General features: G+C 63.4%; 47 protein-coding genes, 1 tRNA gene and 1 pseudogene. 19 read left to right on the top strand and 30 right to left on the bottom strand.

Translation table 11 applies throughout. From position 1 onward, the window contains the following. Positions 1-90: 90 nt before the first annotated feature. From B5E67_RS10645 to ybaK, 23 genes are all read right to left on the bottom strand, one after another. Positions 91-579, bottom strand: a complete 489-nt coding sequence (locus B5E67_RS10645) for an RNA polymerase sigma factor (RefSeq protein ID WP_087247514.1) — start codon at positions 577-579, stop codon at positions 91-93. A gap of 409 nt (positions 580-988) precedes the next feature. Continuing rightward, entirely contained in the window at positions 989-2,137 is a 1,149-nt protein-coding gene (locus B5E67_RS10640; protein WP_087385250.1) for a Gfo/Idh/MocA family oxidoreductase, read from the bottom strand. A gap of 18 nt (positions 2,138-2,155) precedes the next feature. Next, positions 2,156-3,259: a Gfo/Idh/MocA family oxidoreductase gene (locus tag B5E67_RS10635; RefSeq protein ID WP_087385248.1), complete on the bottom strand. Its 1,104-nt coding sequence runs from the start codon at positions 3,257-3,259 to the stop codon at positions 2,156-2,158. 72 nt (positions 3,260-3,331) lie between these two features. Next, positions 3,332-3,406: transfer RNA gene (locus B5E67_RS10630), tRNA-Thr, on the bottom strand. A gap of 54 nt (positions 3,407-3,460) precedes the next feature. Next, entirely contained in the window at positions 3,461-4,324 is an 864-nt protein-coding gene (gene rsmA / locus B5E67_RS10625) for a 16S rRNA (adenine(1518)-N(6)/adenine(1519)-N(6))-dimethyltransferase RsmA (RefSeq protein WP_087247520.1), read from the bottom strand. Between the two features lie 77 nt (positions 4,325-4,401). Then, a complete protein-coding gene (locus B5E67_RS10620) occupies positions 4,402-5,787 on the bottom strand; it encodes a S41 family peptidase (RefSeq protein ID WP_087385246.1) in 1,386 nt (461 codons plus the stop codon). A gap of 155 nt (positions 5,788-5,942) precedes the next feature. After that, the gene (locus tag B5E67_RS10615) at positions 5,943-7,208 is read right to left on the bottom strand and encodes a M23 family metallopeptidase (protein WP_242956942.1); all 1,266 of its coding nucleotides are present in this window, start codon (positions 7,206-7,208) and stop codon (positions 5,943-5,945) included. 44 nt (positions 7,209-7,252) lie between these two features. Further along, a complete protein-coding gene (locus B5E67_RS10610) occupies positions 7,253-8,158 on the bottom strand; it encodes a permease-like cell division protein FtsX (RefSeq protein ID WP_242956940.1) in 906 nt (301 codons plus the stop codon). Continuing rightward, the gene (ftsE, locus tag B5E67_RS10605) at positions 8,155-8,844 is read right to left on the bottom strand and encodes a cell division ATP-binding protein FtsE (RefSeq protein ID WP_087247526.1); all 690 of its coding nucleotides are present in this window, start codon (positions 8,842-8,844) and stop codon (positions 8,155-8,157) included. Before ftsE ends, B5E67_RS10610 begins: the two co-directional genes overlap by 4 nt. A 250-nt stretch (positions 8,845-9,094) precedes the next feature. Then, complete coding sequence (locus B5E67_RS10600) at positions 9,095-10,180, bottom strand: helix-turn-helix domain-containing protein (protein WP_087247528.1); 1,086 nt, start codon at positions 10,178-10,180, stop codon at positions 9,095-9,097. A 262-nt stretch (positions 10,181-10,442) separates the two neighbouring features. Continuing rightward, on the bottom strand, positions 10,443-11,147 hold the full coding sequence (locus B5E67_RS10595; protein WP_087385243.1) for a pseudouridine synthase: 705 nt from the start codon (positions 11,145-11,147) through the stop codon (positions 10,443-10,445). Positions 11,148-11,338: 191 nt separating this feature from the next. Next, a complete protein-coding gene (locus B5E67_RS10590; RefSeq protein ID WP_087385241.1) occupies positions 11,339-11,569 on the bottom strand; it encodes a hypothetical protein in 231 nt (76 codons plus the stop codon). Positions 11,570-12,100: 531 nt separating this feature from the next. After that, positions 12,101-13,546 (bottom strand): adenylosuccinate lyase, encoded by a 1,446-nt coding sequence (purB, locus tag B5E67_RS10585; RefSeq protein WP_087365865.1) that lies wholly within the window; start codon positions 13,544-13,546, stop codon positions 12,101-12,103. Between the two features lie 56 nt (positions 13,547-13,602). Continuing rightward, positions 13,603-17,295 (bottom strand): phosphoribosylformylglycinamidine synthase, encoded by a 3,693-nt coding sequence (locus B5E67_RS10580; protein WP_087385239.1) that lies wholly within the window; start codon positions 17,293-17,295, stop codon positions 13,603-13,605. 126 nt (positions 17,296-17,421) lie between these two features. Further along, the gene (gene purD / locus B5E67_RS10575) at positions 17,422-18,717 is read right to left on the bottom strand and encodes a phosphoribosylamine--glycine ligase (protein ID WP_087385237.1); all 1,296 of its coding nucleotides are present in this window, start codon (positions 18,715-18,717) and stop codon (positions 17,422-17,424) included. A 24-nt stretch (positions 18,718-18,741) separates the two neighbouring features. After that, positions 18,742-19,923 (bottom strand): phosphoribosylaminoimidazolecarboxamide formyltransferase, encoded by a 1,182-nt coding sequence (locus B5E67_RS10570; protein WP_087365856.1) that lies wholly within the window; start codon positions 19,921-19,923, stop codon positions 18,742-18,744. A 46-nt stretch (positions 19,924-19,969) separates the two neighbouring features. Continuing rightward, a complete protein-coding gene (locus tag B5E67_RS10565; RefSeq protein WP_087385235.1) occupies positions 19,970-20,740 on the bottom strand; it encodes an IMP cyclohydrolase in 771 nt (256 codons plus the stop codon). A gap of 19 nt (positions 20,741-20,759) precedes the next feature. After that, positions 20,760-21,356, bottom strand: coding sequence for a phosphoribosylglycinamide formyltransferase (gene purN / locus B5E67_RS10560; protein WP_087247545.1), 597 nt, complete (start codon positions 21,354-21,356; stop codon positions 20,760-20,762). After that, positions 21,350-22,396, bottom strand: a complete 1,047-nt coding sequence (gene purM / locus B5E67_RS10555; protein WP_087247547.1) for a phosphoribosylformylglycinamidine cyclo-ligase — start codon at positions 22,394-22,396, stop codon at positions 21,350-21,352. Before purM ends, purN begins: the two co-directional genes overlap by 7 nt. A gap of 3 nt (positions 22,397-22,399) precedes the next feature. Further along, entirely contained in the window at positions 22,400-23,872 is a 1,473-nt protein-coding gene (purF, locus tag B5E67_RS10550) for an amidophosphoribosyltransferase (RefSeq protein WP_087385233.1), read from the bottom strand. 45 nt (positions 23,873-23,917) lie between these two features. Then, positions 23,918-24,418: a 5-(carboxyamino)imidazole ribonucleotide mutase gene (gene purE / locus B5E67_RS10545; protein WP_087247551.1), complete on the bottom strand. Its 501-nt coding sequence runs from the start codon at positions 24,416-24,418 to the stop codon at positions 23,918-23,920. Positions 24,419-24,505: 87 nt separating this feature from the next. Continuing rightward, complete coding sequence (locus tag B5E67_RS15630; protein WP_158098879.1) at positions 24,506-24,649, bottom strand: hypothetical protein; 144 nt, start codon at positions 24,647-24,649, stop codon at positions 24,506-24,508. 267 nt (positions 24,650-24,916) lie between these two features. Then, positions 24,917-25,411: a Cys-tRNA(Pro) deacylase gene (gene ybaK / locus B5E67_RS10540; protein ID WP_087385231.1), complete on the bottom strand. Its 495-nt coding sequence runs from the start codon at positions 25,409-25,411 to the stop codon at positions 24,917-24,919. A gap of 223 nt (positions 25,412-25,634) precedes the next feature. Here ybaK and aroF point away from each other — a divergent pair, with 223 nt between their 5' ends. The 3 genes from aroF to B5E67_RS10525 all read left to right on the top strand — a co-directional run bounded on the left by aroF (position 25,635) and on the right by B5E67_RS10525 (position 29,062). Then, positions 25,635-26,648, top strand: coding sequence for a 3-deoxy-7-phosphoheptulonate synthase (aroF, locus tag B5E67_RS10535; protein ID WP_087247557.1), 1,014 nt, complete (start codon positions 25,635-25,637; stop codon positions 26,646-26,648). A 909-nt stretch (positions 26,649-27,557) separates the two neighbouring features. Next, on the top strand, positions 27,558-27,962 hold the full coding sequence (locus B5E67_RS10530) for a DUF3783 domain-containing protein (RefSeq protein WP_087365843.1): 405 nt from the start codon (positions 27,558-27,560) through the stop codon (positions 27,960-27,962). Beyond that, a complete protein-coding gene (locus B5E67_RS10525) occupies positions 27,959-29,062 on the top strand; it encodes an FAD:protein FMN transferase (protein ID WP_242956938.1) in 1,104 nt (367 codons plus the stop codon). The genes B5E67_RS10530 and B5E67_RS10525 overlap by 4 nt, the downstream gene beginning before the upstream one ends. 75 nt (positions 29,063-29,137) lie before the next feature. On the opposite strand, the gene B5E67_RS10520 is transcribed toward B5E67_RS10525, so the two are convergent. From B5E67_RS10520 to B5E67_RS10510, 3 genes are all read right to left on the bottom strand, one after another. Beyond that, entirely contained in the window at positions 29,138-29,782 is a 645-nt protein-coding gene (locus B5E67_RS10520) for a DUF4230 domain-containing protein (RefSeq protein ID WP_087385229.1), read from the bottom strand. A 12-nt stretch (positions 29,783-29,794) separates the two neighbouring features. Then, positions 29,795-30,403 (bottom strand): DUF4230 domain-containing protein, encoded by a 609-nt coding sequence (locus tag B5E67_RS10515; RefSeq protein WP_158098878.1) that lies wholly within the window; start codon positions 30,401-30,403, stop codon positions 29,795-29,797. Between the two features lie 272 nt (positions 30,404-30,675). Next, the gene (locus B5E67_RS10510; protein WP_343286521.1) at positions 30,676-31,551 is read right to left on the bottom strand and encodes an AraC family transcriptional regulator; all 876 of its coding nucleotides are present in this window, start codon (positions 31,549-31,551) and stop codon (positions 30,676-30,678) included. Between the two features lie 299 nt (positions 31,552-31,850). Here B5E67_RS10510 and B5E67_RS10505 point away from each other — a divergent pair, with 299 nt between their 5' ends. The 8 genes from B5E67_RS10505 (at position 31,851) to B5E67_RS10470 (ending at position 42,164) form a co-directional block, all read left to right on the top strand. Then, the gene (locus B5E67_RS10505; protein WP_087385225.1) at positions 31,851-33,125 is read left to right on the top strand and encodes a sugar ABC transporter substrate-binding protein; all 1,275 of its coding nucleotides are present in this window, start codon (positions 31,851-31,853) and stop codon (positions 33,123-33,125) included. A gap of 12 nt (positions 33,126-33,137) precedes the next feature. Beyond that, entirely contained in the window at positions 33,138-34,022 is an 885-nt protein-coding gene (locus B5E67_RS10500; protein WP_087385223.1) for a sugar ABC transporter permease, read from the top strand. 3 nt (positions 34,023-34,025) lie between these two features. Then, the gene (locus tag B5E67_RS10495) at positions 34,026-34,874 is read left to right on the top strand and encodes a carbohydrate ABC transporter permease (RefSeq protein ID WP_087247567.1); all 849 of its coding nucleotides are present in this window, start codon (positions 34,026-34,028) and stop codon (positions 34,872-34,874) included. Positions 34,875-35,047: 173 nt separating this feature from the next. Further along, on the top strand, positions 35,048-37,249 hold the full coding sequence (locus B5E67_RS10490) for an alpha-galactosidase (protein ID WP_087385220.1): 2,202 nt from the start codon (positions 35,048-35,050) through the stop codon (positions 37,247-37,249). Further along, positions 37,246-39,081, top strand: coding sequence for an amylosucrase (locus B5E67_RS10485; protein ID WP_087385218.1), 1,836 nt, complete (start codon positions 37,246-37,248; stop codon positions 39,079-39,081). The genes B5E67_RS10490 and B5E67_RS10485 overlap by 4 nt, the downstream gene beginning before the upstream one ends. 171 nt (positions 39,082-39,252) lie before the next feature. Continuing rightward, positions 39,253-40,011 carry a MerR family transcriptional regulator gene (locus B5E67_RS10480; RefSeq protein WP_087385216.1) on the top strand — a complete coding sequence of 253 codons (759 nt, stop codon included), beginning with the start codon at positions 39,253-39,255 and terminating at the stop codon, positions 40,009-40,011. A 414-nt stretch (positions 40,012-40,425) separates the two neighbouring features. Then, a complete protein-coding gene (locus B5E67_RS10475; RefSeq protein WP_087385214.1) occupies positions 40,426-41,244 on the top strand; it encodes an alpha/beta hydrolase in 819 nt (272 codons plus the stop codon). A 62-nt stretch (positions 41,245-41,306) separates the two neighbouring features. Next, positions 41,307-42,164, top strand: coding sequence for a DMT family transporter (locus B5E67_RS10470; protein ID WP_087365818.1), 858 nt, complete (start codon positions 41,307-41,309; stop codon positions 42,162-42,164). Positions 42,165-42,664: 500 nt separating this feature from the next. Here B5E67_RS10470 and B5E67_RS10465 read toward each other — a convergent pair whose 3' ends face one another. From B5E67_RS10465 to rpmB, 4 genes are all read right to left on the bottom strand, one after another. After that, a complete protein-coding gene (locus B5E67_RS10465) occupies positions 42,665-43,501 on the bottom strand; it encodes a sugar phosphate isomerase/epimerase (RefSeq protein ID WP_087385212.1) in 837 nt (278 codons plus the stop codon). Positions 43,502-43,515: 14 nt separating this feature from the next. Further along, a complete protein-coding gene (locus B5E67_RS10460) occupies positions 43,516-44,331 on the bottom strand; it encodes a hypothetical protein (RefSeq protein ID WP_087385210.1) in 816 nt (271 codons plus the stop codon). 22 nt (positions 44,332-44,353) lie between these two features. Beyond that, positions 44,354-44,530, bottom strand: coding sequence for a DUF4250 domain-containing protein (locus tag B5E67_RS10455; RefSeq protein ID WP_087249457.1), 177 nt, complete (start codon positions 44,528-44,530; stop codon positions 44,354-44,356). A gap of 75 nt (positions 44,531-44,605) precedes the next feature. Then, a complete protein-coding gene (rpmB, locus tag B5E67_RS10450; protein WP_087249459.1) occupies positions 44,606-44,794 on the bottom strand; it encodes a 50S ribosomal protein L28 in 189 nt (62 codons plus the stop codon). Between the two features lie 249 nt (positions 44,795-45,043). Between rpmB and B5E67_RS10445 the strand changes: the two genes are divergently transcribed. The 8 genes and pseudogenes from B5E67_RS10445 to B5E67_RS15940 form a co-directional block, all read left to right on the top strand. After that, positions 45,044-45,715, top strand: coding sequence for a site-2 protease family protein (locus B5E67_RS10445; protein WP_087385208.1), 672 nt, complete (start codon positions 45,044-45,046; stop codon positions 45,713-45,715). Between the two features lie 4 nt (positions 45,716-45,719). After that, positions 45,720-46,457 carry a ScpA family protein gene (locus B5E67_RS10440; protein ID WP_087385206.1) on the top strand — a complete coding sequence of 246 codons (738 nt, stop codon included), beginning with the start codon at positions 45,720-45,722 and terminating at the stop codon, positions 46,455-46,457. A gap of 3 nt (positions 46,458-46,460) precedes the next feature. Further along, the gene (gene scpB, locus B5E67_RS10435) at positions 46,461-47,000 is read left to right on the top strand and encodes an SMC-Scp complex subunit ScpB (protein ID WP_087249464.1); all 540 of its coding nucleotides are present in this window, start codon (positions 46,461-46,463) and stop codon (positions 46,998-47,000) included. Continuing rightward, complete coding sequence (locus B5E67_RS10430; protein ID WP_087385204.1) at positions 46,997-47,755, top strand: hypothetical protein; 759 nt, start codon at positions 46,997-46,999, stop codon at positions 47,753-47,755. The genes scpB and B5E67_RS10430 overlap by 4 nt, the downstream gene beginning before the upstream one ends. Positions 47,756-47,862: 107 nt before the next feature. Further along, positions 47,863-48,285, top strand: a complete 423-nt coding sequence (gene ytfJ, locus B5E67_RS10425) for a GerW family sporulation protein (protein ID WP_087385202.1) — start codon at positions 47,863-47,865, stop codon at positions 48,283-48,285. Between the two features lie 52 nt (positions 48,286-48,337). After that, positions 48,338-49,177 (top strand): pseudouridine synthase, encoded by an 840-nt coding sequence (locus tag B5E67_RS10420; protein WP_087385200.1) that lies wholly within the window; start codon positions 48,338-48,340, stop codon positions 49,175-49,177. 134 nt (positions 49,178-49,311) lie between these two features. Then, complete coding sequence (locus B5E67_RS10415; RefSeq protein WP_087385198.1) at positions 49,312-50,631, top strand: carboxyl transferase domain-containing protein; 1,320 nt, start codon at positions 49,312-49,314, stop codon at positions 50,629-50,631. Positions 50,632-50,877: 246 nt separating this feature from the next. Beyond that, a pseudogene (locus B5E67_RS15940) lies at positions 50,878-51,006 on the top strand (acetyl-CoA carboxylase biotin carboxyl carrier protein subunit); the annotation flags it as partial.

The following is a 51,006-nucleotide window of genomic DNA, read 5'->3' as shown; positions in this document are numbered from 1 at the left end:
GTACTGGGGCGCTGGGGTTGGGTCTGCATGGCCAGCAGCCGGGCTTTCAGCTCATCGGGGGCCTTCAGCTCGTCCACCTCCATTTGATATTCAAACCATTTCATCCTCGATTTCCTCCTCCAGCATGGTATGTAGAAGGGCCCGCGCCCGGTGCAGCCAGCTGAGCACCGTATTGGTGGGTGCGCCCACCAGCCGCCCGATCTCCGCCGCCGTATACCCCTCGTAGTAGTGCAGATAAACGGCATTTCGGTAATGTTCGGGCAGGGCGCGCACCGCGTCCAGCACGCTGCCGTCGGCAGCCGCCGGCGCCGGCATGGTCTCATCCAGAGGGACATCCTTCTGGCTGGCCGCGCGGGTCAGATCATGGCAGCGGTTGATGGTTACCCGCAGAAGCCATGCTTTCAGGTGTTCTTCGCTGGAAAAGCCGCCGCGGTACCTCAACAGCTTCTCAAACACATCCTGAACCACGTCCTCTGCATCGGCGGTACTGCTGCAGTGATGCACTGCTGCACGGTACACCGTGTCACTGTATTTCTCCACCGCAAGGCGGAACAATTCTTCCTGACTGATACGCCACATAGTCGCTCCTTTACCGGCTTTGCAGGCCCTTTCACCTGAGATACGTTTTGCCCCTGGCAAATATTGCATCCAACCGCCGGTGTTTTTTATGGTGACCGCCCGGGCGGGTCCGGGCAGGCTGTTCGCTTGAATCCGGCTCTATTGTACCATCTCCTGTGGTACAGAGCAGGCGCTTTGCGCCGATTTTGCATCCATATCCTTTGGACATTATACCAAAGCCAGTCCGCGCAATGCGCGCACCTCTGGGTCAAATAGCTGCTTTCGCAGCTATCTTTTGCAGCTATTATACCATGGCCCGGCCCAAAACAAAAGGTCCCCGCTCCCTGAAAAGAACTGCCAGCCCAGCCAGCCCCTGCCTGCAAAAAAGCCAGGCCCGGGGGCCGGGTCTGGCTGTGCCGATGCAAAATTATCAGAACTGGGACCGCCAGCCCGCCTCAAAGGCCTCCTCGAAGGCCCGTTCGGCGGGGGTGTCGGGGGCCGGAATCTCCACCGTCTCCCCCGTCCAGGAGGACAGGTAGATGGCATTGGAGAGGGTCAGGCTCTTGCGGCCCTCCTCCCAGGGGGCCAGCAGGTCCCCGCTGCGGCCGGTGCGGACGCAGTCTGCAAAGTTCCGCAGCACATCCGCGTAGGCGTCGGGGTCCTTCTCCATGGGATGGGTCTCCCAGTGGGCGGAGGGCTTCTCAAAGCCGGTGCCGGGGGCGTTGCGGTACTCCAGCTCGGGGCGGTCCAGGCGGGCAATCTTGACCCCGTCCGGCTCGCAGACGATGAGGCCGTCGTCCAGGGCGATTTCCAGCCGGTTGACCCCCGGGGCCTCGCCGGTGGAGGCGGTGAACACGCCGGTGGCGCCGCCGGGCCATTCCAGATAGGCGGTGACCTCGTCCTCCACCGGGATGGGATGGTATTTGCCGTTGTGGCAGAAGGCCCGGGTCCGGGCCGGCATGCCGCAAATCCACTGAAGCATATCCAGATTGTGGGGGCACTGGTTCAGCAGGGTGCCGCCGCCGTCCTTCTCCCAGCTGCCCCGCCAGCCGCTGCCGGCATAGTAGGCGTTGGACCGGTACCAGTCGGTTACCGTCCAGCTCACCCGCTTCACCTTGCCCAGCTGGCCGCTGTGCACCAGCTGATGAATCATACGGTAGGACGGGAAGGTCCGCTGCTGGAAGATATACCCGCACACCAGCCCCTCGGGGCGGGCCTGTTCCATCTGGCGGGCCTGGCTGCTGCGGATGCCGGCGGGCTTATCGCTCAGCACGCACAGCCCCCGCTGCATGGCGGCCTCCGCCTGCTCCTGATGGAGCCGGTGAGGGGTGGCGATGATGACCGCATCCAGCGCCAGCTGTCCGGCGTCCACCGCCCCAAACAGGGCGTCCGCCGTGGGGTACACCGGCAGATCCTCTGGCAACGTCAGGCCCCGGGCCGCCAGCATCTCGGGCTTCACCCGGGTGACCGCCGCCAGAGCCATCCCAGGCACCTTCCCCGCCAGCAGCAGGCCCGCATACTGACTGCCCATATTTCCCATGCCGATGACGGCGGCGCGAAGGATTTCTTGTTCTTTCATGGTGCAAACGCCTCCCTTTTACTTCCAGATGCGGGGGCCGCTCTGGCGCTGATACCAGCCGCCGGACAGCCCCTGCCCTGTGGTTTCCTGTTCCAGTCCCGTCCCGGGGGTCACCGCCGGGGACGTCATCAGCAAAGCCGTATAGGCGTCCTCCAGCGCGTCGGCCAGGGGGTAGATCTCCTCCCCTGTCTCCATGTACCGCTTCATCCCCACCAGCATCCGGGCGATGGCGGTTTCGTCCTCCGGCAGGCCGCACCGGCCGAAGGGCGGCGCATACAGTTCCCGGTCCCGGAAGGTGATGCCCAGCACCTCCCCGCCGGGGTCCTGGCGGATGTCCAGGGTGTCCCATTCGGGCAGGTTGGCCTGGTTGAGCCAGCAGACCTCCCGGCCGTCCAGCTCGCCCCGGGTGCCCCGCAGGCGGAGGGTCCGGGGCCGGATGGGGCTTCGGTACTGGTCGGACATGAAGTCATAGGACCCGGTACGGCCGCTCTCATACTCAAACAGGGTCTGGCGCTGTTCCTTCATCACCACCCGGCCCTCGGTGAGGACCTCGGTGCGGGTGCGGGTGTCGGTGACCGGCACCCGGAAGGTATTTCCGGTGACGCGGAACTCCTCCCGGCCCAGGCCCAGCAGGCCCCGCAGCATGCCGGCGGCGTGGTAGTCATGCATGGCCGACAGGTACGCCGACACCGGCTCCCCCAGCAGGCCGCTGTCCATCAGCCGCAGCACCGCGGTATAGTAGGGGTAGAAGCGGTACTGTTCCGCTACCTGGACCCTGGCCCCCGCCTGCTGCATCCGCCACAGGGTGTCCAGCTCCTCCCGGGTGAGGGCGGCGGGGGTCTCGGACAGCACCCCGAACCCACGGTCCAGCCACTGGCGGACCACCGGGGCCATATTCTGCTTGCTCACCGCCGACACCACAAAGTCGGGGCGGCTGTCGGCCACGTCCGCCTCCCGGGAGGTGGCGGGCAGGCCGTATTCCTGCCGGAGACGGGCCGCCCTTTCCTCGGTGCGGCAATAGAGGGCGGTGAGCTCAAACTGCTGGGGCAGGGCCTGGGCGATCCGCCCGTAAAACAGGGACCGCCAGCCCGAGCCGATGACGGCATACCGGATTTTCTGCATGATGCGCTACCTCCTGCTTGTTCTCTAAAACGCGAAAAGGCCCCACAACGTGCTCGTTGTGAGGCCTCCTCTTGGAGCTGGTGACAGGAGTTGAACCTGCAACCCACTGATTACAAATCAGTTGCGCTGCCATTGCGCCACACCAGCAGAAGTGAATACGCAGATAGTATACCACTTTGCCGGCGTTTTGGCAAGGCAAACTTATTTCCCGGCTCCGGCCCGGAGGGCGGCGTCCACCGCCGCAAAGTCCTCCAGCGTCAGCTGTTCGGGGCGGACCCGGGGGTCCAGGCCGGCGGCTTCCAGGGCCGCGGTCACCTGGGGCCGGGGAATCCCCAGGCCGGCGGCGATGGAGTTGGCGGCGGTCTTGCGGCGCTGGCCAAAGGCCGCCCGCACCAGGGCGAAATAGGCTTTTTCGTCCGGCACCGACACGGCGGGGGTGGGGCGGATATCCATCCGCACCACCGCACTGGTGACCTTGGGGGCGGGATAGAAGCTGCCGGCCTGGACGCTGAACATCATCCGGGGCTGGGCAAAATACCGGACGGCGCAGCTGACCGCGCCGCTCTCCCGGGTGCCGGGCAGGGCCGCCAGCCGCTCGGCGGCCTCTTTCTGGACCATGACGGTGATGTTGTCGATGGGGAGCTTGTCCTCCAGCAGCTTCATGATGATGGGGCTGGTGATATAGTAGGGCAGGTTGGCGCAGACCACCACCTTCATCCCGGGGAACTCCTGGGCGGCCAGGGCCTTCAGGTCGGTCTTGAGAACGTCCTGCAGGACCACCTTCACGTTGTCAAAGCCGGCCAGGGTTTCCTCCAGCACCGGGGGCAGCCGCTTGTCCACCTCCACCGCCACCACCTTGCCGGCGCGGCGGGCCATCTCCTTGGTCAAAACACCGATGCCGGGGCCGATCTCGATGACGCCGCAGCTGCGGTCGATGCCGGCGGCGTCCACAATCTTGGGCGGAACCCCCGGGTTGACGATGAAGTTCTGCCCAAAGCCCTTGGACAGGGCGAAGTCGTATTTTTCACACAGGGCGCGGATGGTGGCAAGGTCGGTCAGCTCCATAGGGGGTTCTCCTCTCTCTCAAACCCACAAAAGACCTCCGGCGCGGGCCGGGGGTCTTTTGCAAAAACAAATTCTTCTCAGGCGGCTTCATCGCCGGAGGCAGCTTCACTGGAAGCAGCCTCACTGGATGCGGCCTCGGTGGAGGCGGCCGAATCGGCGCCGGCGTCCTCCGCAGGAGTCTCGGATGCTGCGTCCTCGGGGACGGCCTCACTGGAGGCGGCCTCGCTGGCAGCGATCATGCCGCTGACGGTGGCGCTGCCGGTCATGGTCTGGGCGGTGCTGACCGCGCGCTGGACCTGGGGATCGGTATCCAGGGTGAAGTCGTAGAAGGCGCCCTGTTCATCGCTGTTTAGGGCCCGCTCCACGTCCACCGTCAGGCCGGTGCCGTCAAAGCTCTCGCCGTTGGGGGCCACCAGCTTGGCCACCGTGACCACCACGGCGCTGCCGTCGCTCAGGCGCTGGGGGCTGCTCTGGATGGTGCCCTTGCCGTAGGTGGTGGTGCCCACCAGGCGGGCGCCGCTCATATCCCGCAGGCAGCTGGCGAACAGTTCCGCCGCGCTGGCGGTGTTGCCGTTCACCAGGCAGACCATGGGCAGCTCCACCACGCTGTCCCCGCTGCTGCTGCCCAGGGCCTCACGGGTGCCGTCCTTTGCCTCGGCCCAGGCCATGACCCCCTCGGGGCAGACCAGGTCGATGCAGTTGAGGGCGGCGTCCAGCAGGCCGCCGGCATTGTCCCGCAGGTCAAAGATCAGGCTGGCCGCGCCGGCGCTGCGCAGGCTGCGGATGGCGTAATCCAGCTCGCTGAGGGTGGTGGCGTCAAACTGGCGGATCTTGATATAGCCCACGTTGCCCGCCGTCATCTGATAGTCCACGGTGGTGGCGATATAGCCCGAACGGGTCAGGTCCACCGCCTGTTCAGTGGATGTGGAGTCCAGCCAGGCGATATGCACCGTGGTGCCCGCCTCACCCCGGAGCCGGGCCTGGATGGCGTCGGCGCTGCTGAAGGTCTTTACATCCTCGCCGTCAATGGAGATGATATAGTTGCCGGCGGTGATGCCGGCCTCCTGGGCCGGGGAACCGTCGTAGACCTTCAGGACCTTGGCGTAGCCGGTCTGGTCCTGGGCCAGCTCCACACCAATGCCCATCAGGACGCCGTTCTGGATGTCCAGCAGCTCGGTATAGGCCTCGGCGGTGTAGTACCGGGCGTAACGGTCGCCGGTGCCCACCAGGTAGCCCGCCGCGATGGTGTCATACAGCAGGGTCTCGTCAATGGTGTAGTAGTCATTGCTGCGGACGTAGCGGTCCAGCTCAGCAATCTTGCTGTACATGTTCTCTTTTTCCTTCACGTTGCTGACGGTGCTGTCAAACAGCCGCATGGCCAGCAGCATGGTGACCGAGAAGGTCACGGTCATGGCCAGGATGACGATGGTCAGCATCATCCCCACCGAGATTTTCTTATTCATCGGCGCCTCCTATCAGCCCAGCAGCATCGCAACGGTGCTGCCCAGCAGCGACAGTGCCAGCAGCCCTGCCAGGATGATGCACGCGACGCGCTGAAAGCGCTTGTGTTTATCGGTTTTCATACTTTCATACCGCCTCTCTGCGTTTTGGGATCAATTTAAATGGGAATGTAACTGCGGGGGTTCACCCGTCCGGCGTTGGTCTTGCCCTGCCAGACCTCCAGGTGGAGGTGGTTGCCGGTGGAGTTGCCGGTGGAGCCCACATAGCCAATGACTTCGCCCTGGCTGACATAGGTTCCCTGCTTGGCGGCAATCCGGCTCATATGGCCGTACAGGGTGGAATAGGCCTTGCCGTCGCTCATGGTGCCGTGGTAGATGACCACGTAGTTGCCGTAGCCGCCGGTGCTCCAGCCTGCCACCGACACATAGCCGCCGGCGGCCGCATAGATGGGCGTACCGCCCGGGGCGGCAAAGTCGATGCCGCCATGGAGCTTATACACGCCGGTGACGGGGTTGGTGCGGTAGCCGTACTCACTGGAAATGCGGCTGTAGGTCTTGAGGGGGCAGATGAACCCGGTGAAGCTCAGCTGGCTCTGGCTGGCGGCCGCCGACGAAATGATGGACTGAATCTGCTGCTGCACAGCCTCATAGTCCATTTCATCCGACTCGATGGCATCCTGGGCCTCCTTCTGGGCGGCCGCGGCCTCGTCCTGGGTCAGCTGGGCCTGGGAGATGCTGGCGTTCAGCTCGCTCTGCTTGGCCTGCATCTGGTAGTTTTTGGCGTCCAGATTGGCCTTCTGGGTTTCCAGGGCGGCCTTTTCAGCCTCCAGCTGCTTATAGTCGTTCTCCAGATCCAGCTTGGCGGCCTCCAGGTCGTCCAGCATCTGGGTCTCCTTGACCGAGATATCCTGCATCATCTCGCTGAAGGTCAGCAGCTGATACAGGTCGGTGACCGCCGACAGCATGGCCACGCTGCCGCCTTCCCGCAGCTCCTGCATGGCACCCATAAAGGTCTTGAAGTCGGCCCACTGGTTATCAATGTCGATTTCCTTCTGGTCGATCTCGGCCTGTTTGGCGATGATCTCCTGTTCCTTCTGGCCGATGGCGTTCTGGACCTGGGCGATCTCACCCTTCAGCACCGAAATCTGGCTCTGGATCACGGTGACCTGCTGGCGCAGCTCCTCCTCCAGAGCGGCGGCGGCGCTCTCCCGCTTTTTGGCGTCGGCCAGCTCCTGACGGTGCTGGGCCATGCTGGACTGGATCTGTTCCAGCTGTTTCTGCAGGTCGGACACGCTGGTGGCCGAGGATGCCTGCGGCACGGCGCTGAGGGCCGTCATCAGGCAGAAGGCCGCCGTCAGCAGACTGACCGTCCGCAGCAGCCGCTCCTTCAGCCGGATTCTCTTTCCATGCTTCGCCGTCTTCACCAATGCCCCTCCTTTTGTTGTCAACACGTTGTCGCACCCGGTCATCAGACGTTCAGGTGCTTGCGGATCGAGAACAGGCTGCCCAGGCCGCCCACCACGGCGCCGCCGGCCACGCTGCTGGTGAGCACGGTGGACCAGACAGCGTCCACCGGCACCAGCGAGGTGCCCAGCAGGATCTCCCACACGCCGCTCAGGCCGCTGGCGGCGCTGATGAGGTAGTAGTACAGACCCAGCACGCTGCTGGCCGACAGCACGCCGGCGATCAGGCCGATGGCCAGTCCCTCCATCAAAAAGGGCAGGGTCACCAGCCAGTTGGTGGCGCCCACGTACTTCATAATCTCGATCTCACGGCGGCGGGCAAAGACGCTCAGGCGAATGGTGCTGCCCACCGTGATGACGCTGACCACCATCAGCACCAGCACGAAGGCCCGGCCCATCCGGGTGACGCCCTCCTGGATCTGGACAAAGATGCTGCCCATCTCCACCGGGGCGGTGACTTTCACCACGCCGGGTATCGTCTCCATCTGGCTGCTGATCTGGTTCAGCTGGCTCAGGTCCGCCACCGTCACGCGGTAGTTGGCCTTGAAGGGGTTGTCGTTTTCAAACTCGTCCCAGAGGGCTGCATATTCCTCCATGTAGCTCTCGTAGGTGTTGAGGACGTCCTGTTTGGACATATAGCTGACGTTGGTCACGCCGCTGATGGCGGAAATCTGCTCCCCCACCGCCGCGGCGGTGGCGTCGTCGCAGGCGGGGTCCAGGAAGACCACCGTCTCGTTCTGGCGGCCCAGGTAGCCGATCATGCTGTCCACGTTGACCTCCACCAGGCTGGCCATGGTGTTCAGGCTCATACAGACCGCCAGGGACGCCACACAGGCGATGGTCATGGCCCAATGGGTCCCCAGGTTGCGCAGGCCGCGCCCGGTCAGAAATCCAAAAGTTGAAAGTTTCACAGGACTGCCTCCTCACGCGCAGCAGGCACATCCGAGACGATCCTGCCATGATTCAATGTAACAACACGCTGATGGAACCGGTGGACCAGCTCGTGCTCATGGGTGACCACCAGGACGGTGATGCCGGTTTTGCTCACCTGCTCCAGCAGCTCCATCATCTCGAGGCTCAGCTCGGGGTCGATGTTGCCGGTGGGCTCGTCCGCGATGACCAGCTTGGGCGCATGAACCAGGGCCCGGGCCACCGCCACGCGCTGCTGCTCGCCGCCCGACAGGTAGTCGGGGTAGCAGTTGGCCTTGTCCTCCAGGTGCACCAGCTCCAGCATATAGGGCACCCGCTCGTCGATCTCCTTTTTGGCGATGTTGGTGACGTGCATGGCGAAGGCCACGTTCTCATAGACCGTCATGCTGGGAATGAGGCGGAAGTCCTGGAAGATAATCCCCATCTGACGGCGTATGTAGGGGATCTTGTGGCGGCGCAGGGCGGCGATGTCGTTGCCGTTCACATACACCTTGCCCTCGGTGGGGACAATCTCCCGCAGAATCAGCTTGAGCAGGGTGGATTTGCCCGCGCCCGAGTGACCCAGCAGAAAGACGAACTCACCCGGGTCGGCGCGGAAGTTGATGTCCTCCAGCGCCAGGCGGCCGCCCTTTTTGTATTCCATGGATACGTGTTCAAAATTCACCATTGGTATATCTGGCATGGGTATACGTCTCCGTTTTTCAGATTTTTTGCCCTGAGGCAGTCAAAAACAAGACCGGCCCCACGGTGGCCGCCGGCCGGTCCGCACCGGCGCGCCGGGCGCCGGGGTACGTCTTTGGTTGAGCTGGGTCCCCGCCGGCCTGCGGGCCGGGCAGGGGCCAGGCCGCAAAAGGCGGAAACCCCCTGCCCCGCACTCAGGGCATGAGGTCCCGCCCCCACGGGCGCCGCCGGGCGCCTTAATATTTGGCCGGGTTGTTGGACAGGTACTTCTTGACCATCAGCGCCACCTTGAAGACGATGGCGTCGTCAAATTCCCGCAGGTCCAGGCCGGTCAGCTTTTTGATTTTTTCCAGGCGGTAGACCAGGGTGTTGCGGTGGACAAACAGGCCGCGGCTGGTCTCGGACACGTTCAGGTTGTTTTCAAAGAAGCGCTGGATGGTGAACAGGGTCTCCTGGTCCAGGCTCTCGATGCTGCCCTGCTTGAAGACTTCCTTCAGGAACATCTCACACACGGTGGTGGGCAGCTGATAAATCAGGCGGGCAATGCCCAGGTTGTCGTAGCGGATGATCTGCTTCTCGGTATCAAAGACCTTGCTGACCTCCATGGCGATCTGGGCCTCCTTGAAGCTGGTGGCCAGATCCTTGACGTTGGAGATGGGGGTGCCGATGCCCACCACAGCCTTGATGTAGTGCTCACCCGACAGGGTGTCCACAATGCTGGCGGCCAGCTTCTCCATGTCGGAGCGGTCGATGCCTTTGCGGATCTCCTTGACCAGGACGGTGTCGGTCTCGCTGATGTTAAAGACGAAGTCCTTCTGCTTGTCCGGGAACAGGCTGCTCACCACGTCGTAGGCCGAGATATCGCCGCCCGACACCACACGCACGATGAACACTACCCGGGACACATCGGTGGCAAAGTGAAGCTCCCGCGCCTTGGCGTAGATATCGCCGGGCAGGATGTTGTCCAGGACCACATTCTTGATGAAATTGGCTTTGTCGAACTTTTCGTCGTGATACTGCTTGATGCTCTGCAGGCTGATGGCAAGCACCGCCGCAAACTGAGCCGCCACTTCATCGGCGCCCTCCACAAAGACCGCATAGTCATTGTGCTTGGCGCTGGAGAACTGCTGATAGCTGTAACCGCCCCGGGCAAAGCAGTCCTTACCGGACACACGCTCGGCCACAAAGTCCTCCTGCACCTCGCCGATCAAATTCAGCTCAGAGCAGGCGATCACGGCGCCGGTCTCATCCACCACACCGACCACACGGTCGATCGCGTCCTTCATCTGGTAGATCACGCTCTGAAATACTCTGTTGGCCATAAACGCATACCCCTTTTCCTCGATTGTGCGGGCCCGGGAAGCTCCGATTGGCATATTTCCACAATTTCGCCGCACTACAATCTATATTTTACACAAAAGAATTTACTTTTGCAACATATTTCACCAAAAAAGATTGGTTTCTCTTGGTGAAATTATCTCCCAGGGCATTTTTCGGGCCAAAAACCACTTGAAAGCGTGATTCTGACCTCTATTTTATCTTGAAAATGTGATGCTTGTTTGAAAGTCTGGTGAAAGCCGGCCCTCACCGGACGGCAATTTCCGCCACTTCGGCGGCGGTCAGCTCCCGCCACTGGCCGGGGGCCAGGGCGTCATCCAGCCAGACGCTGCCGATGGCCTCGCGGTGAAGGGCGTTCACGCCGGCCCCATAGACCCCGAACATCCGCTTGATCTGGTGGTACACCCCCTGGCGCAGCACCACCCGCACCGTCAGGCCGTCCGCTGTCAGCGGCGTCACCTGGGCCGGGGACAGTTCCAGCCCGTCGGCCAGGGTGACCCCGGCGGCAAAGCCCTCGGCCATCTCCCGGGTAAGGGGGGTGTCCAGGGTGACCCGGTAGGTCTTGGGCACATGGCGCTTGGGGGCCAGGATGTCGTGGGCAAAGGCCCCGTCGTCGGTGAGCAGGACAAAGCCTGTGCTGGTTTTGTCCAGGCGGCCGGCGGGGAACAGCTCCCGCCGGGGGTAGGCGCTGCGCACCAGGTCCACCACGGTGGTGTCCCGCCGGTCGCTGGAGGCGCTGACCACCCCCTCGGGCTTGTTCAGCATGATGTAGACAAAGTCCTGATGGGTGCGGCTCTGGCCGTCCAGGCCGATCTCGTCCACCTCGCTGACCTGCTGGTCGGGCCGCCTGCAGACGGCCCCGTTGACGCTGACCCGTCCGGCGCGAATCATCTCCCGGCTCTCGCTGCGGGTGCACTGGGCGGCCTCGGCAATGTACTTATCCAAACGCATGGGATCTGTTCCCCTCCTCTCCCGGGCGGCAGGCCCGGACCCGCCGGCGGTGCGGCGGGGTGTATTGTGCCTCTTATTGTATCATATTTTGGGGCGTTTGGGAATGAATACATTTTTCTTTCGGGCCAAAACCCCGCCGCCAGCCAAAACCCCCGCCTTCCCGGGGTGGGAGAGCGGGGGCGGGTATAGGGTTAGTTCTTTGTCAGGGTGGGGTTATTCATGTCGCCGCCAAAGGTGTAGCCTGTGCCTTGAGCGTTCATGGCCTCAACGGCAGCCTCCCAGGTGGTACCATCAGGCACTTTGTTCTTGGGGGGAATCTCGCCGTTGTTACCACTCGGGCTATATTCGGGGTCAGTGGCCTGGTAGCCGTCGCCGATGCCCTTGGTCTGGTTACCGCTCCAGTAGCAGACTTTGTCGGACATCTGTTATGTAAAATTATACCAGAAAAAACGCCGGGCATCAATTCATTTAAAGCAATAAACCGGCCCCTTTGGGGTGTTCAAAAAGGTATACTTTTTTGAACGGACAGCCGGGCTGTGCAACATCTGATGAAACCAAAAAAAGTCCCAGCCGGACGACATGTGCGTACGGCTGGGACACCTACAGGGAAATTTGCCGCAGAGAGTGTGCGAGGCCGCAAGGCCGCGTGCGCGGTTCTGCGGCAAATTTTGTCCCCAGGGGGATATTAGGGACTGCGGAGCTGAGCCGCTGCCTGCGGCAGAAACAGGCGAAGCGGAGCAGGGGCCGCGGTCTGTCTTTTGCAAGGGCGCCGCGACGCCCGCCGCAAAAGCAGGGAACCGCAACCAAGGAATTTCTGTCACGCGCATGCGTGCAGAAATGGGTTCCCCCTAAAGCGTGTCGTTTTTCGACACGCTCAAACACCCCCCGCCCCAATCCAGGGCAGAGGGTGTTTTTTTATTTATACCGTTTCAGGCCGTTTCAGGCGGGCGGGATCAGACGCTCAGGTCGGCGTTCTGGTCCAGGGCCTCGGGGTACCGGGCAAAGATGGGCTGCAGGATATTGGCCAGGAACTCCTCCACCTGCTGGGGAGCGCGGCCCACAAAGTTCTCGGGGATGAAGCCGGCCTCGATCTCCTCGCGGGTCAGGCCAAAGGCCGGATCTCCCGCAATCCGCTCCACCATGTCGTTGGGCAGGCCCTCTTCCTTGACCTGCTTGCCGGCGGCGATGGCGTGCTGGCGCAGGCGCTCGTGGAGCTCCTGACGGTTGCCGCCCTTCTCCACCGCCTGCATCATGATGTTCTCGCTGGCCATGAAGGGCAGCTCGGCCATCAGACGGCTGCGGACCACCTTGGGGTAGACCACCAGGCCGTCGGTGACGTTCAGCATGATGTTCAGGATGGCGTCGGTGGCCAGGAAGCCTTCCGCCATGGCGACGCGCTTGTTGGCGCTGTCGTCCAGGGTCCGCTCAAACCACTGGGTGCCGGCGGTGAAGCTGGGGTTCAGCACATCCGCCATCAGGTAGCGGGACAGGGCGCAGATGCGCTCGCAGCGCATGGGGTTGCGCTTATAGGGCATGGCCGAGGAACCGATCTGGTTCTTCTCGAAGGGCTCCTCCATCTCCTTGAAGTTGGCCAGCAGACGCAGGTCGGTGGCAAACTTCATGCAGCTCTGGCCGATGCCGGCCAGGGCGTTGAGGATGAAGGCGTCCACCTTGCGGCTGTAGGTCTGGCCCGACACCGGGATGACGGCGCTGGGATCAAAGCCCATCTCTTTGGCGATCTCGGCGTCCACGGCGCGGATCTTGTCGGCGTCGCCCTTGAACAGCTCCATAAAGCTGGCCTGGGTGCCGGTGGTGCCCTTGACGCCCCGCAGCTGCAGGGTCTCCAGGCGATGCTCGATCTCGCCCAGGTCCATCACCAGCTCATTGGCCCACAGGGTGGCGCGCTTGCCCACGGTGGTGGGCTGGGCGGGCTGGCCGTGGGTGTAGGCCAGGCAGGGCATATCCTTGTATTCCCTGGCGAAGCGGGCCAGCTTGGCCAGCACGCCCACCAGCTTGGTGCGCACCAGTTCCAGGCCCTGGCGCATCACGATGATATCGGTGTTGTCGCCCACATAGCAGCTGGTGGCGCCCAGATGGATGATGCCGGCGGCCTGGGGGCACTGCTGGCCATAGGCGTAGACGTGGCTCATGACGTCGTGGCGGACCAGCTTCTCCCGGGCGGAGGCCACATCGTAGTTGATGTCGTCCAGGTGGGACTCCAGCTCGGCGATCATGGCGGGGGTGATGTTGTCCAGGCCCTGGTTCATCTCGGCCCGGGCCAGGGCCACCCACAGGCGGCGCCAGGTGCGGAACTTATTGTCGTCCGAGAAGATATACTGCATCTCGTCCGAGGCATAGCGGGTGGAAAAAGGACTGATATAGCGGTCATGCTGAGACATTGGTTTCTCTCCTATCTGGCCCGGCCGGCTGGGGCCGGGCCCTGCAACGTCGAACCTTACAGGCGGAAGTAATCCACGCCGCCCTCAAAGATGGGCTGGAACTTATCGCCGGTGACGTTCTCACACAGACGGTCGCCGCGGCGCTCCGAATGACCCATCTTGCCCAGGATACGGCCGTCGGGGCTGGTGATGCCCTCGATGGCCAGCAGCGAGCCGTTGGGGTTGTAGCGCTGGTCCATGGTGGGCTGGCCGTTCAGGCCGATGTACTGGGTGGCCACCTGGCCGTTGGCCACCAGCTGATCCAGAACCGCCTGGGGCGCCACAAAACGGCCCTCGCCGTGGCTGATGGGCACCAGGAACTCCTCGCCCAGCTGGCACCGGCTCAGCCAGGGGCTGCCGGTGGAAGCGATGCGGGTGCGCACCAGCATGCTCTGGTGGCGGCCGATGGTGTTGAAGGTCAGGGTGGGGTCCTCCGCCGTGATGGGCCGGATATCGCCGTAGGGCACCAGGCCCAGCTTGATGAGGGCCTGGAAGCCGTTGCAGATGCCCAGCATCAGGCCGTCCCGCTGGAACAGCAGGCGGCGGACCGCCTCGGTGACGGCCGGAGACCGGAAGAAGGAGGCGATGAACTTGGCGCTGCCGTCCGGCTCGTCGCCGCCCGAGAAGCCGCCGGGCAGCATGACGATCTGGGAGGCGTCGATGGCCTTGACCAGGGCCTCGCAGCTGGCGGTGACGTCGGCGGGGGTCAGGTTGCGGATGACCAGGATCTCGGGGTCTGCGCCGGCGGCACGGAAGGCCTTGGCGGTGTCATACTCGCAGTTGGTGCCGGGGAACACCGGGATGATGACCTTGGGCTTGGCCACGCCGATCTTGGGTGCGGCGGGCGGGGTGATCCTGCCCGAGATGGGCTCCACGGCGGGGCCGGCCTTCCGGTAGGGGTAGACGGGCTCCAGCTTGGACTCCCAGATCTCCTGCAGGGCGGCCATATCCAGGGTCTCGCCGCAGGCGGTGAAGGTGTAGTCGTGGACGGTGACGCCCAGCAGCTTGCCGGCGGGGGCGCCGGTGGCAATCTCCAGCACCAGAGAACCATAGGCGGGCTCGAACAGCTCCTCCATGGACATGTCGGCGATCATCTCAAAGCCCACATGGTTGCCCAGGCCCATCTTGAACAGGGCCTCGGCGATGCCGCCGTAGCCCACGGCGGAGGCGGACAGGACAATGCCCTTCTCCATCATCTGGGCAACGATGAAGTAGTTGGACTTGAGGGATTCAAAGTTGGGGGTGATGCCGTCCTCCTTGTAGAAGGGGCGCAGCAGCACCACCGAGCTGTGGCTCTTCTTGAACTCGGTGGAGACCACATGGTTGGTCTTGCCGATGGCGGTGGCGAAGGACACCAGCGTGGGAGGCACATCCAGGTCCTCGAAGGAGCCGGACATGCTGTCCTTGCCGCCGATGGCGCCGATGCCCAGGCCGATCTGGGCGTCCAGAGCGCCCAGCAGGGCGGCCAGCGGCTTGCCCCAGCGCTCGGGCTTGTCGCCCAGGCGCTCAAAGTACTCCTGGAAGGTCAGGTAGGCGTCCTCATACCGGAAGCCGGCGGCCACCAGCCTGGTGACGCTGTCCACCACCGACAGCATGGCGCCCTTGTACTGGTCGGCGCTCATGAGGTAGGGGTTATAGCCCCAGGCCATGCCCGAGCAGGTGGTGGTCTCGCCATCCACCGGCAGCTTGGCCACCATGGCCATCTGGGGGGTCAGCTGGTACGTGCCGCCGAAGGGCATCAGGACGGTAGCGGCGCCGATGGTGGAGTCAAACCGCTCGCTGAGGCCCTTCTTGCTGCAGACGTTCAGGTCGCCTACCATGGACTTCATCTTCTCGCCGAAGGTCTCGCCGGCCCACTGGGGCTGCCAGACGGTGCCCCGCTCCACATGGACCTTCTGGTGCTTTTCGGCGCCGTTGGAGTTCAGGAACTCGCGGCTGATGTCCACGATGGACACGCCGTTCCACACCATCTTGAGGCGCTTTTCCTCGGTGACGGTGGCCACCACGGTGGCCTCCAGGTTCTCCTCCGAGGCCAGGGCGATGAACTTATCCACATCCTCGGGAGCCAGGGCCACGGCCATCCGCTCCTGGCTCTCGCTGATGGCCAGCTCGGTGCCGTCCAGGCCCTCATACTTCTTGGTGACCTTGTTCAGGTCGATGAACAGGCCGTCGGCCAGCTCGCCGATGGCCACCGACACGCCGCCGGCGCCGAAGTCGTTGCAGCGCTTGATCATCCGGCAGGCGTCCTCACGGCGGAACAGACGCTGGAGCTTGCGCTCGATGGGGGCGTTGCCCTTCTGGACCTCTGCGCCGCAGCTCTCCAGGCTCTCATGGTTGTGGGCCTTGGAGGAACCGGTGGCGCCGCCGATGCCGTCGCGACCGGTGCGGCCGCCCAGCAGGACGATCTTGTCGCCGGGGGCGGGGCACTCGCGGCGGACATGGCTGGCGGGGGTGGCGCCCACCACCGCGCCGATCTCCATCCGCTTGGCCACATAGCCGGGATGGTAGATCTCATCCACCTGGCCGGTGGCCAGGCCGATCTGGTTGCCGTAGGAGGAATAGCCGGCGGCTGCGGTGGTCACCAGCTTGCGCTGGGGCAGCTTGCCGGGCAGGGTCTCGCTGACCGGAACCAGGGGGTCCCCTGCGCCGGTGACGCGCATGGCCTGATAGACGTAGCTGCGGCCGGACAGGGGGTCACGGATGGCGCCGCCGATGCAGGTGGCTGCGCCGCCGAAGGGCTCGATCTCGGTGGGGTGGTTATGGGTCTCGTTCTTGAACAGGAACAGCCAGTCCTGCTCCTCGCCGTCCACGTCGCACTTGATCTTGACGGTGCAGGCGTTGATCTCTTCGCTCTCGTCCAGGTTCTTCAGGATGCCGCGCTGTTTCAGGGTCTTGGCGCCGATGGTGGCCATATCCATCAGGCAGCGGGGCTTTTTGTCCCGGCCGGTCTCCTGGCGCAGGGCCATGTAGCGGTCAAAGGCGGCCTGGACCACTTCGTCGTCGATCTGGACGTCGTCCAGGATGGTACCGAAGGTGGTGTGGCGGCAGTGATCCGACCAATAGGTGTCGATCATCTTGATCTCGGTGATGGTGGGGTCACGGTGCTCGCTGCGGAAATACTCCTGGCAGAACTTGATGTCGCCATAGTCCATGGCCAGGCCCTTTTCGGCGATGAAGGCCTTGAGGCCGGCCTCATCCAGCTCACCAAAGCCGGTGAGGGTGGCCACGGCCTGGGGCACGGCGTAGGTCATCTTGAGGGTTTCCCGCACATCCAGAGAGGCCTCCCGGGCCTCCACCGGGTTGATGACGTACTTCTTGATCTCGGCCAGCTCGGCCTCGGTCAGGCTGCCTTCCAGCAGGTAGACCCGGGCCGACCGCACCAGCGGGCGCTCGCCCTGGCTGATGAGCTGGATGCACTCAGCGGCCGAATCAGCCCGCTGGTCAAACTGGCCGGGCAGGTACTCCACCGCAAAGGCTGCGCCCTCGTGGGCGGGCAGGGTATCATAGGTATTGTCCACCGGGGGCTCGCTGAACACGGTGTTGGCGCACTGGCGGAACAGCTCCTCCGAAATATCCTCGACGTCGTAGCGGTTGAGCAGCCGCAGGCCGATCAGGCTGCGGATGCCCAGCAGGGTGGTCAGCTCATTCTGGAGCTGACGGACCTCGCCGTCGAAGCCCGGCTTTTTTTCCACATAAATTCTGTAAACCATAGGCTCATCTCCTCTGTACTGGATACAGCTTTTTATCCGTCCGGCCCCCGCCGGGGCAGCCCGGTCTCCATGCCGGGCGGCCCGCAAGGGGTCCTTTTTTGCTTTTTGTCTTCCCTGCCGCCGGGGTTACTTCTGGGCCTCCAGGGCCTGGAGGGCCCGCCGGCCGATGTCGCTGCGGCGGTGGAGCTTGTCAAAGTGAATCTGGTCGGCAGCCTGATAGGCCTTGGCCAGGGCGGCGGGCAGGTCCCCGCCGGTGGCGGTGACGCCCAGCACGCGGCCGCCGGAGGTGACCAGCTTGCCGTCCTTGACGGCGGTGCCGGCGTGGTAGACGGTGACGTCCTCTGCGCCGGGCAGCTGGCCTTCGGTCAGGCCGGTGATCTCCTTGCCCTTCTCATAGCTGACGGGGTAGCCGCCCGACGCCAGAATGACGCAGGCCGCCGCGCCGTCCCGGAACTTCACCTCGGTGTCGGCCAGGGTGCCGTTGGTGCAGGCGTTCATGACGGTCAGCAGGTCGCTGTCCAGCAGGGGCAGCACCACCTGGGCTTCGGGGTCGCCGAAGCGGCAGTTGTACTCGATGACCTTGGGGCCGTCGGGGGTCAGCATCAGGCCGAAGTACAGGCAGCCCTTGAAGGGGCAGCCCTCGGCCTCCATGGCCCGGATGGTGGGCAGGAAGATCTCCTCCATGCACCGCTGGGCCACCGCCGGGGTGTAGTAGGGGTTGGGGGCGATGGTGCCCATGCCGCCGGTGTTCAGGCCGGTGTCGTTGTCGCAGGCCCGCTTGTGGTCCATGGAGGACACCATGGGCTTGACCACCTTGCCGTCGGTGAAGCTGAGGACGCTGACCTCCGGGCCGGTGAGGAACTCCTCCACCACCACCCGGCTGCCCGATGCGCCGAACTTCTTGTCCAGCATGATCTCCTGGATGCCGGCCTCGGCGGCGGGCTCATCCTCGCAGATCAGCACGCCCTTGCCCAGGGCCAGGCCGTCGGCCTTGATGACCACCGGCCAGCGGTTTTGGGCCCGGATATACTCCATGGCCTTGGCGGGGTCGTCGAAGGTCTCATAGGCGGCGGTGGGGATGCCGTATTTCTTCATCAGGTTCTTGGAAAAGACCTTGGAGGCCTCGATCTGTGCGGCGGCCTTGTCGGGGCCAAAGGCGGGGATGCCCACCGCGGCCAGGGCATCCACCATGCCCAGGGCCAGGGGGTCGTCCTGAGCCACCACCACGTAGTCGAACTTTTCCTCCTGGGCGAAGGCCACCATGGCCTCCACGTCGGTGGCCTTGATGTCCTTGCACCTGGCGTCATAGCCGATGCCGCCGTTGCCGGGGGCGCACCAGATCTCACCGCAGTCCGGGCTCTTTTTCAGGGCGCGGATGATGGCATGTTCGCGGCCGCCGCCGCCCACTACCAGAATTTTCATCGCAGTATCCCTCCCCTTTCCGGATCAGTGATGGAACAGCCGCAGGCCGCAGAAGGCCATGGCGATGCCGTACTTGTTGCAGGTGTCAATGACCTGCTGGTCGCGGATGGAGCCGCCGGGCTGGACAATGGCGGTGACGCCGCTGCGGCGGGCCCGCTCGATGTTGTCGCCGAAGGGGAAGAAGGCATCCGAGCCCAGGCAGACGCCGGTGACGTGGCTGAGGTACTCTTTCTTTTCCTCGGCGGTCAGGGGCTCGGGCTGGCGGGTGAAGGTCTCGGCCCACACGTCATCGCCGATGACGTCCTCGGGAGTGTCACCGATGTAGACGTCGATGGCGTTGTCACGGTTGGGCTTGGAGACGTCGTCCCGGAAAGGCAGGTTCAGCACTTTGTCCATGTGGCGCAGCTGCCAGTTGTCGGCCTTCTGGCCGGCCAGGCGGGTGCAGTGGATGCGGCTCTGCTGGCCGGCGCCCACGCCGATGGTCTGGCCGCCCGAGACGTAGCAGACGCTGTTGGACTGGGTGTACTTCAGGGTGATGAGGCTGATGATCAGATCCCGCTTCTGCTCCTCGGTCACCTCTTTGTTCTCGGTGACGAAGTTGTTCAGCATGGTGTCGGCGTTGATCTCCAGCTCGTTGCGGCCCTGCTCAAAGGTGATGCCGTAGACCTGCTTGCGCTCGATGGGGGCGGGGCGGTAGGCCGGATCAATGGCCACCACGTTGTAGTTGCCCTTCTTCTTGCCGGCCAGGATGGCCAGGGCCTCGGGCTCATAGCCCGGAGCGATGATGCCGTCCGACACCTCGTGCTGAATCAACTTGGCGGTGGGCACGTCGCAGACGTCGCTCAGGGCGATCCAGTCGCCGAAGGAGGACATGCGGTCGGCGCCGCGGGCCCGGGCGTAGGCGCAGGCCAGGGGGGACAGCTCCATGGCGGGGTCAATGTGGTACATCTTCCGCTCCACCTCGGTCAGGGGCAGGCCCAGGGCCGCGCCCGCCGGGGAGACGTGCTTGAAGGAGGCAGCCGCCGGCATCCCCAGAGCCTTTTTCAGCTCAAACACCAGCTGGATCGAGTTGAGGGCGTCCAGGAAGTTGATGTAGCCCGGGCGGCCGTTCAGGACGGTGACGGGCAGGTCCCCGCCGTTCTCCATATAGATGCGGCTGGGCTTCTGGTTGGGGTTGCAGCCGTATTTCAGAGCAAGTTCGTTCATTGCAATACCTCCGCGTTCAAATAAGTCATCCGGTTGAAAGGACGGGTTATTCCATTTCCTCGGGCAGGAGGGCGGGCTCCTCGGGGTCGTCCATCGAGCTGTCCACGGCTTCGTACTTGTTGTAGATCAGATCGCCGCTCTCGCCGCTCTCCAGGTCGATGACCCGGGCGAACAGGCTGACCTTGTTGTCCGGGTTCAGGTTCTCCCACAGGCCCTTGGCAAAGTCGCCCACCGTGCGGGGGCAGGCAAACCGCAAAGGCTCGCCCTCAAAGCTGGGGATGGGGTTGCCGTTGCACTTGTAGGTGCTGATGAAGTGGCCCTCCCCTGCCACCGGCTGGGGATAATCAAAGAAATAGCGCTGGACGCTGTCCCCGTTGCCGTCGGCGGACTTGAGGATGCTCATCTGGTAGCTGCCGTCGGCGTAGACCACCGCCGAGATGCGGGGGGTCCAGTTGGGGCCGTCCGGCTCAAAGGTGCGGGTGCGCAAAGCATCCGCAAAGCTCTGGCCGCGGCACATGCCGTCGTAGATGGTGTCGGTCTGGTCGCCGTTGGTGACGATATGGGTGGAGCCCAGGGTCAGCACCGGGTTATAGATGATGAGGCTGGGGTCCTCCAGCTTGGCGGGGTCGGCAGCCATGGTGCAGATGCCGCCCCGCTCGGGCAGCGGATCAAAGACGCGGTTGCGGCTGTTGGCGCTGCGGCCCATGATAAAGTAGCCGATGAACATCTGGCGTCCGTCGGGGGCCATGGCCACGGCAATGCCCCGGCCGGGATATTCGTTGTTCGCCAGGTAGGCGTTCAGGTCGATCTTTTCCATTTGCAGATTCCTCCTGTCATCACACGATCTCGCCGCTGCAGACCATGGCCACGGCCTGGGGCAGCAGCTTCCATTCGGCCTGCTCCATCACACGCTTCTGGAGCACCTCGGGGGTGTCCCCGGGCAGGATGTCCACCGCCTTCTGCAGCAGGATGGGCCCGCCGTCGCACTCCTCGTTGACAAAGTGGACGGTGGCGCCGGTGACCTTGCAGCCCCGGGCCAGGGCGGCCTCATGGGGCCGCAGGCCGTACATGCCCGGCCCGCAGAACGAGGGGATCAGGGCCGGGTGAACGTTGAGGATGCGGCGGGGATAGGCCTGGACCACGCTGGGGCCCAGCACCGACAGGAACCCTGCCAGCACCACCAGGCCGATGTCGTGGCTCTTGAGCACATCCAGCAGCGCCGCGTCAAAGTCGGCGGCGGTGGCGTAGTCCTTGCGGCGGACCACGCAGTGCTCCACCCCGGCCTTTTCGGCCCGCTCCAGGGCGTAGACCCCGGGCTTGGAGGCCACCACCAGGGTGATTTTGCCGTTGGGGTTTTCACCCCGGGCCTCGCTGTCCAGCAGCGCCTGCAGGTTGGTGCCGCCGCCCGAGACCAGAACCGCGATCTTTACCACAGTTCAACCCCCTCGCCCTCTGCGATGACGCCCAGGCGGTAGGCCTCCGGCTCGCCGTTGGCGTGGAGGATCTCCAGGGCCTTGTCTGCCTGATCGGCGGGAACGGTGAGGATCATGCCCACGCCCATGTTGAAGGTGTTGAACATATCACGCTCGGGGATGTTGCCGGCCTTCTGCAGCAGGGCGAACAGGCCGGGGGTGCGCACGTCGGATTTCTTGATCTTGGCGCAGCAGCCCTTCTTCAGGCTGCGGGGGATATTCTCGTAGAAGCCGCCGCCGGTGATGTGGGAGATGCCGCGGACGGCCACCTGCTCCAGAACGGCCAGAACCGGCTTGACGTAAATCTTGGTGGGGGCCAGCAGGGCCTCGCCCAGGGTGCGGCCCTCCAGCTCGGCGGGGGTCTCTTTCAGGACTTCGGGGTGGTTCTCCAGGTCAAAGACCTTGCGCACCAGGGAGAAGCCGTTGGAGTGGACGCCCGAGGAGGGCAGAGCCAGAATCACATCCCCCGGAACCATGGTGTTGTTGTCCAGGATCTTGCTCTTGTCCACCACGCCCACCGTGAAGCCGGCCAGGTCGTACTCGTCCTCGGGGTAGAAGCCGGGCATTTCGGCGGTCTCGCCGCCCACCAGGGCAGCGCCTGCCTGGACGCAGCCCTCGGCCACGCCCTTGACCAGGTCGGCGATCTTCTCGGGGACGTTCTTGCCGCAGGCGATGTAGTCCAGGAACACCAGGGGCTTGGCGCCGGCGCAGATGACGTCGTTGACGCACATGGCCACGCAGTCAATGCCCACCGTGTCGTGCTTGTCCATCAGCATGGCGATGCGCAGCTTGGTGCCCACGCCGTCGGTGCCCGAGATCAGCACCGGGTGCTGGATGCCGGTGCAGTCCAGCTCGAACAGGCCGCCGAAGCCGCCCAGACCGCCGATGCAGTGTTCATTCATGGTGCGGCTGACGTACTGCTTCATCAGCTCGACCGAGCGATAGCCTGCGGTGATGTCAACGCCGGCTGCCTTATAGCTTTCCGAATAGCTCTTTTCCATGATTTACTCTCCTAACTTTTTCTCCCCCTTGGGCCGCTGGCGCAGGGGACGGTCGTGGATGTCGGTCGAGAGCACCACCTCGGGCTTGACGGCGTACTCGCCGGTGAAGCAGGCGGTGCAGAAGCCGCAGCCGGCCCCTTTGGCCAGCTGGACAACGTGTTCGGTGGACAGGTACCCCAGGGTGTCGGCGCCGATGATCTCATTGATCTGGTCGACGCTGCGGCCGGTGGCCACCAGCATCTTCTGGTCGGGGATATCGGTGCCGAAGTAGCAGGGGTACTTGAAGGGCGGGGCCGAAACCCGGAAGTGCACTTCCTTGGCGCCGGCATCCCGCAGCAGCTTGATGATGCGGGCGGAGGTGGTGCCGCGGACGATGGAGTCGTCGATCAGGACCACCCGCTTGTCCCGGACGGTGCTGGCAATGACGTTCAGTTTGATGCGGACGCTGTTCTCCCGCTGTTTCTGGTTGCCCTGGATGAAGGTACGGCCGATGTACTTGTTCTTGATGAAGCCGATGCCGTAGGGGATGCCGCTGGCCTCGGCGTAGCCCAGAGCGGCGTCCAGGCCCGAGTCGGGCACGCCGATGACCACGTCGGCCTCCACCGGGTGTTCCTGGGCCAGGAACCGGCCGGCCTGCATCCGGGCCTCGTGGACCGAGCAGCCCTCGATGACGCTGTCGGGCCGGGCAAAGTAAATATACTCAAAGACGCACATCTGGCGGGGCTGTTTGCCGCAGTGTTCCCGGTTGCTGCGCAGGCCGTCGGGGTCTGCCACCACGATCTCGCCCGGCTCGATGTCCCGCAGATAGGTGGCGCCCACGGCGTCCAGGGCGCAGCTCTCGCTGGCAAAGACGTAGCCGCCCCCCGGCAGGGTGCCGATGCACAGGGGCCGGTAGCCCCGGGGGTCACGGACGGCGATCAGCTTGGTGGCCGACATGATCACCAGGCTGTAGGCGCCGTCCAGCTGGTCCATGGTGGCGGCCACGGCCTGCTCGATGCTCTGGTGCTTGAGGCGGTTGCGGGTGAGCAGGTAGCAGATGACCTCGGTGTCGGAGGAACCATGGAAGATGGCGCCGTCGTTCTCCAGGGCGTTGCGCAGCTGGACCGCATTGGTCAGGTTGCCGTTGTGGCACAGGGCCATGGTGCCGCGGCCATGGCGGACAATCATGGGCTGGGCGTTGGCCCGCACACGGCTGCCGGCGGTGGCGTAGCGGACATGGCCGGTGGCCATGTGGGCTTCGGGCTTGTGGAGGGAGGCCATCACCTGGGGGGTGAACACTTCGTTCACCAGGCCCAGGTCCCGGTGGCCGGTGATGACGCCGTCCTCGTTGACGGCCATGCCGCAGCTCTCCTGGCCGCGGTGCTGCAGAGCATACAGGGCGGAGTACACCGCCACCGACACGTCCTCGGTGCCGGCCTTATCGTAAATACCAAAAACACCGCACTCCTCGTGGAGGGGGTATGCAAAATCAGACATTCTGGCTCCTTTGCTGTTCCGTAATATTCCGGTCGGGGGCGGCGCTTACAGGGCGGCCAGCTCCTGCTGAAGCTTCTCTTCCTTGGCGGCGATCTCGCGGCCCATCTTGGCCCGCTCCTCCTCCAGCCGTGCGGCCAGGCCCTCGTCCGACAGAGCCAGGATCTGGGCTGCCAGCCAGGCGGCGTTCTTGGCGCCGTTCAGGGCCACCGTGGCCACGGGGATGCCGCTGGGCATCTGGACGGTGGCCAGCAGGGCGTCCAGGCCGTCCATGGCGCCGCCCTTCATGGGGATGCCGATGACCGGCAGGGTGGTGTTGGCGGCAAAGGCGCCGGCCAGGTGGGCAGCCATGCCGGCTGCGCAGAGGATCACACCAAAGCCCGCCTCCCGCGCCTGCCGGGCAAAGGCTGCGGCCTCGGCCGGAGTGCGGTGGGCCGACAGGATGTGGGCCTCAAAGGGAATGCCCAGCGCCTTCAGCTGGCTGCAGGCACCCTTGACCACCGGCCAGTCACTGTCCGAACCCATGATAACGGCTACTTTACGAATCATACTCTTTATCCTCCATCCTTTTCCTGAAAAACGGGCCGAAGCCCCCAGCAAAACAAAAAAAGGCTGTGATGCGGCTACACCACGGCCTTATTCTGCAACCAGGACGGTACGGCAAAGCACGGCGGGAGCATTCGGCGTCCGCCGGCTGAATCCCTTGAGCCAGAACAGCAGCGCCTGCGCGCCCTGCGGCTCAACCAAGCTCTTTGTCTGCAAGCCCATTGCACCGTCCATCCCCGGCGCCCCGCGGGACGCCTGTTTTTTGCTGTAGGGAGCGCCGGGCGGCGCCCCTTCTCATCTACAGTGTACGGCAAACCGACGCCTTTGCAAAGGGATTTTACACAAATTCTCCCTTGTGTTTTACCTGTTCGGAGCACATTCGGAAAGTTTTGTGCAATTTCCCCACGTAAACTTACAATAGTACGACTTCTTTTTTACAAAGGGTCAGGCGGGGTGCGGGCTTTCTTTTTTTAAACAAACTGCCGTCAAATAAAACCGCATTTATTCCGCCGCACGGTGGGTGATGGCAGCGGTTTTGGCCTTGGCCGCCCGGATCAGATCGGCCGGGGCGCAGCAAATCTGCAGGCCGATCCGTCCCGCCGACACATACACTTTCTCCTGGGTCAGGACGCTGTCGTCAAACACCGTGACGTATTGTTTTTTCATCCCCACCGGGCTGCATCCGCCCCGGATGTAGCCGGTGACCTTGTTGATGTCGGCCACATGGATCATGGCCACGCTCTTCTCCCCTACGCTGCGGGCCGCGGCCTTCAGGTCCAGCTCGGCCTCCACCGGGATGACGAACACGAAATAATTCCGGCTGGCGCCCTGGGTCACCAGGGTCTTGAACACACAGGCCGGGTCTTGCCCCATGCTGCGGGCTACCGTCGCCCCGTCCACAGCCACCCCTTCTTCGTGGGGGTACTCGTGGGCGGTATAGGCCACCTTGGCCTTTTCCAGCATCCGCATGGCGTTGGTTTTGGCTTCCTTTGCCATTGTTTGATACTTCCCTCTATCTCGTTTTTGCGCCGGACTTCGCCGGTTGATTTTATTTTACCACACTTTTCTTATAAAGAACACCCGGCGCGGGCCAACCGGGGGAAAATTTTTCCGTTTTCCCTCTTGACTTCACTGTCATGAAGTGTTATAGTATCCTCAACAATTCACTGTACTGAATCAAACGCATTTCACACACGGCCAAGCAAAGGAGAGGGAACCTATGATTATCATTCTCAAGCAGGACGCGCCGGAGGCGCAGGTCCGTGAATTCTGCCACGAACTGACCACCATGGGCTTTGAGATCAACGACTCGAAGGGCCGCGACACCCACATTCTGGGCCTGATCGGCGACACCAAGGCCATAGCCGAGAGCTGGGTGCTGGCCAACCCCGTCGTAGAGACGGTGCGCCGGGTGTCGGAGCCCTACAAGAAGGCCAACCGGAAGTTTCATCCCGATGACACGGTGGTGGACATCGAAGGGGTCAAGATCGGCGGCGGGAACTTTGCCATGATTGCGGGTCCCTGCAGCATCGAGAGCGAGGAGCAGATCACCTACTGTGCCCAGCGTGTGAAGGCGGCGGGAGCCAGCCTGCTGCGGGGCGGGGCATTCAAGCCCCGCACGTCTCCCTACTCGTTCCAGGGGATGCGCAGCGAGGGTCTGGACCTGCTCAAGCTGGCCCGCCGGGCCACCGGCAGCCCCATCGTCACCGAAATCATGAACACCGAGCACCTGCCCCTGTTTGAAAACGTGGACCTGATCCAGATCGGGGCCCGGAACATGCAGAATTTCGAGCTGCTGAAGGCGGTAGGGCGCCAGAACAAGCCGGTGCTGCTCAAGCGAGGCCTGGCCAACACCCTGGAAGAGCTGGTGATGAGTGCCGAATACATCATGGCCGAGGGCAACGAAAATGTGATTCTCTGCGAGCGGGGCGTCCGGACCTTTGAGACCAGCATGCGCAACACGCTGGACCTGGCGGCGGTGGTGATGCTGCACAAGATGACCCATCTGCCGGTGGTGGTGGATCCCAGCCATGCCTGCGGCCAGGCCTGGATGGTGCCCCAGCTGGCCAAGGCGGCGGTGGCGGCGGGGGCCGACGGGTTGATGATCGAGGTGCACAACGACCCGGCCAAGGCCAAGTGCGACGGGGCCCAGAGCCTGACCCCCGACCAGTTCGACGAGCTGACCGCCTTCTTAAAGGAAGAAGTCACCTTCTTCGGCAAAACCTGGAACTAACCTACTTTTCTGAAGAAAAGTAGGAAAAGGCAGCTTTGGCCCGGCGCGTCCAGTGGACGAAACAGCCGGGCCGAAGCTGGCGCAGCGCTCCGGTTTTTGCAAGCGCCCTCCGCGGCGCGCCGCAAAAATCGGCTAAGCGCAAGAGGTTTCACTGTGTACCATACAGTTTCCGGGTCTCCAAAACTTCCACGGAACATTTACGCTCCGGCTCGTTCGTTTCGTTTGCGTCTGCGACGCGGTACGATGCAAACCGGTTCAAAACCTGGTTTATTGCGTCAAGCATGGCCACCCTCTTGATCAGGCTCCCGGCCTGCGGCCCGCTTTTTCGTGAAAAAGCTTGGCAAAAAGCTTTACCTGGTACCGCTAACTGCTGTGGGCTTCACAAGGCCCTGCCGGCGGCAGACTTTCAGCCGCTTTATGAGGCTCCCGGCCTGCGGCCCTGTGAGTCCAAGGCTTTATGCAGCCTGTTTTTCATACGGTACCGCTGACCGTTGTCTGCTTCACGAAGTCCTGCCAGCGGCAGACTTTCAGCCGCTTTATAAGGTTCCCGGCCTGCGGCCCGCTTTTTCGTGAAAAAGCTTGGCAAAAAAACTTTACCTGGTACCGCTAACTGCTGTGGGCTTCACAAGGCCCTGCCGGCGGCAAGCTTTCAGCCGCTTTATGAGGCTCCCTGCCTGCGGCCCGCTTTTTCGTGAAAAAGCTTGGCAAAAAGCTTTACCTGGTACCGCTGACTGCTGTCTGCTTCACGAAGTCCTGCCGGCGGGTTTGGTCTGCACATGTTTATATTCTTCCTGCAATCCTCCCCTGTGCCCCGGGTCCGCCCGGGGCTTTTTTGATGCGGCGGTGTTTTCTTTCAGCGGGGTTTGTGGTATACTCTGAACGATTCATCATCGGAAAGAGGTACACCCTATGAAAGCTCATATTGCCCGCAACCAGAACGCCGGGGTTCCCATGGTCCTGGCCTGGAATCTGGCCCCCGGGGACCGGGGCATCCTGGACGGGATGGCCGACGCCTTCGGGATGAAGGTACAGGTGGTCGCTCCGGCCCAGGCCGGCCAGACGGTGGCCCAGCTGCTGGGAGAGGTGCCGGTGAACGCCGGCCGCACCCTGGCTCTGGAGCCGGGAGCCTGTCCGCCGGCCATCGTGCTGGCCAACTTCCGCCCGCGGGACGCCGCCACCCTGTTTGACCTGCTGGACCAGGCCAAGGCCCAGATTCCCCTGCGGGCCACCGTGACGCCGGCCACCCGGCAGTGGGTCTTTGGGGACCTGCTGGCCCAGATGCTGGCCGAGAAAGGACAGGTAACCGCCCCGTGAAAACCATCCAGCGCCTTTTTGCCCTGGGGGCCTGTCTGGCCCTGACGATGGCCATGCTGGCGGGCTGCAGCCGCAGCCCCAAGACCACCGTCAGCGACAACGCCCAGCGGTTCAACGCCTACTATTTTGATGTCTTTGACACCATGACCCAGGTCATCGCCTACTGCGACAGCCAGGCCGAATTCGACAAGCAGATGGAGGCCCTCCACGCCGATCTGGTGGAGTATCACCAGCTCTATGACATTTATAATGATTACGAGGGCGTCAACAACATCAAGACCATCAACGACAACGCCGGCGTGGCCCCGGTGAAGGTGGATCAGAAAATCATCGACATGCTGGACGAGGCCCTGGAGCTGTACGACACCACCAACGGCCAGCTGAACGTGGCCATGGGCAGCGTGCTGGCCATCTGGCACGACTACCGCGAGGCCGCCGAGGCCGATCCCTCGGACGCCGACAACGCCCTGCCCACCCAGGAGGAACTGGAAGCCGCCGCCCAGCACTGCGACATCAACGACATCATCATCGACCACGAGGCCGGCACCGTCTATCTGGCCGACCCCGAGATGCGTCTGGACGTGGGCAGCGTGGGCAAGGGCTACGCCGTGGAGCAGGTATGTCAGGCCGCCCAGGCCCGGGGCCTGGTCAGCGCCTCGGTGAGCGTGGGCGGAAACCTGCGGTCCATCGGCTCCAAGCCCAAGGGCCAGCCCTGGGAGAGCGGCGTAGTCAGCCCCTGGGATGACTCCATGCTGTACGACAGCTCCTCCTCCCTGATTGCGGTGGTCCAGTCCAACGACATGGCCCTGGTCACCAGCGGCGACTACCAGCGCTACTACACGGTGGACGGGGTGCGGTATCACCACATCATCGACCCCGACACCCTCTGGCCCGCCGATTACTTCACGGCGGTCACCATCCTCTGCCCCGACTCGGGCCTGGCCGACTGCCTGTCCACCGGCATCTTCTGCATGCCGCTGGAGGAAGGCATGGAGCTCATCGAGAGCCTGGACGGCGTCGAGGCCCTCTGGTGCACCAAGGACGGCCAGATCTACAAGTCCAGCGGCTTTGCCGCCTACGAGAGCCCGCTGGAGGAATAAAAAACCAAAAGAAACAGCCTCATCCCACAGGTCGGCACCTGCCAACCGGGATGAGGCTGTCTTTCTTTTTATCCTTTATTTTTCGCCGCTCTCGGCGGAGTTCGCGGTGGTCGAGTTGTTGGAACGAACAGGGTTCCCCTCTGCATCCAGGTACACCCATTGGATGGTATACTGCTTGCCCACGGCTTCACCCAGGTTTTTAATGTAATTTTCCAGCAGGGTCTGGGCCCGCTGCTGAGCCTGCAAAAGCAGTGTCTCATCCTGGCTGGCCTGTTCTTCTAAAATCGCCTGGGCCTGGCTGAACGCATACACTTCATCTTCGGCGGTGATGTCTTTGGAATCTTTGGCCACGATGTAGGAATCCTCATTCAGAGAGGAAGATTCCACCCGGCAGTCCTGCACTGTCGCCGCGGGAATGGTGACAGTAAGGCGGGTGTCATCTGCTTCAATGTTTACATAGGAAGCGTCGATGCCGAATTCCACCACGCCGCTGTATTCCACCCAGAAGTTCTTTTCGCCGCCCATCCAGAGGATGCCGTCCACCTCCTGCTGGAATTTTGCCACATTATGATAGTAGCATTCCATTACCGCCAGGTCACAGATGGCCCGCATCTCGGAAATGCTTGGCTCGGCATCCAGTTCTTTCTTCTGGCCGCATCCTGTCGTCAGGCACAGCACAGCTGCCAGCAGGAAACATGCCGCACGTTTTGCTTTTTTCATCTTCTTCACCCCTCAGTTTACCACCAGTTCGTATTCCTCACCCATCGGCTCGATCACCGGCTGAACCAGTGCCCGTATCACATTCTGCGCATTCTGATGCGCCAGCTCAAGGATAGCTCCCTGGTTTTCACTCTCGGCCTGCACATCCTTTTCACATGCTTTATAGGCTCGCTCCGACACAGTGGACGTATTGGCTCTGTCATTGAAGAACATGAAATCCATGGACGAAATATCTACGCTCACATCATTGATTCTCGCCTCCGGCAGATCCACCGTAATGGTCTTTCCTTCCATATGGATTTCAATGGCCGAAAAGTCAATGCCGGCTTCCACCTGAGCTTCATAAGACACATAAAAATCCACTTTGTCCGGGTTCTTTTCGTTGGTTACCTCAGCAATTCCATTGTATACCGCGGTAAAGGTGGACAGGTCGCTCACGTTCACAATCCTTTCCAGCGTGGAAAGGGCGGTGACCTGCGCTTCGTGATCTTTGCTTTCTCCGATCTGAAGCCCCAGAAAAATGCCGATGGCGGCAATCAGCGCCACCGCCCCCATCACCAGAGGCACACGCCTGGGAATTTTGGTCCAGCTGAGCCATGTTTTTACCTCTTCTTTGTTCATATCGGTTCCTCCTTTTGTATATTCGTGGATGTTCAGCGCACAGCGCCGCAATATACGCTGTAATTTTCGCGATTTGCACCCAAAATATTTTCCTCTGATTCTGTCACACAGCGTGTCCAGTATACTTGTTTCTGGCAAAATGTGCAAGCAAAAAGCGAAAAAACATCCCATCTATGCCAAAAGCCCGCCCTTCCGGAGCGTCAGCTCCCGGCAGGGGCGGGCATTTTTATGCGCGCGGCGCAATACAATATAGAGATACAGCCGTCGGGCGGTCAGGGCTGGAGCTTCTGGGGCGGCTCCAGCAGGTGGGTGGAACGGTACTCCCGGGGGGAGATGCCGTGTACATTCTTAAAGGCGCGGGAAAAATGCAGCTGGTTGTCGTAGCTGACCTGGGCCGCAATTTCCCCGATGGACAGGCGGGTCTCCTTCAGCAGCTGGGCGGCCCGGGCCATCCGGTAGTGGAGCAGGTAGGCCTGGGGGCTTTCGCCCACGGCGTCCCGGAACACTTTGCCGAAATAGCTGCGGTTGAGGCCGCTGACCGCCGCGATTTCCTCCACCGAGATGTCACGCTGATAGTTCTGCTCGATGAAGGTCAGGGCCTCCTTGACGTAAAAGTCCCGGACCCGGCGCTCGCCGCCGCACCGGCGGCCCGCCGAGCACTGGACCAGGCTGTCCAGAAACAAAAAGCCGTGGGCGATCAGGTGCACCGGGCTGGCGTCGGCGTGGTTGACGATGTACAGCATCTGCTCCTGCACCTGGCGGCCCGCCTCGGCGGTGCGGGGGGTATAGACCGGCTGGCTGCCGCTGATTCCCGCCAGATGGAGGCTCTCGTGGGCGCGCAGGCCGTCAAATTCCAGCCAGGTGTATTCCCAGGGGTCCTCCGGGTCGGAACGGTAGGTGGTGATCTGGCCCGGCACAATCAAAAACCCGTGTCCCGCCGGGATTTCGTATTCGTTGCCGTTGGCCAGCAGCACCCCCCGGCCCGCAATGGCGTAGTGAAACAGGTAATGGTTGCGGGCGTAGGGCCCATAGGAATGGGTGGGACTGGTGCGCTCCCAGCCGAACTGATACAGGTTCAGATCAATGAAACGCTCGTCCTTGAATACATGAAACTTCAGTTTTTCGGGGTCTTTCATCTCTTGATCCACGACAAACACCTCCCGGGTTTATTATATACCATAATGCGTCCCCATTTCAACTAAAAAGCTATATTTCCTAGAAAATGGAATATAAAAAACTGCATTGTGGCATTCAAAATCCCCTCCATACAATGTATAATATTTCCACAAGAGTGGAGTAAAAATTATGCAATGTGCACAACGCATAATTTTCTGTTCATATTTTCGTCACAATGACGAAATAGGAACAGTCCTGTCTGACCAGCTGTCCGGACAAGCGCATTCCCATCCTTCAACCCCTTACCCAAGCAAATCAAAGGAGATGGCTTATGAAGAAGATTTCTCGCCGTTCGTTCCTTGCGGCTACCGCTGCGCTGGCGGCCATGGGTCTGGCCGGCTGCGGCGGTTCGGACGATGGCACCGTCAACCTGACCTTCCAGATCTGGGACGTCTTCCAGCGGGACGGCATGCAGGCCATGTGCGATGCCTACACCGCCCAGCATCCCGAGGTCACCATCGAAGTGCAGGTCACCAGCTGGGACGAGTACTGGACCAAGCTGGAGGCGGCCACCATGGCCAAACAGGCCCCCGACATTTTCTGGATGCACACCAACGAGATCCTGAAATACGCCGACAACGACAAGCTGGTGGACTGCTCCAGCATTGTGGAGACCGAGCACTTCTCGGAGATCTCGCTGGCCAACGCCAGCGGCTCGGACGGCGTCCTCTACGCCGTGCCCAAGGACAAGGACACCGTGGGCCTGGTCTACAACAAAGAGATGTTTGACGCCGCCGGCGTCAGCTACCCCGACGAGACCTGGACCTGGGACACCCTGGTGGAAGCCTCCCAGAAGATCTACGACGCCACCGGCTACTACGGCTACATGGCCTACGGCGACGACCAGCTGGGTTACTGGAACTTCGTCTATCAGGCCGGCGGCAGCATCCTGACCGAGGACAAGACCCGCGGCAACTTCACCGATCCCGCCACCAAGATGGCCATGGATTTCTACATCGGCCTGCAGAAGTACGACTGGTGCCCCACCCAGACCTACTTCGCCGAGACCGCCCCCGGCACCGCCTTCTTCTCCGAGAAGGGCGCCATGTTCCTGGAGGGCGACTGGAACATCCTGCCTGAGCTGCAGAACTATCCCGACATGGTGGGCAAGTGGGACGTGGCCGTCCTGCCCAAGTGCCCCAACCCCATGAGCGGCGACGGCCGGGCCACCATTTCCAACGGCCTGTCCTACGCCACCACCAAGACCAACAAGCATCTGGATGTGGTCATGGACGTGCTCAAGTTCTTCGGCAGCGCCGAGGGCCAGCGCATCCAGGGCGAGAGCGGCGCCGCCATCCCGGCCTACATCGGCATGGAGGACAGCTGGGTCAGCTGCTTCGAGCAGTACCCCATCAACATCACCTGCTTCATTGATATGTTCGACTACTGCGTCCAGAGTGTCAACAACGCCGCCCGTCCCGAGTGGAAAACCCCGGTCAGCGACACCCTGCTGAAGATCTACACCGGCGCCCTCTCCCTGGACGACGGCCTGAACCAGATGCAGCAGATTGTGGACCAGGCCAGCGCCGAGTACTACGAAGAATAAAGGAGGCACATCATGGAAAAAACGTCCAAACTGGGCCGCGACGGAGCCGTCTGGGGTCTGATCATGGTGGCCCCCACCATCATCGGTCTGATCGTGCTGAACATCTGGCCCTTCATCGAGACCATTTACATGAGCTTTTCCAAGTCCCTGCCCTTCGGCGAGTTCGAGTTTGAGGGCATCGACAACTACATCGAGATGTTCCAGAACGCCGAGTTCTGGAAGGCCACCGGCAACACCATCTTCTTCTGCATTATGACGGTGCCCGTGGGCATCTTCCTGTCCCTGATCGTGGCCGTCCTGCTGAACAGCAAGATCCGCGGCCGCACCACCTTCCGCGCCATCTTTTTCCTGCCCATGGTCGTCGCTCCCGCCGCCGTGGCCATGGTTTGGAAGTGGATTTTTAACTCACAATATGGTATTATTAATACACTGCTGGGCCTTGACATCGGCTGGCTGACGGATTCCCACATCGTGCTGATTACCTGCTCCATCGTCCAGATCTGGAGCAACATCGGCTACGACGCGGTCCTGCTGCTGGCTGGCCTGCAGAACATCTCGGTCAGCCTGTACGAGGCAGCGGATCTGGACGGCGCTTCCAAGGTGCGCCAGTTCTTCAGCATCACCCTGCCCATGGTCTCCCCCACGTTGTTCGTCGTGCTGATTATGCGTCTGATGAGTTCGCTGAAGGTCTTTGACCTGATCTACATGATGGTGGACGACGCCAACCCCGCCCTGAACGACACCCAGACCCTGATGAGCCTGTTCTACCGCGAGAGCTTCATCGCCGGTGACAAGGGCTATGCCTCCGCCATCGTCGTCTGGACCGTCCTGCTGATCGGCGCCGTGACCCTCATCCAGTTCATCGGCCAGAAGAAGTGGGTCAATTACGAGGTGTAAAAGATGGATACTACTGCAACCAAAAGCATGAAAAACTCCAAGCGGGTTACCAAGGCTCTCACTTATGCAGTCCTGATCCTGGGCAGCATCCTCATGATCTTCCCCTTTGTGTGGATGGTCCTGACCTGCTTCAAGACCCAGGCCGAGAGCATGGCCATTCCGCCCCAGATCCTGCCCTCCCAGTGGAACTTTGACAACTTCGTCACCGCCCTCGAAAGCCTGCCCTTCGTCAACCTGTACATCAACACCGCCCTGCTGATCTTCTTCCGCGTGGTGTGTGCTGTGATCTTCAGCTCGATGGCCGGCTACGCTTTCGCCAAGCTCCACTTCCCCTTCAAGAACGCCCTGTTCGCCATCATCCTGGTTCAGATGATGCTGCCCAGCCAGATCTTCATCACTCCCCAGTACCTGATGCTGGCCAAGGTGGGCATGACCAACTCCATCTTCGCCCTGGTGTTCCCGGGCCTGGTCTCCGCCTTCGGCACCTTCTTCCTGCGGCAGGCGTATCTTGCCATCCCCAACGACATCGCTGAGGCCGCCTATCTGGACGGCTGCAACAAGTGGCAGGCTTTCTATAAAGTCATGCTGCCCCTGACCGGGCCCAGCATGGCCGCTCTGGCCATCTTCACCGCGGTGTTTGCTTACTCCGACCTGATGTGGCCTCTGATCTGCAACACCGACCTGAACATGATGACCCTGTCCGCCGGCCTGTCCACCCTGAACGGCCAGTTCACCACCAACTTCCCCGTCCTGATGGCAGGCAGCCTGCTGGCTATGGTCCCCATGGTCATCATCTACCTGCTGTTCCAGAAGCAGTTCATCCAGGGCATTGCCATGACCGGCGGCAAGTAAGCCGGCGCGTCACCCTCTGCACTGTTTGACCGGCAGCGTCCGGCCCGCCTGCCCTGCCCCCCGCGGGCGCAGGCGGCGGCCTGCCACCCCATTTGCCGCAATGGTGCCCGGCCCCCAGATTGGCTGGGCGCCATTTTTCAGGTTATAATGCTGAAAGAAGGAGGATACTGTCTATGAGTATCCGTAAAGACCCCGAAACCGGCCTGATCACCCTCCACACCGCCCATACCAGCTATCAGCTGTGGGCCGATGAGCTGGGCATTGTGCATCATCTGTACTACGGTCCCTCCATCGGCGAGGCCGACCTGCGCGGTCTGGAGTTCCGCTCCGACTGCGGTTTTTCGCCCCAGCCCGCCGGGCTGGACGCCCAGCGCGACTACTCCCTGGACACCCTCTGCCAGGAATACACCGGCAGCGGGGTGGGCGACTACCGCATCGGCTGCCTGCGCCTCACCGCCGCCGACGGCAGCCGTGCCGCCGACCTGCGGTTTGCCGGGGCGGAGATCCTGCCCGGCAAGTACGAGCTGCCCGGCCTGCCCGCCGCTTTTGACAACGGCGGCGAGTGCGAGACCCTCCGCCTCACCCTGAAGGACCCGGTGACCGGCCTGACGGTGGTGCTGCTGTACGGCGTCTACCACGACGCCGACGTCATCACCCGGGCCGCCCTGGTGGAAAACGGCGGCTCCGCCGCCATCCAGCTGGACAAGGCCGCTTCGGCCTGCCTGGACCTGCCCTTCGGCGAGTGGGAGCTGATCCACTTCCACGGGCGCCACTGCATGGAGCGTCAGCCTGAGCGCACCCCGCTGGCCCACGCCATCCAGACCCTGCGGTCGGCCCGCGGCGCCAGCAGCCACCAGCACAATCCCTTCGCCATCCTGGCCGCCCCCCACACCACCGAGGACGCCGGCGAATGTCTGGGGGCCATGCTGGTCTACTCGGGCAACTTCAAGATCGAGTGCGAGGTCAGCCAGATGCACTCCACCCGTCTGGTGGCAGGCATCAGCGACGACGATTTCCGCTGGACCCTGGCCCCGGGCGAGCAGTTCGTGACGCCGGAAGTGCTGTTCAGCTACAGCGCAAAGGGTCTGAGCCAGCTGTCCTGGCAGTATCACCACTTCCTCCAGCACAACATCATCCGCAGCGTCTGGCGGGACCGTCCCCGCCCCATCCTCATCAACAACTGGGAAGCCACCTACATGGACTTTGACGCCCAGCGCATCTGGGACATCGCCCGCCAGGCCAAGGAGCTGGGCGTGGAGATGCTGGTGCTGGACGACGGATGGTTCGGCAGCCGGGTGGACGACCGCAGCGGCCTGGGCGACTGGCAGTTCAACGAGAAAAAGCTGGGCTGCACCTTCAACGAGCTGATCGGCAAGATCCGGGAGATGGGCCTGCTGTTCGGCCTGTGGATCGAGCCCGAAATGGTCAGCCCCAGCGCCGAACTGTACAAGGCTCACCCCGAATGGGCACTGACCATTCCCGGCCGGGCCCCCACCACCGGCCGCAGCCAGCTGGTGCTGGACATGGGCCGTCCCGACGTGGTGGACTACCTGTACGGGCTGTTCCACCAGCTGCTGGCCGACCACGACATCTCCTACATCAAGTGGGACATGAACCGCAACATGACCGACGTGTTCAGCCGGCTGCTGCCCACCGAGCGCCAGGGCGAGGCCGCCCACCGCTATATGCTGGGCCTGTACGACCTGCTGGGCCGCCTGACCCGGGACTTCCCCGAAGTTCTGTTCGAGGGCTGCGCCGGCGGCGGCGGACGGTTTGACGCCGGCATGCTGGCCTACTGCCCCCAGATCTGGTGCAGCGACGACACCGACCCCATCCACCGCATCAAGATCCAGTACGGCACCTCCTTCGGCTATCCTCCCGCCGCCATGGGCAGCCATGTTTCGGCTTCCCCCAACCACCAGACCGGACGCAGCACCCTGCTGTCCACCCGGTCCACCGTGGCCATGGCCGGCACCTTCGGCTATGAGCTGGACCTGCAGCGCCTGACCGAGGACGAAAAGGACGAGGTCCGCTGCCACATCCAGCAGTGCAAGGAGATGCAGCCCCTGGTGCTGAACGGCCGCTACGACCGCCTGACCGACGCCATGACCGACACCTGCTTCACCGCCTGGCAGTTCACCGCCCAGGACCAGAGCCGCGCCATGGTCAGCGTGGTGGTCATCGACCCCCAGGCCAACCCCTGGCCCATCCATGTCCGCCTCAAGGGCCTGGACCCCAGCGCCCTCTACCATGAGACCCTCACCGACCACACCTACACCGGCGCCGCCCTGTGCCATGCCGGGCTGACACTGCCCATCATGCAGGGAGACTACCCCGCCGTCCAGATCATGATTGAAAGGATCGATGCCGTATGACCGAACAGGAAGACGCACTCTTTCGGGCCCGTTTGGCCCGCCACCACGACGAACTGCGGTGGCTGTACATGGAGCTGTACGACAATGGCTCCATGTTCGCCGAGCTGTGCAACCAGATGTACCGCTTTGCCGAGATGCGCAGCGCCGCCCTCAAGGCCCGGGACGCCGCCCGCGAGGCCGAGCCCGAGTGGTACAAGCACCGTGACCTGCTGGGCATGATGCTCTACATCGACAACTTCGCCGGCAACCTGAACGGCGTCCGCGGCAAGCTGGACTACCTGCAGGAGGCCGGGGTCAACTGCCTGCACCTGATGCCCTTCCTGAACACGGTGAAGGGCCGGGACGACGGCGGCTACGCCGTGGCGGACTTCCGCACGGTGCGGCCCGACCTGGGCACCATGGAGGACCTGGAAGCCCTCACCTCCGCCTGCCATGACAAGGGGATCAACGTCTGCATGGACTTTGTCATGAACCACACCAGCTGCGACCACGAGTGGGCCCAGCGGGCCCTGGCGGGGGACGGCGAGTACATGAGCCGGTATTTCTTCTTTGACAACCCCGAAATCCCCGCCGAGTACGAAAAGACGGTGCCCCAGGTGTTCCCCACCACCGCCCCCGGCAACTTCACCCGCCTGGAGGACGGCCGCTATGTGATGACCACCTTCTACCCCTACCAGTGGGACCTGAACTACCGCAATCCCCGGGTGTTCAACGAGATGATGTACAATTTCCTGTTCCTGGCCAACCAGGGCATGGACATCATCCGGATCGACGCGGTGCCCTACATCTGGAAGGAGCTGGGCACCAGCTGCCGCAACCTGCCCCGGGTCCACACCATCGTCCGGATGATGCGGATGATCGGCGAAATCGTCTGCCCCAGCGTCATCCTGCTGGGCGAAGTGGTGATGGAGCCGGTGAAGGTGGTTCCCTACTTCGGCACGGTGGACAAGCCCGAATGCCATCTGCTGTACAACGTCACCACCATGTGCACCACCTGGCACACGGTGGCCACCCGCGACACCCGCCTGCTGCGCAAGCAGCTGGACAGCGTCAGCACCCTGCCCAAGGAATATGTGTTCCTGAACTATCTGCGGTGCCACGACGACATCGGCTGGGGCCTGGACTACGACACCCTCAAGACCTGGGGCATGGACGAGGTACCCCACAAGAAGTACCTGAACGACTTCTTCCAGGGCCGCACCGAGGGCAGTGTCAGCCGGGGCGAGCTGTACAACGACGACCCCACCACCGGCGACGCCCGGTTCTGCGGCACCACCGCCAGCATGTGCGGCCTGGAGTCGGCCCAGACTCCCGCCCAGGTGGACACCGCCATCGGCTTTGACCTGACCCTCCACGCCATGATGCTGTTCCAGTCGGGCATCCCCATGCTGTACAGCGGCGACGAGATCGGCCAGCTGAACGACTACACCTACAAGGACGACCCCGCCAAGGCCGCCGACAGCCGCTACGTCCATCGCGGCGCCCTGCCCTGGACCCGGGCAGCCCAGCGCACCGACAAGACCGCACCGGCCGGCCGGATCTTCCAGGGCCTCCATCAGCTGGAAACCCTCCGCCGCACCATTCCTGCCTTTGAGGCGTCGGCTCAGGTCCGCACCCTGGACACCGGGGACGTGGCCGTTCTGGGCCTGGTGCGCACCGGCGGGGACCAGACCCTGGTGGGCCTGTTCAACTTCGGCGGCGACACCCACGAGGTGGCCCTGCCCGCCGGCACCTACCGCGACATGACCGCCGCCGGACGCAAGAAAAAGACCTTCTCCGGCTCGGTGACCCTGCCGCCCTACGGCTTCTTCTGGCTGCAGCAGCAGGGCTGACACACGCAATTTCAGCTTTCTGCACAGGCAGCGTTTCCCCCATACACCGCCAGCCCCCGCCGGGGCCGGCGGTTTTTGTTGTCCGGGGCACAGCCGGGCTTTTTTCCCGCTGGGGGCTTGACATTGACGCGGCGTCAACGGCTATACTGGCCTCAAGGAGGGAACCACACCATGGAATACACCATTCAGGAACTGTCGCGCCTGTCGGGGGTGACCACCCGCACCCTGCGCTGGTACGACCAGATCGGCCTGCTGAAGCCCAGCCGCATCGCGGCCAACGGCTACCGCTGCTACGGCCCGGCCCAGGTGGACCGGCTGCAGGACATTCTCTATTACCGGGCCCTCGGGGTGGAGCTGGCCCGGATCAAGGCGTACCTGGACGACCCCTCCTTTGACCGCCGGGCGGCCCTGAAAAGCCATCTGGCCGCCCTGGAAACCCGGCGCCGCCAGCTGGACCGGCTGATTGATTCGGTCCAGCGGACCATCGACGCCCAGGAAAGGAACGAGATCATGAACGACCACGAGAAATTTGAAGCCTTCAAAGAGGAAACCATCCGGCGCAACGAGGCCGACTACGGCCCGGAGGCACGCCGCCGCTACGGGTCCGGCCCAGTGGACGCCGCCCACAAGGCCATCCGGGGGATGACCCCTGCGGCCTATCAGGAATGGACCAGCCTGGACCAGGAAATCCTCGCCCGGCTGGAAGACGCCGTCCGGTCCGGGGCCTCCCCTGACGGGCCGGAAGGCCAGGCCCTGACCCGGCTCCACCGCCGGTGGCTGGCCTTTACCATTCCCACCTGCGACGCGGCCCAGCACCGGGGCATCGCCGCCCTCTATGTGGCAGACCCCCGCTTCACCGCCTACTACGACCGCAATCTCCCCGGCTGCGCCCGGTTTTTGTCCGAGGCCGTGGCCCGCTGGGCGGAGTAAGAGGGCCAACAGCTGATAAAGAGGCCGGAGCACCGCACTCCTGCGGTGCCCTGCATGTTCGGTGCATCAAGGCGGGGGCGCGCAAAACCGAGGTACAGCTCCGGGCTGCCGCTGCCCGAATTCTCTGCAACGGACATGGCCGTGGTGTTTATCGCAGGGCAAATATAGGGAGCTGTCCGGACGTGACGGGAAGCCAGGCCACGCAAAACCTTGCATCGCACCGCGCCGCAGGCGCAAACGCCGGGAGCGAGCCGGAGCGTAAATGTTCCGCGGAACGGCCGGAGACCCGGAAAGTGTATGGTACCCAGTGAAAAGCTTTTTGCCTACTTTTTCTCGAAAAAGTAGGCAGGTTTGGATTGAAGCCGGATGCAAAACCTGATATAATCGGTCAAAAACATTCCAGGAGGCAGCTTCATGCAGGAGCACATCTTCTCTACCCTCAGCGGGGATATTCATTACTGGACCGATTTCAGCGCACCGGAGACTATGACTTTGGTCTTTTTGCCCGGCCTCACCGCCGACCACCGTCTGTTCCAAAAACAAATCGAATCCTTTGAGGGCCGGTATCGCCTGCTGGTCTGGGACGCGCCCGGCCACGGGGCATCCCGGCCCTTCCATCTGGACTTCACCCTGCGGGACATGGCCGACTGGCTCCACAAAATCCTCCAGCAGGAACAGGTGGACACCTTCTGCCTGATCGGCCAGTCCATGGGCGGATATGTGGCCCAGAGCTTCCTCCAGACCTATCCCGACGAGGCCGCCGGCTTCATCTCCATTGATTCGGCCCCCCTCAAGCGGCCCTACACCACCAGCGCCGAAATCTGGATGCTGCGCCACTGCGAACCGGTGTACCAGGCCATCCCCTGGGACCTGCTGCGGAGCGCCGGTCCCATCGGCTGCGCCGAGACCCCCTACGGCCAGGCCCTGATGCGCCAGATGATGGACTGCTACGGCCATGCGGAATACGCCGCCCTGTCCGGGCACGGCTTCCGCATTCTGGCCGACGCCATGGCCGCCAACCTCCCCTACCGGATCGACTGTCCCGCCCTGCTGCTGTGCGGCATCCGGGACCACGCCGCCTCCACCCAGCGCTATAACCGGGCCTGGGCCCAGGGCGAGGGCCTGCCTCTGGTCTGGGTGCCCGCCGCCGGCCACAACTCCAACACCGACAACCCGGTCTTTGTCAACCGGCAGATCGACCTCTTTGTCCGCAAGCTCTCCCCGCTGCTGTGACGCCGGGCCCTGCTGCAACACGAAATCACCTTTTTGGGACGGAGAAACGGAGGCATCATCCCATGAACAAACACACCGGCACCTTATGCGTCTTTCTGGCGGCGCTGCTGTACAGCATCGGCGGTCTGTGCATCAAGGTCATCCCCTGGAACGGCATGTCCATCAACGGCGCACGCACCCTCATCGCCCTGGTGGTCATCGGCATCTATCTGGCCATCATCCGCCACAAACCCCGGTTCAACCGGTGGATCTTCCTGGGCTCGCTATGCATCTTCGGCACCAACGCCCTCTATTCCGTGGCCAACAAGCTGACCACCGCCGCCAACACCATCGTCCTCCAGTTCACCGCCCCCATCTTTGTCATTGTCTTTTCGGCCCTGTTCTGGAAGCGCCGGCCCCAGAAACTGGACATCGCCGCCTGCGTGGTGGTGTTCGGCGGGGTGCTGTTCTTCTTTGTGGACAGTCTGGAGGCCGGCGGCGCCCTGGGCAATGTGCTGGCCATCCTGTCCGGCGCGGCCTACGGCGGCGTCTTCCTGCTGAACGATTTCCCCGACAGCGACGCCATCTCGGCGGTCTTCTGGGGTGACGTGCTGTCGGCGGTGACCGGCCTGCCCTTCCTGCTGCAGGAACAGCCTCTGGCCCCCACCGCCCTGTTCAGCCTGGTGATTCTGGGCGTCTTCCAGGTGGCGGTGGCCTACATCCTGCTGACCATCGGCCTGCGCACCACCCCCGCCGTCACCGCCAGCCTGGTGTCCGGCATTGAGCCGGTGCTCAATCCCCTGCTGGTGGCGCTGTTTTACGGCGAGACCATCGGCCGGTTCGCCTTCGTCGGCGCGGCGGTGGTCATCTGCGGCGTGGTGGGCTACAACGTCCTGAAAGGCATGCAGGACAAGACCGCCCAAAGCCAAAAGACGGCCTGATCCCCAAAACCACAAAAAAGACCCCGTTTCCATCAGGAACCGGGGTCTTTTCTTATACCTGAAAACATAGCACCACCAGCCCGCCCGGGCGAGCATATGGTACCAATCGGAGCGGCGGGCAAAAGCCGTTAAGAAAAAACCGGGCCGTCTTTTGTAAGCGCTCGAAGTTTTAACGGGCCAAGGCCGTCGCGTTTTTTTAGGCTTTTGCCCAGAGCGACCACTTCTTTTGGGTCCAGGGTTCAGACCCTGGTCGTTAGGGTGGGTAGGGAGTCCAGAGGGCCTAGGGAGGGGGAGTCGAAACCCCCTCCCTGGCCCTCTGGCCCCAGCGGAGCGAACAAAGACGAAAAAGAAAAGAAGTGTTAAAGGTAGGGCAGCAAAGCACAAGAAAACCATCCCTCCGGACTCCAGGTTGCTCCCGCCATCCAAAAAACAAAAGCGCCCCGACCGTTCGAGTGCATCGTCCGGTCAGGGCGCAAACAGGGGAGAGGTCCCCGCGGTATTTATTTGTAGAACTGCTCCATGAAAGCGATGTCGCTGGCGGCCCGGGCAGGGACAGCCTCCTCCCGCAGGACGGGCAGGCTGGCCTGAGGCAGCTGGCGCAGCATGGCGAAGCCGCCGGCATAGTCGATGGCGGAATCCTCCAGGCTGGTGGAATAGTGGCTGCCGTCGGGTTTAAAGGCCTGGCCCTTGAAATGGACGGCGGCGATCTTGTCGCCGTACCAGCTGCCCACCTTGTCCCAGATGCGGCGCTGGTCGTCCAGAGCGGCGTTTTCGGCGCCGATGTAGTTGGCCAGATCGCAGATGATTTTCAGGTTGGGGCTGGCCATGGTGTCCAGCACCATCCGGGTGGCCTCGGGGGTGTTCATGGCGTGGTGGTAGACGCACTCGATGCCGAACAGCACCCCTGCTTCCTCGCAGGCGGGCAGAATCTCGCCCAGACTCCGCAGCAGGGCCTCCTGGGCATCCTGACGGCGGACGCCGGGCTGCTTGGCCATGGGGGTGGTCTCGCTGCCCATGCAGCGGGCCCCCAGAATCCTGGCGTTGCCGATCTGGCTCAGGACCTTGGCCACTTCGGCCTTGCGGCGGTCCTCATCCACATAGCTCAGCTCCACATAGGTGCCGTAGACGGCGATGGAGACCCCGGTGTCCTGGACGGCCTGACGGGTGGCTTCCACCAGCTGGGGGGTGACGTCGCTGTAGCTGGACACCCCTTCCACCGCTTTGGTGTAGGCCAGCTGGGTGCAGGCGAAGCCTGCCTGCCCGATGGCTCCCAGCAGGTCGGCGGGGGTATGGCGGCCGAAGTCGTGGCCCCGGGCGCCGGTGATGAATGCAGGCATGGTTTTTCCCTCCCTCAGCTGAACAGCCGGTTGGTGAACACGTCAAAGGCCCGGGCCCACCAGTGCCACTCGTGGGTCACGTCCTGGCCCCAGATCTCGGTGGATACCGGGATGCCGGCGGCCTTGAGGGCCTCGTCCAGGGCCAGGGTGGAGGCCAGAGCTTCCGGCTCCCGGCCGTCCTGGGCCTGGCCGGCGTACAGGAGAATCTGCCGGCCCTGGAGGGCGGCCTTGTCGGCGCTGTCCAGCAGGCCCACCGCCAGAGCGGCCAGGGGACTGTTGCGCAGGGCCAGATCGTCCTCGGCGCCGCCCATCCGGCCGGCCACGTCGTACCGGCCCGACAGGCCGATGGCGCCGCAGAACAGTTCGGGCCGCCGCAGCAGGCAGTTCACCGCCTGGTAGGCGCCCAGGTCGGCGCCCGTCACCCACAGCACCGGCTTGGGGGCGGCGGCCTTTTCGGCCGGCTTGTCCGCCTCGGCCGCAGAGGCGGCTTTGGCAGCGTTGCCGGCGGCGTTCAGGGCAAGGACCCGGGGAACCAGCTCCCCGGTGATGTAGCAGAAGTACTTCTCCTGCATTTCGGCCCGGCGGCGGGGAGACAGGCTCCCGTTCAGCAGGCCCTCGGCGTCGATGCTGTCGGCGCAGAACAGCTGAATCCGGCCGTTCTGGATCAGCCAGGCGGCGGCGTCGGGCATGGCGTTGTTCTCCCAGTCGTAGAACCGGCCCCCCTCGCAGGGGAACGCCAGCACCGGCACGCCCGCCGTGCCGTAGACCTTGAACTCCATGTCCCGGCCCAGGGCCGCGCTCCATTCCTTATAATAGATGCCTTCCATCATGATGCAGAGCCTCCTTGCGTCGTTATTTGAACTGATTTTGCTGGGGGTCGTACTGGTAGCCGGCCGCGGCCAGTTTGGCACACAGATCGGCCTGGTCCACGTCCAGGTCCTCGCACAGGGCGTCCAGGGTGGGGTAGTAGTCCCGGAGCTTCAGGTTCACAACGCTCAGCAGCATGACGGGATCGCCGGGCAGCGCCATAGAAAACACCTCTTTCTGCACAATAAAACAAAAAGCCGGCCACGCCAAACGTGACCGGCAACATACACCACAGACTTAGACAGCGCGGGTAATCTTGCCAGCGCGCAGGCAACGGGAGCATGCATAGACGTACTTGGGGGAGCCGTCGACGACCGCCTTGACGCGGCGGACATTGGGCTTCCAGGTACGGTTGGAGCGGCGATGAGAGTGGGAGACCTTGATACCAAAGGTCACGCCCTTGCCGCAGCATTCACACTTAGCCATGATTTTCGCACCTCCTATGAAGTGAAATCAGAAAGGGAATTCAAAACAATACAGTGTAATCAGCCCTATCATTTTACCAGACGCGGCGGAAAAATGCAAGTACCTTTTCAAAAAAGATCGCGGTTTTTTGCAAAGAGAGGATGTGAGGCCTTGTGCGGCGGTGGAAAAAATAGTATCATGGAACCATCCCCGCGGCGGGCGCAGGCCCCCGGGGGGAGAGTTTAAGGAACAACGGAGGAACCCAACCCTATGACCATGGGTATCTATTATCTCACCCGGCTGCTGGTGGCGCTGGTGGCCATCCCCTGCCATGAGGCGGGCCATGCGCTGGCCAGCTGGCTGCTGGGCGACCCCACCGCCCGCCAGCACGGGCGGCTGTCCCTGAACCCTCTGCGCCACTTTGACCTGCTGGGCACCATCTGCATGGTGGTGGCGGGGGTAGGCTGGGCAAAGCCGGTCCCCACCGACGCCCGCCGGTTCAAGCATCCCAAGGCCGGCATGGCCATCACCGCCCTGGCGGGCCCGGCGGCCAACCTGATTCTGGCCTATCTGTCCATGGCGGTGTGGAAGGCTGTCTATTACTGGGCCCCCGAAAATGACCTGACCCTGTACGCCACCTACTTTTTACGCTATATGGTGCTGATGAATGTGGGCCTGGCGGTGTTCAACCTGATCCCGGTTCCGCCCCTGGACGGCAGCCGGGTGCTGCTGGTGTTTTTGCCCCAGCGGCTGTATTTCGGGGTGATGCGTTACGAAAAGGTGATTCTGGCCATCCTGTTGGCAGTGGTGTGGTACGGCGCCCTCAACGGGCCCATCGCCCTGATGTCCAACGCGGTGTGGGGCCTGCTGTATGAGGGCACCGGCTGGGTGGACCAGCTGGCCTATACCGCTTACTATAGCCTCATCGGGACGAAGGTGTGACGGGATGGCAGAACTGACGTTCCATCTGGAGGACTTCGACGGCCCCCTGGAATTGCTGCTGACCCTGGTACAGGCCCACAAGATGGACCTGCACAACATCCCGATTCTGGCCCTCATCGACCAGTACACCGCGGTGGTCACCGAGGCCCGGATCCAGGAGCCGGACGTGTCCAGCAGCTTCATCGAGATGGCGGCCCGGCTGGTGGAGATGAAGAGCTGGCTGCTGCTGCCCCGCAGCAAGGAGGCCGAACAGCTCAAGCAGGAGCTGACCGGCCGCCTGATTGAGTACGACCGGTGCCGGCGTCTGGCGGCCCAGCTGGGGGCCCGGGCGGCGGAGGTGACGGTGTATGTGCGGCCCCCGGCCCGGCTGGAGGCCGACCCGCTGTACCCGCTGCACCATTCGGCCCAGATTCTGGCCGACAGCTGGCAGGCCATGGCGGGCCGGGTCAAGCCCACGCCGGTGAGCCAGGAGACCTTTGAACCCCTGGTGGCGGCCCCCTTTGTGTCGGTGGAGAGCCGGGTGGTGCACATTCTGCGCCGTCTGGCGGCCGGCAAAGCCCGCCGCCTGGACCAGCTGTTCCCGCCGGATCAGGAGGTGTCCGCCACGGTGGCCACCTTTCTGGCGGTGCTGGAACTGGTGCGGGCGGGCCGCCTGGAAATCGCCGGGGACGGGGGTTTGACCATCCGCCGGGGCCGCCTGGCCCGTCCGGCCCCGCCCCCGGCGGAAAAGGAGGAAGGATAAACCATGGAGCATATGGAACTGGAGGCCCTGCTGGAAGCGGTCCTCTTTGCCCACGGGGAGCCGGTGGGGGCGGACAAGCTGGCCGCCGCCCTGGAACTGCCCGAGGCCAAAATCACCGCCGGCCTGGCCGCCCTCCAAAAGCGGTACGAGGCCCCGTCCAGCGGCCTGACCCTGCTGCATCTGGGGGACCACTGGCAGCTGGCCACCAAAAACCAGTATGGCTACTGGGTGCGCAAGGCGCTGGAAACCCGCCGGGCGGTCCCTTTGTCCCCGGCGGCGCTGGAGACATTGACCGTCATCGCCTACAATCAGCCGGTGTCCCGGGCCTTCATTGAACAGGTGCGGGGGGTGGACTCCTCCTCCAGCGTGGCGGGCCTGCTGGAAAAGGGCCTCATCGAGGAGGCGGGCCGGCTGGACCTGCCGGGCCGGCCGGTGAGTTTCCGCACCACCGACCATTTTCTGCGGGTGTTCGGGCTGTCCAGCCTGGAAGACCTGCCGCCCATCCGCGCCGAGGCGGAGGAAGGAAAGGAGGGCCCCGCATGAGCATTCTGGGAGCCGTGGCGGCCGCCGTGCTGTTTGTGCTGCGGGCGGTGCTGATTCTGCTGGGGGTGGTGCTGGCCCTGGCTGTGCTGGGTCTGGTGATTCCCTTTTGCGCCGATGTGGCGTGGGAGGGCGACCCGGAAGGGGAGACCGACGGCACCCTGGAAGTCCGGGCGGGCGCGCTGGGCCTGACCTTTCCGGTCTGGCGGTATCCCGCGCCCCCCGCGGAGGAAGCCGCTTCCGGTCCGCCGGCAAAACCTGGTTTTTTTGCCCGCGCCTGGTCTAAACTGAAAGAGAAGTGGACCGCCTGGCGTCAGAAGCGGGCGGCGAACAAGCCTCCCCGCCCCAAAAAGCAGAAAGCCCCCGCCAAACCCCGGGAAAAGGCCCGCTTCACCCTCGGGACCCTCTGCACCATCCTGCGGGGTGCGGGCCGGATGACCCGGGCCGTGTTTGACGCACTGCGCATCACCCGGATTCATGTGGTGTGGCCGGTGGGGGCCGGCGCCGAGCCGGACCAGGCCGCCCGGGACTATGGCGCGGCCTGCGCCTGGCTGTACCCGGCGCTGGGGCTGGTCAACCGGTTCGTCTACCTGGATTTTGAGGAGCTGCGGCTGGTGCCCTGCGTGGAGGCGGACGCCCCCGTCCCGGCGGGACGGGTGTCCTTCCGGGTGTCGGCCCGGGCACTGTTCGTTTTTATAGCGGCGGTGCGGGTTCTCATCGAATTCTATCGGGAAAAGGTACTGGACGTATTCCTTTAATATGTGTTATACTGACCGGTAGAGGCATTCACAGGGCAGGGGCCGGAACGGCTTTCGGCCCCGCCCGCGTTTTCACTGTTTGATTGATTGTAAGGAGGCCAAAATCTATGGCTGAACATCCGATTCAGGGGCTCATGGGCGCAACGATGGATAAGGTGCGCCAGATGGCCGACGCCAACACCATCATCGGCAAGCCCATCAAGACCGACGACGGCACCACCATCATCCCGGTATCCCGCATTTCCCTGGGCTTCGGCACCGGCGGCGCCGACGGCGCCGGCAAAAACCCCGCCAACGGCGACCTGTTCGGCGGGTCGGGCGCCGGCGTCAGCATCCGGCCGGTGGCCTTCCTGGTCATCAAGGACGGCCTGGTGCGCACCATCCAGCTGTCCGATCCCTCCAACAGCGTGGACCGGGCCCTGAATATGCTGCCCGAGCTGGTGGACAAGATCCTGTCCATGCTGCCCGACAAGGCCGACAAGGCCGAAAAAGCGGAGGCCGCCCCGGCTCCCGCCGACAACGAAATGTAAAAACATTCCCACAGGTTTTGAGCGCCGGGAGGCGCACAAGGAGTAGAACATTATGGCATTGGAACGCATTCAGAAGATTATGAGCGAGCAGGGGCTGTGCTCCCGCCGCGCCGCCGAACAGATCATCGCCGAGGGCCGGGTCAAGGTCAATGGCCGGGTGGTGAGCGTGGGGGACAAGATGGACCCCGACCGGGACGTCCTCCACGTGGATGACGAGCGGATTTATATTGATAAGGAACAGAAGCTGTATTACCTGGCCCTGTATAAGCCCCGCGGCTATGTGACCACCGCCAGCGACGAGCTGGGCCGCAAGACGGTGATGGACCTGGTGTCGGATATTCCGGCCCGGCTGTACCCGGTGGGCCGGCTGGACAAGGACAGCGAAGGCCTGCTGCTGATGACCAACGACGGCACCTTTGCCAACGCCATGATGCACCCCTCGGGGGGCATCTCCAAGCTGTACCGTGTGACGGTGCAGCCCCGGGCGGAGGAGAGCCAGATTCTCCAGCTCAGCTCGGGCGTGGTGCTGGACGACGGCACCAAGACCCTGCCCTGCACCATCAACGTGGTGGTGGATGAGCCGGGCCGCACCGTCATGGAGATCACCCTGCGGGAGGGCAAAAACCGGGAAATCCGCCGGATGTGCGAGGCGGTGGGCCTGCAGGTGGTGCGCCTCAAGCGGAACGCCGAGGGCGTGGTCAAGCTGGGCATGCTGCAGCCGGGCAAGTACCGGGAGCTGACCAAGCAGGAGCTGACCGGCCTGCGTGCAGCCGCCGCCAAGGGCCGGGCCCAGACCCGCAGCGCCGCCGCGGCCGCCAAAGCCGCCAAACCGGCGCGCCGGACCGACGGCCCGGTGAAAAACCGTGCCGCCGGGCCCAAACGCCGGGGCTGAGGCGGGGTTTTCCCTGGAAAGAGGGAAAAATGGTACAAAAGTACTTGTGAAGAAGCTGACAAAATAGTATAATAAGGGCAATTGTGAAAGATATGGCGGCCTTGTGCCGCCCGAGGGAACAGGGAGGTCCGATCATGGCTTCAAAGATGAACCAAAAAGATATTCTTGCCCGGTTTTACGATGACGGTGTTTCCACGGCTCTGTTTGAGCAGGGCGCGGTGAGCGCCGCCTATGGCTGCGCCGGGGGCCAGCAGGTGTACACCCTCTGGCAGAACGGCGACGCGCTGGGCGCAAAGGACGTGGACCGTATGGTCCGCCTGCTGGACCTGGCGGCTGAGACCGGCTGCCCGGTGGTGACCTTTTACCAGGCTGCGGGCGCCAAACTGGCCGAGGGCCTGGACGCCCTGACCGCCAGCGCCAAGCTGAACGCCGCCATCGCCAAGGTGTCGGGCGTCATCCCTCAGGTGGCCGTGGTCCTGGGCGTCTGCGGCGGTTCCAGCGCGCTGGCTGCCGCCAACGCCGACGTCTGCATCATGGCCGAGGGGGCCGAGCTGTTCTTCACCCCGCCCTTCACCTCCGCCGCCAAGGGGGATAAGGTGGAAGGCGCCGGCACCGCTGCCGCCGCCGCCAAGGCCGGCGTGGCCGCCATCGTGGCCCCCGACGCCGCCGAGGCTGCCGCCAAGGCCGCCCGCATCGTGGGGATGCTGCCCTCCAACAACCTGGCCGGCCCCGCCTGCTTTGACTTCGAGGCCCCGGCTGCCGCCTTCAAGGACGGCCTGGCTCCCGAAAAGGCTGCCGCCGCCCTGGTGGACGCAGGCAGCGCCGTGGAGCTGTACGCCGGCTTCGGCAAGAACGTCTATACCGCCCTGGCCACCATCGCCGGCGAGGCGGTGGGCGTTGTGGTCACCGGCGAAAAGCTGTGCCACAGCTGCACCTCCAAGGCATCCCGCTTTGTCCGCCTGTGCGATGCCTTCAGCATCCCGGTGGTGACGGTGGTGGATACCGAGGGCTTTGTCCCCAGCGCTGCCGACGATATCGCCGGCGGCATGCGTGAGGCTGCCCGCCTGTCCGCTACCTATGCCGACGCCACCACCGCCCGGGTCTGCCTGCTGGCCGGCAAGGCCGTGGGCCCCGTCTACATCGCTCTGGCCGCCGCCGACCTGAAGATCGCGGTGGAGGGCTGCGTGGTCAGCCCGCTGGAGCCCTCGGCCGCCGTCTCGGTGCTGTATAAGGAGGAGCTGGACGCTTCGGCCAGCATCCCCGCCGCCACCCAGGCCAAGGCTGCCGCCTACGCCAAGGACGTGTGCAGCGCCCAGGCCGCTGTGGCCGCCGGCGCCGCCGACATGACCTGCGCCGCAGCGGGGGCCCGCTCCGCCGTGGTGGCCGCTCTGGATATCCTGCGCACCAAGCGCGCCTCCCGCCTGCCCAAGAAGCACGGCAACATGGCGCTGTAAAAAGCGCGCGGGGCGCGCTCCAGGGGGGACCCATTTCTGCCTGCATACGCAGAACAGAAATGTTTTCCCCCTGGTATCCCCCTTTCCGACAAAATTTCCCGGCGAACCGCGCACGCGCCGCCAAGGGCGGCCCGCACACTCTCGCCGGTCAATTTCCCTGGATGTGTCCAATCGGACGCACATGTCCTCCGATTGGACGGAATTGAAATGGCTCCGCATAAGCTGATTTTTCAGGAGGGTTTTTCGATGAAGTACTATACCATTACCGTCAACGGCGTCGCATACAGTGTCAGCGTGGAGGAGACCGCCGCAGGCGCAGCTCCTGCTCCCGCCGCTGCCCCCGCACCTGCACCCGCTCCCGCTGCCGCACCGGCC

The sequence above is a fragment of the Faecalibacterium sp. An122 genome, assembly GCF_002160895.1.
GTDB lineage: Bacteria > Bacillota > Clostridia > Oscillospirales > Ruminococcaceae > Faecalibacterium.
Note: the sequence above shows the minus strand (reverse complement) of the source record. Positions and strands in the feature narration are given on the sequence as shown.

Coding starts and splice junctions, on each gene's coding strand:
- B5E67_RS10520 (WP_087385229.1), bottom strand. CDS start 29,782: ATGAAAAAAGCAAAACGTGCGGCATGTTTCCTGCTGGCAGCTGTGCTG.
- B5E67_RS10640 (WP_087385250.1), bottom strand. CDS start 2,137: ATGAAAGAACAAGAAATCCTTCGCGCCGCCGTCATCGGCATGGGAAAT.
- B5E67_RS10595 (WP_087385243.1), bottom strand. CDS start 11,147: ATGCGTTTGGATAAGTACATTGCCGAGGCCGCCCAGTGCACCCGCAGC.
- B5E67_RS10475 (WP_087385214.1), top strand. CDS start 40,426: ATGCAGGAGCACATCTTCTCTACCCTCAGCGGGGATATTCATTACTGG.
- B5E67_RS10420 (WP_087385200.1), top strand. CDS start 48,338: ATGGCATTGGAACGCATTCAGAAGATTATGAGCGAGCAGGGGCTGTGC.
- B5E67_RS10490 (WP_087385220.1), top strand. CDS start 35,048: ATGAGTATCCGTAAAGACCCCGAAACCGGCCTGATCACCCTCCACACC.
- purF (WP_087385233.1), bottom strand. CDS start 23,872: ATGTCTGATTTTGCATACCCCCTCCACGAGGAGTGCGGTGTTTTTGGT.
- B5E67_RS10495 (WP_087247567.1), top strand. CDS start 34,026: ATGGATACTACTGCAACCAAAAGCATGAAAAACTCCAAGCGGGTTACC.
- purD (WP_087385237.1), bottom strand. CDS start 18,717: ATGAAAATTCTGGTAGTGGGCGGCGGCGGCCGCGAACATGCCATCATC.
- B5E67_RS10430 (WP_087385204.1), top strand. CDS start 46,997: ATGAGCATTCTGGGAGCCGTGGCGGCCGCCGTGCTGTTTGTGCTGCGG.
- ytfJ (WP_087385202.1), top strand. CDS start 47,863: ATGGCTGAACATCCGATTCAGGGGCTCATGGGCGCAACGATGGATAAG.
- B5E67_RS10445 (WP_087385208.1), top strand. CDS start 45,044: ATGACCATGGGTATCTATTATCTCACCCGGCTGCTGGTGGCGCTGGTG.
- B5E67_RS10440 (WP_087385206.1), top strand. CDS start 45,720: ATGGCAGAACTGACGTTCCATCTGGAGGACTTCGACGGCCCCCTGGAA.
- B5E67_RS10635 (WP_087385248.1), bottom strand. CDS start 3,259: ATGCAGAAAATCCGGTATGCCGTCATCGGCTCGGGCTGGCGGTCCCTG.
- rsmA (WP_087247520.1), bottom strand. CDS start 4,324: ATGGAGCTGACCGACCTTGCCACCATCCGCGCCCTGTGTGAAAAATAC.
- B5E67_RS10570 (WP_087365856.1), bottom strand. CDS start 19,923: ATGAACGAACTTGCTCTGAAATACGGCTGCAACCCCAACCAGAAGCCC.
- B5E67_RS10460 (WP_087385210.1), bottom strand. CDS start 44,331: ATGATGGAAGGCATCTATTATAAGGAATGGAGCGCGGCCCTGGGCCGG.
- B5E67_RS10455 (WP_087249457.1), bottom strand. CDS start 44,530: ATGGCGCTGCCCGGCGATCCCGTCATGCTGCTGAGCGTTGTGAACCTG.
- B5E67_RS10530 (WP_087365843.1), top strand. CDS start 27,558: ATGAAAGCTCATATTGCCCGCAACCAGAACGCCGGGGTTCCCATGGTC.
- purM (WP_087247547.1), bottom strand. CDS start 22,396: ATGGAAAAGAGCTATTCGGAAAGCTATAAGGCAGCCGGCGTTGACATC.
- B5E67_RS10580 (WP_087385239.1), bottom strand. CDS start 17,295: ATGGTTTACAGAATTTATGTGGAAAAAAAGCCGGGCTTCGACGGCGAG.
- B5E67_RS15630 (WP_158098879.1), bottom strand. CDS start 24,649: ATGGACGGTGCAATGGGCTTGCAGACAAAGAGCTTGGTTGAGCCGCAG.
- purE (WP_087247551.1), bottom strand. CDS start 24,418: ATGATTCGTAAAGTAGCCGTTATCATGGGTTCGGACAGTGACTGGCCG.
- B5E67_RS10600 (WP_087247528.1), bottom strand. CDS start 10,180: ATGGCCAACAGAGTATTTCAGAGCGTGATCTACCAGATGAAGGACGCG.
- ftsE (WP_087247526.1), bottom strand. CDS start 8,844: ATGGTGAATTTTGAACACGTATCCATGGAATACAAAAAGGGCGGCCGC.
- B5E67_RS10480 (WP_087385216.1), top strand. CDS start 39,253: ATGGAATACACCATTCAGGAACTGTCGCGCCTGTCGGGGGTGACCACC.
- B5E67_RS10565 (WP_087385235.1), bottom strand. CDS start 20,740: ATGGAAAAGATCGACCTGAACGCCTACCTGGCGAACAACGAATATCCC.
- ybaK (WP_087385231.1), bottom strand. CDS start 25,411: ATGGCAAAGGAAGCCAAAACCAACGCCATGCGGATGCTGGAAAAGGCC.
- B5E67_RS10645 (WP_087247514.1), bottom strand. CDS start 579: ATGTGGCGTATCAGTCAGGAAGAATTGTTCCGCCTTGCGGTGGAGAAA.
- B5E67_RS10620 (WP_087385246.1), bottom strand. CDS start 5,787: ATGAATAAGAAAATCTCGGTGGGGATGATGCTGACCATCGTCATCCTG.
- B5E67_RS10470 (WP_087365818.1), top strand. CDS start 41,307: ATGAACAAACACACCGGCACCTTATGCGTCTTTCTGGCGGCGCTGCTG.
- rpmB (WP_087249459.1), bottom strand. CDS start 44,794: ATGGCTAAGTGTGAATGCTGCGGCAAGGGCGTGACCTTTGGTATCAAG.
- B5E67_RS10515 (WP_158098878.1), bottom strand. CDS start 30,403: ATGAACAAAGAAGAGGTAAAAACATGGCTCAGCTGGACCAAAATTCCC.
- scpB (WP_087249464.1), top strand. CDS start 46,461: ATGGAGCATATGGAACTGGAGGCCCTGCTGGAAGCGGTCCTCTTTGCC.
- B5E67_RS10465 (WP_087385212.1), bottom strand. CDS start 43,501: ATGCCTGCATTCATCACCGGCGCCCGGGGCCACGACTTCGGCCGCCAT.
- B5E67_RS10500 (WP_087385223.1), top strand. CDS start 33,138: ATGGAAAAAACGTCCAAACTGGGCCGCGACGGAGCCGTCTGGGGTCTG.
- B5E67_RS10485 (WP_087385218.1), top strand. CDS start 37,246: ATGACCGAACAGGAAGACGCACTCTTTCGGGCCCGTTTGGCCCGCCAC.
- aroF (WP_087247557.1), top strand. CDS start 25,635: ATGATTATCATTCTCAAGCAGGACGCGCCGGAGGCGCAGGTCCGTGAA.
- purB (WP_087365865.1), bottom strand. CDS start 13,546: ATGTCTCAGCATGACCGCTATATCAGTCCTTTTTCCACCCGCTATGCC.
- B5E67_RS10415 (WP_087385198.1), top strand. CDS start 49,312: ATGGCTTCAAAGATGAACCAAAAAGATATTCTTGCCCGGTTTTACGAT.
- B5E67_RS10590 (WP_087385241.1), bottom strand. CDS start 11,569: ATGTCCGACAAAGTCTGCTACTGGAGCGGTAACCAGACCAAGGGCATC.
- B5E67_RS10505 (WP_087385225.1), top strand. CDS start 31,851: ATGAAGAAGATTTCTCGCCGTTCGTTCCTTGCGGCTACCGCTGCGCTG.